Below are 43,887 nucleotides of genomic sequence, written 5' to 3' on the forward strand. Positions count from 1 at the left end.
ATCCTGGGCCTGCTGGGCATCATGGGTGGGCTGTGGAGCGAGAAGTTCGACAATATGGCGGTGGTGACCAACTTCATCATCATGCCCATGACCTTCCTGTCGGGCACCTTCTACCTGGTCGAGCGCCTGCCCGAGCCCTTCCGGACCCTCAGTCACTACAACCCCTTCTTCTACCTGATCGACGGCTTCCGGTATGGCTTCCTGGGCTATGCCGAGGGCTCTGTCCTGGCCGGGGCGGTGATGACCGCAGGCCTGGTGGTGGCCCTGACGAGCGTCTGCCTGTGGATGTTCGACACCGGCTACAAGATCAAGAGCTGAACCCGCAAACGTTGACATTCCGGCCCATTGGGCGGAGAAGTCGCAGCCTTCCAGTCCCCGTCGCCCCGCGGCGGGGACGTTACGTTTTGGAGGGTTCCCGATCGTGACCCAGAAGACGCAGCCCGAGGGCCTCAACGTTCCCGCCGACCACCTGATGGGCGTGTACAGCCGCACGCCACTGGCGTTCGAGCGAGGCGAGGGCGTGCGTCTCTACACGGCGGAGGGCGAGGCCTATCTGGACGCCCTGGCGGGCATTGCGGTGAACGCCCTCGGCCATTCGCATCCCAAGCTGATCGCGGGCCTCAAGGCTCAGGCCGACAAGCTGTGGCACGTGTCCAACATCTTCACCATCCCCGAGCAGGTGAAGCTGGCCGAGGCCCTGACGGCGAAGACCTTCGCCGACGTCGTCTTCTTCACCAATTCCGGGACCGAGGCGATCGAGTGCGCCATCAAGGCCGCGCGCAAGTTCCATTGGGCACGGGGCCAGGAAGAGCGGATCGACATCATCGGCTTCGACGGCTCCTTCCACGGGCGCACCCTGGCGGCGGTAAACGCCTCGGGCAACGCCAGCTACCTGGAGGGCTTCGGCCCCCGCATGCCCGGCTTCATCCAGCTGAGGTTCGGTGACCACGAGGCCCTGAAGGCGGCGATCGCTTCGCCCACCACGGCGGCGGTGATCCTGGAGCCCGTGCAGGGCGAGGGCGGGGCCCGGGCGGTTCCGGACTCCTGCCTTCGCGAGCTTCGCGCCCTGTGCGACGCGCACGGCGTGCTGATGATCCTCGACGAGGTCCAGTGCGGTTTCTCGCGCACCGGCAAGCTGTTCGCCCATGAGTGGGCCGGGATCGAGCCCGACATCATGGCCGTGGCCAAAGCCCTGGGCGGAGGCTTCCCGGTCGGCGCCTGCCTGGCCACCGCCCGGGCGGCCTCCGGCATGACGCCCGGCTCCCACGGCTCGACCTACGGCGGCAACCCCCTGGCAATGGCCGTGGGCCTGGCGGCGGTCGAGGAGCTGAGCTCGCCGGCCCTGCTGAACCACGTGATCGAGGTCTCCGGCTACTTCACCCAGCAGCTGGAGGGTCTGAAGGCCCGCAATCCCGACGTGATCGAAGAGATTCGCGGCCGGGGCCTGCTGATCGGGCTTAAGCTGAAGACTCCCAACCGCGAGTTCATGCAGCACGCCCGGGACGAGAAGCTGCTGATCGCCGGCGGCGGCGACAACTGCGTGCGGCTCCTGCCGCCCCTGGTCATCTCGGTCGAAGAGGTGCGCGAGGCGGTGGAGAAGCTCGACAGGGCCTGCGCCCGCGCGCGCGGCTCCTGAGGCGGCCTGTCCATGCCCAGCGAGGAAGGAGCCTTGAGCCCGCCCGTTCGCCACTTCCTGGACCTCTGGTCCCTGGAGCCCGCGACCCTGCGCCGGATCCTGGACGACGCGGCGGTCCGAAAGGCCGCCCGCGCCGGTTGGACCCAGGGCCGCATCGACGCCGACGCCCCGGGGCGTGAGCGCACCCTGGCCATGATTTTCGAGAAGAACTCGACGCGGACGCGGTTCTCCTTCGACGCCGCCATGCGCCAGCTGGGCGGGGACGTGATCATCTCCACCGCGTCGGACATGCAGCTCGGGCGGGGCGAGACCATCGCCGACACGGCGCGGGTCCTGTCGCGCATGGTCGACGCCGTGATGCTGAGGTCGAACCGGCACTCGGACCTCGAGGACCTGGCCGCAAACTGCGCGGTCCCGGTGATCAACGGCCTGTCCGACACCGGCCATCCCTGTCAGATTCTGGCCGACCTGATGACCTTCGAGGCCCATCGCGGGCCGGTGGCGGGCAAGACCCTGGCCTGGTTGGGCGACGGCAACAATGTCTGCGCCAGCTTCATCCACGCCGCCCCCCTTCTGGGCTACCGCCTGAACATCGCCTGCCCCGAGGGATATGCCCCCGACCCGGCGGACCTCGCGCGCGCGGCCTCCCTGCAGGGCCAGGTCGCGGTCACCCGCGACCCCCGGGAGGCCGTGGCCGGCGCCGACTGCGTCATCACCGACACCTGGGTCTCCATGGGCGATACGGACAAGGACGCGCGCATGGCGGCCCTTGCGCCCTTCCAGGTGAATGAGGCCCTGATGGACCTTGCGCACCGGGACGCGGTCTTCCTCCACTGCCTGCCCGCCCACCGGGAGGAGGAGGTTGTCTCCGCCGTGATCGACGGACCCCGGTCGCTGATCTGGGAAGAGGCCGAGAACCGGATCCACGCCCAGAAGTCGATCCTGGCCTGGTGCTTCGGCGCGATATGAGCGGCGGGGTTTCCCTGGAGGCGGTCGACGACGACCGCGTCACGCCCTTCCAGATCGAGGGCGAGGCCGTGCGCGGGCGGCTGGTCCGGCTGGGCCCGGCTGTGGACGAGATCCTGTCGGCCCACAACTATCCCGACCCGGTGGCCAACCTGCTGGGCGAGACCTGCGCCCTGGCCGCCCTGGTGGGCTCAAACCTGAAGTTCGAGGGCCGGCTGATCGTCCAGGCCCAGGGCGACGGGCCGGTCCGATACGTGGTCTGCGACTATGACACCGCCGGAACGCTGCGGGGCTATTGCCGCTTCGACCCGGAGGAGGTGGCCGCCCTGGCCTCGGGGTTCCAGCGCCCGGGCGCCCGGTCCCTGCTGGGCCAGGGCCTGTTCATGATGACCGTGGACCAGGGGCCCGACATGGACCGCTACCAGGGGGTGACCTCCATCGAGGGCGAGACCCTGGCACTCTGCGCCGAGCAGTATTTCGCCCAGTCGGAACAGACGCCCACGCGGATCCGGCTGGCGGTGGGGCAGGCCGATTCCGGCCAGGGCGCGCACTGGCGGGCGGGCGGGGTGCTGATCCAGAACATCGCCGGTGATGACGCACGCGGCTCCACCGAGGAGCCCTGGCGGCGCACCGAGGCCCTGTTCGAAACCCTTGGCGAGGACGAGCTGATCGATCCCCTGCTGCCGGCCGGCGAGCTCCTGTTCCGCCTGTTCCACGAGGACGGGGTGCGGGTGTTCGAGCCCCGGGCCCTCCGGGCGGCCTGCCGCTGCTCGCAGGAGCGGATCCTGGGCCTGCTAGCCTCGTTCAGCGCCGAGGAGCGGGCCGACATGGTCGAGGCCGACGGGCGCATCCGGGTGTCCTGCGAGTTCTGCTCCCGCGTCTACGAGGCCCTTCCGTCGGACCTGGACAGTCAAGCAGGCTGACGCTGGGGCGCCGGTTCCCAGGCGCCGGGTTCGGCGCCATGCTGCCTCCCAACGACACGGGAGGACGCCATGACCCTGCACACCAAGCTCTGTGACCTTTTGGGGGTGAAGCACCCCGTCATGCTGGCGGGCATGGGCGGGGTCTCCTACGCCGAGCTCGCCGCCGCCGTGACCAACGCCGGGGGCTACGGCGTCCTGGGCATGGCCGGCCAGGGCCCGGACTTCATCCGCGAGCAGATGCGCCGGGTGCGAAAGCTGACCGACGGTCCCTTCGGCGTCGACCTGCTGGCCGCCTCGCCGGAGAGCCTGACCGCCGCCGTCGACGTGATCATCGAGGAGGGCGCCTCGTCCTTCGTCGCCGGCCTGGGGGTGCCCATGCCGATCATGGAGAAGCTCAAGCGGGCGGGCCTGAAGGTCATGGTCGTCTGCGGGGCCGTGAAGCACGCGGTGAAGGCCGAGCAGGCCGGCTGCGACGCCGTCATCTGCCAGGGCGGCGAGGGCGGCGGGCATACGGGCCTGGTCGGAGGCCTGCCCCTGATCGCCCAGGCGGTGGAGGCGGTGAAGATCCCCGTGGTCGGCGCCGGCGGCATCTATGACGGCCGGGGCCTGGCCGCCGTGCTGGGCCTCGGCGCCGTGGGGGTCTGGGTCGGCACCCGCTTCATCGCCTCGCCCGAGGCCCACGCCGGCGACCTCTACCGCCGGACCATCGTGGAGTCCTCGGACGAGGACACCATCCGGACCCGCTGCTATTCGGGCAAGCCCATGCGGGTGCGCAAGAACCCCTATGTCGACGACTGGGAGAGCCGTCCGGCGGACATCCAGCCCTTCCCCATGCAGGCCATGCTCTCCAGCCAGGCCGGGGTCATGGGCGGCATCGGCGGCCAGATCGAGGGGCTAGATCCCGACCGGTCCTGCTTCGCCATGGGCCAGTCAGCCGGCGGCGTGCATGAGGTCCTGCCCGCGGCGGAGATCGTCGCGCGGATGGTCTCCGGCGCCGAGGCGGCCATAGACCGGATGACGGCGCTCCGCGCCGCGGGGGTGAAGGCGTGAGCGGGCGGTTGGACGGACGGGTCGCCCTGGTCACCGGCGGCGGCTCGGGCATAGGCGCGGCGGCCTGCCGCGCCCTGGCGAAGGAAGGCGCCGCCGTGGCGGTGACGGACCTGTCGCCCGAGGCGGCCCTGGCGGTGGCGGATTCCATCGCAGCGGCCGGTGGCCGGGCCAAGGCCTTCGCCCACGACGTCACCCTGCCGGAGGACTGGGAGCGGGTGGTCGGCGAGGTGGAGGCGGCCTTCGGGCGGCTCGACATCCTGGTCAACAACGCCGGCATGACCACCGTCGGCAACGAGCTGATGAGCCACAGCCTGGAGAACTGGCGAAGGACCCTGTCGGTCAATCTGGACGGCGTCTTCTACGGCCATCGCTTCGCCGGCCCCCTGATCCTGAAGGGCGGCCGGGGCGGCTCGGTGATCAACATCTCCTCCATCATGGGCAAGATCGCCACGCCGGGGGCGGCGGCCTACTGCGCCTCCAAGGGGGCGGTGCTGATGCTGACCAAGGCCGCGGCCCTGGAATGGGCGCCCCTCGGCATCCGGGTGAACTCGGTCCACCCCGGCTATGTGGAGACGCCCCTGGTCCACAACATTCTCCGCGAGGTGGAGAACGGCAACGAGGTGCGCGAGACCCTGGTCCTCCAGCACGCCCTCGGCCGCCTGGCCGAACCCGCAGAGATCGCCAACGCCATCGTCTTCCTGGCCTCGGACGAGGCGAGCTTCATGACCGGCTCGGAGATGGTCGTGGATGGGGGATATACGGCGCGCTAAGCGGGGACCTGGGTTGACGGGAGGGAGTGGGAGCCATGCCCGGTTTGCGACTTAAGCTTCTGGTCTTGGCCGTGGGCGGCGGCTTGACGGTGTCCGGGGGGTGCTCGCAGGCCAAAAGCGTTCCCAGGACCGCGGAAGAGGCCTACGCCGCTTGCGCGAGGGCATACCAGATGTCCTTCCTGAGTTCGTTCAACCTCGAGGGGGTGTCTACCGCCGGCGCCCGTAAGCGCCTCGCGGCGCATTTCTCCTGTCTCCGAAGGCCGGCCGAGATGGGCCACGCCTTTTCCCAATTCAGCTATGGCTTAATTCTTGAGAATGGACTCGGCGTTGAGCGGGATGTGCCTGCCGCCGTGATCTGGTACCAGAAGGCTGCGGAGCAGGGCGACATCAGCGCCCAGACCCGGCTCGCAAGACTGTACAGGCGCGGCCTGGGCGTTCCCAGGGACCCGGTCGCGGCTCTGAAGTGGTCCAGGCTGGCGTCCGAGCAGGGCAGTCCGATGGCTCAGTTGGAGCTCAGCCTGATCTACCAGAGGGGCGAAGGCGTCCCGGTGGACATGGCGGAATCCATGCGTTGGCTTCGAGCCTCCGCCGAGCAGGGCTACATCCACTCCCAAACCAGGATGGGCATGTTTTATGACCAAGGCGTCGGGGTTCCGCAGGATTTCGATGCAGCGATCCAATGGTTCCGGAGAGCGGCTGATAGGGGTGATGCCGTCGCCCAATATGAACTCAGTCTGAATTACGCCGAGGGCCAAGGCGTGCCCTTGAACATGAAGGAGTCCGTTCGATGGCTGCGGGCCTCCGCCGAGCAGGGGTATGACAAAGCGCAGACCAACCTCGGCCTCCTTTACTTCCAGGGACGAGGCGTTCCCAGGGACCTGAAGGCGGCGCTCGCGTGGACCCGCAAGGGGGCGGAGGCGGGCAATCCTCCCGGCCAGCACAACCTGGGCCTTGCCTATCTGAGGGGCGAGGGCGTCCCCCAGGATACCCGGAAGGCGCTGGAGTGGTTCCGCAAAGCCGCCGAGCAGGACCACGTCCAGGCCCAGCTGCAAGTGGCGTCACTCCTATTTCGTGGCGACGGCGTTCTCAAGGATACCGAAGCCGCGGTGCAGTGGTGGCGAAGGGCTGTAGACCAAGGCGAACCCTTGGCCATGGAAAGTCTCGCGATTCTCTACCTGAGCGGATTTGGCGTTCCGAAGGACGAGGGCGAGGCTGCGAAGCTGTTACGGCGGGCGTCTGAGAAGGGGCGCCCGACCTCGGGTGAGCACCTTCGTCTTCTCTGCGCCCGAACGCCGAAACTTGAAGCCTGCCCCAAGGCCCCGACCTGAGAGTCGGCTACTGGACTCCTGGGCGTGTACCCTAAGCGCCGCCCATTCGGGGTGCTGGCCCAGCAGGCGAGCCCTGCCGTCGTTTCGCCAGCGCGATCAGCCCATTCCGAGACGCCGGTGGCCTGGGCCGCCGCCTTGGCCGACCCGCCCTGATTCACCCGCTCGGCCATAAAGGCTCGACCCGAAGGCGTAAGCCGGTTATTCTTGATCACGTTCATCCGGGGAGTGCAGCTGGAAGTGGAGTGTTGCAACTCCAGCTTCGCTGAAGCGCCTCCTCGGATGAACAACCTCCTTGGCGACAACAGTTAATCCACTGGGCTCCATTTGGCCGTGGCGCCTTCGCGCCTCGGGCCGCGGAACTGGGACTGATCGATGGGGCGGGTGGAGGCGAAGGCTCCGGGCTTTGCGGCGGCCGGGCGGTTTCTCTGCTTGCGCAGGCCGCCGGGCAGGTCCGAGCGACCTTCGGGACGGCCCTGGCCGCCTGCGGCCTTCGGGCCGTCGCCACGTCCGCCGCCCTTGCGGTGTCCGCGGGGACCGGGGCGTCCCGCCGCCGGGGCCGCGGTGGCCTCGGGCATGTGGGCGGTCATGACGGACAGGCCGGGGTCCCGGCGCCGGTCCTCGTGCGGGATGGTCTGGCGGGTGACCTTCTGGATGTCCCTGAGCAGGTTGCGCTCGTCGTCGGCGCAGAAGGCCACGGCCGATCCGTCGGCGCCGGCCCGGGCCGTCCGGCCGATCCGGTGGACATAGGATTCCGGCACGTTCGGCAGCTCGTACTGCACAACGTGGGTCACCGCGTCGATGTCGATGCCCCGGGCGGCGATGTCGGTGGCCACCAGGGCCCGGACCTCGCCGGCCTTGAAGGCCGCCAGGGCGCGCTCGCGCTGGCCCTGGCTCTTGTCGCCGTGGATGGAGGCCGCCTCGATGCCGGCCTGCTCCAGGGCGCGGGCCACGCGGTCGGCGCCGCGCTTGGTGCGGGTGAAGACGATGACCCGCCGGAAGTCCTTGGCCTCGAACAGTTCGGCCAGAAGGGCGCGCTTGCGGTCCTGCTCCACGAAGATGACCTTCTGGCGGACCTTCTCGACCGTGGTCGCCTGAGGCGTCACCGAGACCTTCACGGGGTTCGGGTTGAGGAGCTCTCCGGCCAGCTGGCCGATCTCGGCGGGCATGGTCGCCGAGAAGAAGAGGTTCTGCCGGGCCTTGGGCAGGTGTTTCACGATCCGGCGGATCGGGACGATGAAGCCCATGTCCAGCATCTGGTCGGCCTCGTCGAGGACGAAGGTCTCGACGCCCTGCAGGGTCACGGTCTTCTCGCCCAGGTGGTCGATCAGGCGGCCGGGCGTGGCCACCAGGATGTCGACGCCGGGCGCCATGGCGCGCATCTGGCCGCCGTACTTCACGCCGCCGAAGATGACCGTCACGGTCAGGCCGAGGTGGCGGCCATAGGCCTTGAAGCTCTCGCCGATCTGGGTGGCCAGTTCGCGGGTAGGCGACAGGACCAGCACCCGGCAGCCGCGGCGCGGAGCGGGACGGCGGTCCGCCGCCAGCCGGTGCAGGATGGGCAGGGCGAAGGCGGCGGTCTTGCCGGTGCCGGTCTGGGCGATGCCCAGGATGTCCCGGCCCTCGAGGACGGGGGGAATGGCCTGGGCCTGGATGGGCGTCGGCCGGGTATAGCCCTCGTCGGAAAGGGCCTTCAGGAGGCCGCGATCGAGGCCGAGGTCGGTGAACTGGATCAAGGGAAGATGTCTTTCGATATGCGGAATCGGGCGGCCCGTCTCGGGGGCGCCGCTCGGCAGGTCTTCGTTGGGATGGCCCCCGCGTGGCGGGGCGATCTGCGATGTCGCTTCAGGGCGCTCGACAGGCTGACCGCAGGAGCGGCCATCACGCGACTGGAACGCCGATATCGCCCCGGCAAGCCCGGAGCGCGAGGGGGAAGTGGCCCTGTCCGGGCGGGAAGTCAAGGCCGGCTTGCCAAGCGGGGCGGGCGGGGCGATCAAGGCGCATGTCCGAAAACCGCCGCCTGCTGCTCGTCGCCGCCGCCGCCCTGGTCGATGTCGATGGCCGCGTGCTGATCTGCAAACGCCCGGAGGGCAAGGCCCTGGCCGGGCTCTGGGAGTTCCCGGGCGGCAAGGTCGAGGCGGGGGAATCTCCTGAGGCCTGCCTGATCCGCGAGCTGTCGGAGGAGCTGGGCATCGGCGTCACCGAGGCCTGCCTCGCCCCCTTCGTCTTCGCCAGCCACGCCTATGACGACTTCCACCTGCTGATGCCCCTCTACCTGGTGCGGCGCTGGACCGGAATCGTCATGGCGAAGGAGCATGCGGGCCTGGCCTGGGTGAAGCCGAACCAGCTGGGCGACTATCCCATGCCGCCGGCCGACGCGCCCCTAGTGGCCTGGCTCCGGGACCTGGTCTGAGCCCATGGAGGGGCTTGGCCCGGCCCTTTTCGACCTGGTGCGGGCCCGGGCCGACCGGCCGGGCTGGATCCTGGGCCTGTCCGGGGCGCAAGGGTCGGGTAAGTCCACCCTGGCGGCGAAACTCGCCTCAATCCTGGAGGCGGAGGGCCGATCCTGCGCCATCCTGTCCCTCGACGATCTCTATCTCGGCCCGGAGGCGAGGGCGGACCTGGCCCGCAAGGTTCATCCCCTCTTCGCCGTCCGGGGCCCGCCGGGGACCCACGACCCGGCCCTTGGCCTGTCGGTGCTGGACGCCCTGTCCCGCCCGGGCCCGGTCCACCTGCCGCGCTTTGACAAGGGCCGGGACGCCCCGGTCCCGGACGTCGATCAGCCGGTCTTCCCGGGGCCGGCCGACATCGTGATCTTCGAGGGCTGGTGCCTGGGCGCGCGGCCGGACCCCTCGGCGGCGACCTCTGCGCCCATCAACGCCCTCGAACGCGAGCACGACGCGGACGGGACCTGGCGCGGGGCGGTTGAGACGGCGCTGGCGGGACCCTACCAGGACCTCTTCGCGGCCCCGGACCTGACGGTCTTCCTCCGGGCGCCGGACTTCGAGACCGTCCGCCGCTGGCGGGGGGAGCAGGAGGCCGAGCTGGCCCGAGCCCTCTCCGACGGCCGCCCCGGACGGGCCATGGACGAGGCCGAGCTGGACGACTTCCTCGCCCGCTATGAGCGGATCACCCGCCGGCTGATCGCCAATCCGCCGGGCGACATCGTGGTGGAGCTGGCGCCCGACCGGACGCCCGGGCCGCTTCAGCGGCGCTGAGGGTTCGTGCCCGGAACCGTCTGCTCGACGGCGCCCAGGGCGTCGGCCAGCCGCATCTTCGCCGAGCCTGGCCGCAGGGGCTTCTGCTGGGTCTCCGAGGGCGACCAGCCGGTCAGGGTCAGGATCTCGAAGGTGGCCGGAAGGCGGCCGTCGGGGTCGGCGAAGTCCCGGGCGTAGATCTCGAAGGCGCGCTGCAGGACGGCGCGGGTGAGGGGTCGCGGATGGCGTTCGGCCAGCACCGAGGTCTCGCCCATCCGGCGCAGGTCGGCCATCAGCCGCAGGGGATGGTCGTAGCGCACGGTCACCCGGTCGACATCGGCCACTGGCAGGGCGAAGCCGGCGCGCTGGAGGAGGCCCGCCGCGTCGGAAGGGTCGGCGAAGGGAGAGACCCGGGGACCGGCGCCGCCGGTCAGCTCCAGCTCGGCGGCGGTCAGGGCCTGGCGCAGCTCGGTCAGGGTCGACCCGCCGAACAGGGCGACGATGAAGAGGCCGTCGGGCTTCAGGGCCAGCCGCGCCTGGACAAGGGCGCCGATCACGTCGTTGGCCCAGTGCAGGGACAGGCTGGAGACGACGAGGTCCAGGCTCGCCGGGGCGAAGGGCAGGCGCTCCTCGTCGGCCTGGACGCGCAACCCGCCGCGACCGGCCAGCATGGGCCCCGACAGGTCCGCCTCGACCAGCAGGCCCACCCGGGGCGCGGCGTCGCTCTCCGCCAGGGCCTGGGCGAAGGCGCCGTTGCGGGCGCCGAGGTCGACGGCGCGGGGGAAGTCGCGCATGATGGCCTCCAGGCGCATCACGATGTCCCCTGCGGCGCGGCGTTTCAGGAAGTCGGCCCCGGCAAAGCCCCGGGCGGCCCTGTCCAGCCGCCGGCGCAGGAGCTCGCGGTCGAAGATTCGCGGGGGCGAGGCGGAGGGCGGCATGCGCCGGGACAATGAACGCTTCGGCCGGGCATGGGAACCCGCCGGTCCCCTCGCGCGGGCGGGCCGGGCGGCGCTGGACCTCATCTATCCCCACCGCGCCCTGGACGATGACAGTCCGGTCCTCACGCCTGGCCTGACCGCCGCGGCCTGGAGCCGCATCGCCTTCCTGGATGATCCGGTCTGTGACGGCTGCGGGACGCCCTTCGAGTTCAGTCTGCGGCCAGGCGCCCGCTGCGCCGCCTGCCTCGCGAAGCCAAGGGCCTTCGACCGCGCCCGGGCCGCCTGCCTCTACGACGAGACCTCGCGCGGTCCGGTCCTGCAGCTGAAGTACGCCGACCGGACGGACCTCGCGCCCCTCTTCGTCCGCTGGATCTCGCGCGCGGCCCGGGACCTGCTGGCTGGCGCCGACGCCATCGCCCCGGTGCCCCTGCACGCCTCGCGCCTGTTCCGCCGGCGTTACAATCAGGCCGCCGAGGTCGCCCGGCCCCTGGCCCGGCTGTGGTCGCGGGACTACCTGGCCGACGCCCTGGTCCGACGGCGCGACACCGGCGCCCAGGCGGGACGCTCGGGGACGGGCCGCCGCCGCAATGTGGCCGCCGCCTTCACCGTCCCCGAGGGCCGGAAGCGGCTGGTGGAAGGGCGCCGCATCCTCCTGATTGACGATGTCATGACCACCGGGGCGACGTTGGAGTCCTGCGCCAGGGCCCTTCGCGCAGCGGGCGCAGCAGGGGTGGACGTCGCTGTGATCGCCAGGGTTAAAGACCCGGCAAGCCTCACCATATAGACCGTATCCCGACAGCCGAGGGAGAGCCGCATGGCCGCCGTGACCATCTACACCAAGCCCTTCTGCCCCTACTGCGTGCGGGCCTTGGGCCTTTTGGAGCGCAAGGGCGCCCAGGTCACCGAGATCGAAGCCGCCTTCGACGCCGGCAAGCGGGCCGAGATGCTTCAGAAGTCTGGCGGCGCGGCCACCTATCCGCAGATCTTCATCGGCGACCGGCACGTCGGCGGCTGCGACGACCTGCACGACCTGGAGGCGCAGGGCCGCCTCGACGCCCTCCTGGCGGCCTGAGGCGGTGCGCGTCGCCCTCGTCCAGACCCGGACGCCGGCCTCCCAGGCCGCCGCACTGGATCATGTCCTGCCCCTGGCGCGGGAGGCGGCGGACGCCGGCGCGACGCTGATCCTGACGCCGGAGGGAACCAACATCCTGCAGAAGGATCGCGAACGCCTGAAGGCGGCCCTGACCACCGTCGAGGCCGATCCCGTGGTCTGCGGCCTGCGAGACCTGGCGCGGGAGCGGGGAGTGCACGTTCTGGTCGGGTCAGCCCTGGTGGATGCCGGCGGTGAAAAGGCCGCCAACCGCAGCCTGCTGGTCGGGCCCGACGGCGGGATTGTCGCGGGTTACGACAAGCTGCACATGTTCGATGTGGACCTGCCCACAGGCGAGACCGCCCGGGAGAGCGCCGCCTATACCCCCGGCGACCGGGCGATCACCGCCCTGGCTGGCGAGGGCCGACTGGGCCTGACCATCTGCTACGACATGCGCTTTCCCGCCCTCTACCGGGCCCTGGCCCTGGCCGGCGCCGAGGTCATGACTGTGCCCGCCGCCTTCACCCGGCCGACCGGAGAAGCGCACTGGGAGATCCTGCTGAGGGCCCGGGCCATCGAGACCGGCAGCTTCGTCCTCGCCCCGGCCCAGGGCGGCTTCCACGAGGACGGGCGCGGCACCTGGGGTCGCAGCCTGGCGGTCGGGCCCTGGGGCGAGGTCCTCGGCGTCCTCGACCATGACGAGCCCGGCGTCCTGGTGGTGGACCTTGACCTGCCGGCCGCCGGTCGGGCGCGCCGGTCCATTCCCGCCCTCGCCAACGCCCGAGCCTTCGCCGGTCCGGAGCGGCTTTCATGATCCGCTACGCCCTGGTCTGCGGCGCTGGCCATGACTTCGAGGGCTGGTTCGGCGGGTCCGACGACTTCGACGCCCAGTCTGCCCGGGGGCTCGTGACCTGCCCGGCCTGCGGGTCGCCGGACGTGCGAAAGCAGATCATGGCGCCGGCCGTCGTGACCTCGAAGGGCAAGGCCGGATCGGTTCCCGGGCCGTCCCGCGAGATGATGATGGAGATGGTCAGCCGCGTGCGCAGGCACGTCGAGGACAACTTCGACTATGTCGGGGACGCCTTCGCCCGGGAGGCCCGGGCCATTCATGAGGGCCGGTCCGAGGAGCGGGGCATCTATGGTGAGGCGACGCCGGAGGAGGCCCGCGCCCTGGTGGAGGACGGCGTCCCCGTCGCCCCCCTGCCGCAGGCGCCGCCCGACCGGCGAGACCTCAACTGAGGCGACTAGCCGCGGCGGGCGCGCCCGGCCTAGACTGGGGGTGGTTTCGAGGAGTCCCCCCATGATCCGTTCCCTGCTGATCGCTGGCGCCGCCCTGATGGCCACCGCCCCCGCCGTCGCCGCGCCGCCCGCTCCGTCGGGCCTCAGGCCGGACCAGGCCGCCTTCCGTGAGCTCTACCGGGAACTGATCGAGACCAACACGACCCTGTCCTCCGGCAGCTGCACCCTGGCGGCCGAGAAGCTGGCTGTGCGCTTGAAGGCCGCGGGTTACACGGACCGGGAAATGGAAGTCGTCGTCCCGCCCGGCCAGCCCAAGCAGGGCGCCCTGGTGGCCACCCTCGCCGGGACGGACCCGAGGCTGAAGCCCATCCTCCTTCTCGCCCACATCGACGTGGTCGAGGCCAATCGGGCGGACTGGGAGCGGGATCCCTTCACCCTTGTGGAGGAGAACGGCTTCTTCTATGCCCGCGGCGCCCTCGATGACAAGGCGATGGCCGCCGCCTTCGCCGACAACATGATCCGCTACAAGCGCGAGGGGTTTAAGCCGAAGCGCAGCCTGCGCCTGGCCCTGACCTGCGGCGAGGAAACCCCCGACAACTTCAACGGCGTGGAGTGGATGATCGCCAACCGCCCGGACCTGCTGGACGCCGAGTTCGCGCTGAACGAAGGCGCCAACGGACAGATCGGCCCCGACGGGAAGAAGGTCTTCCTGGGCATCCAGGCGGGAGAGAAGGTCTACCAGGACTTCACCCTGCGCATCACCAACCCGGGCGGACATTCCTCCCGGCCCGTCAAGGACAACGCCATCGTTCGCCTGTCCCATGGCCTCGCCCGGATCGGCGCCCATGACTTCCCCATCGCCCTCAATGAGGCGACCCGGAACCACTATGCGCAGATGGCCGCCATCGAGGGCGGCGAGACCGGAGCAGCCATGAAGTCCCTGGCGGCCAATCCCGCCGACACGGCCGCGGCCGACTTCCTTGCCCGCTCGCCGGGCCGCAACTCGATGATGCGCACCACCTGCGTACCGACCCAGGTCAAGGCCGGCCATGCCCCCAACGCCCTGCCCCAGAGGGCCGAGGCCAACGTGAACTGCCGCATCCTGCCTGGCGAGAAGGTCGAGGACGTCCGCCAGACCCTGGTCCGGGTCATCAACGACCCCGGAATCTCGGTGGAGACGGTGGGAAGGCCCAGCCCGGTCTCGACGCCGCCCCCGCTCAACACCCGCATCATGGGCCCGGCGACCAAGGTGGCCGCCGCCATGTGGCCCGGCGTTCCGATCGTGCCCGCCATGGCGACAGGCGCCACGGACGGCCGCTTTCTGCTGGCGGCCGGCACGCCGACCTACGGTCTCTCGGGCATGTTCCTCCCGCCTGGAGACAGCGGCGCGCACGGGCTTAATGAGCGCATCGGCGTCCAGGCCCTCTACGAGGGACGAGACTTTCTCTACGAGGTGGTCAAGCTCTACGCCCGCAACTGATCGCGGCGCCCGGGCCTCTTGTGTGGCGGAAGCGCCACACTACATCCCCCGTGAGGCGGTTGCGCTTGATCAAGGCGACCGCCGGAATTCCGCCTCACGAGGGGACACATGAACATCGACCAGTATTCCGACCGCGCCAAGCAGGCCGTCCAGTCGGCCCAGAGCCTCGCCCTGGCCCGTCGTCACCAGCAGTTTGCGCCCGAGCACCTGCTCAAGGTTCTCCTTGAGGAGAAGGACGGGCTCTCCCGCGCCCTGATCCAGAGCGCTGGCGGACGGCCCGACGCCGTCGACCAGGCGGTGGACGCTCTCCTGGCAAAACGCCCGCGCGTCGAGGGCGGGTCTGGCCAGATCTACCTGGCCCCGGAATCCGCCAGCGTCTTCGCCGCAGCCGAGGCCGGCGCCAAGGCCGCCGGAGACGCCTTTGTCACCACCGAACGCCTCCTGATCGCCATCGCCCAGGAAGGCGGCGAGGTCGCCCGCGTCCTGCACGAGGCCGGCGCCGAAGAGGCCGCCCTGGAGGAGGCCGCCAAGGCCCTGCGCAAGGGCAAGACCGCCGACAGCGCCTCGGCTGAGGAAGGCTACGACGCCCTGAACCGCTATGCCCGCGACCTGACCCAGGCCGCCCGCGACGGCAAGGTCGACCCCGTCATCGGCCGGGACGAGGAGATCCGCCGCACCATCCAGGTCCTGTCGCGCCGGACCAAGAACAACCCGGTCCTGATCGGCGAGCCCGGGGTCGGCAAGACCGCCATCGTCGAAGGCCTGGCGCAGCGCATCGTCAACGGCGATGTGCCCGAGAGCCTGAAGGACAAGAAGCTGCTCGCCCTCGACATGGGCGCCCTGATCGCCGGGGCGAAGTACCGGGGTGAGTTCGAAGAGCGGCTGAAGGCGGTCCTGAACGAGGTCACCGCCGCCGAGGGCTCCATCGTCCTCTTCATCGACGAAATGCATACCTTGGTGGGCGCCGGGAAGACCGATGGCGCCATGGATGCCTCCAACCTGCTCAAGCCGGCCCTGGCGCGGGGCGAGCTGCACTGCGTGGGCGCCACCACCCTCGACGAGTACCGCAAGCACGTAGAGAAGGACGCCGCCCTGGCGCGGCGCTTCCAGCCCGTCTTCGTCTCCGAGCCTACCGTGGAGGACACAGTCTCCATCCTGCGTGGCCTGAAGGAGAAGTACGAGGTCCACCACGGGGTGCGGATCACCGACAGCGCCATCGTCGCCGCCGCAACCCTGTCGAACCGCTACATCACCGACCGCTTCCTGCCCGACAAGGCCATCGACCTGGTCGACGAGGCCGGCAGCCGGGTGCGCATGGCCGTGGACTCAAAGCCTGAGGAGTTGGACGAGATCGACCGACGGGTCGTCCAGCTCAAGATCGAACGCGAAGCCCTGACCAAGGAGAGCGACGAGGCCTCCCGCCAGCGGCTGGAGAAGCTTGAGGACGAGCTTGATGACCTCGAGGGTCAATCCGAGGAGATGACCGCCCGCTGGCGCGCCGAGAAGGAGAAGGTTTCCTCCGCCGCCCAGATCCGCGAGGCCCTTGACCGCCTGCGCGCCGAGCTCGTCGCCGCCCAGCGTCGGGGCGATCTGCAGCGCGCCTCGGAGATCGCCTACGGTGAGATTCCGCCCCTCGAGAAGCAGCTGGCCGAGGCCGAGCAAAAGGCCGCCGGCGACGCCGTCAGCCCGGAGGTGGTGGACGCCGCCCAGATCGCTGCAGTCGTCTCCCGTTGGACCGGGGTTCCGGTGGACAAGATGCTCGAGGGCGAGCGCGAGAAGCTCTTGCGCATGGAGGACTCCCTGCGCGGCCGGGTGGTCGGCCAGGAGGAGGCGCTCGAGGCCGTTTCCGACGCCGTGCGCCGGGCCCGCGCCGGCCTGCAGGATCCCGCCCGCCCGATCGGCTCCTTCCTCTTCCTGGGCCCGACGGGCGTGGGCAAGACGGAGCTGACCAAGGCCCTGGCGGAGTTCCTGTTCGACGACGAGTCCGCCATCACCCGCCTCGACATGAGCGAGTACATGGAGAAGCACTCGGTCAGCCGCATGATCGGGGCGCCTCCCGGCTACGTCGGCTATGACGAGGGCGGGGCCCTGACCGAGGCGGTCCGCCGCCGGCCCTATCAGGTGGTGCTGTTCGACGAGGTCGAGAAGGCCCATCCGGACGTCTTCAACGTCCTCCTCCAGGTGCTGGACGACGGTCGCCTGACGGACGGCCAGGGCCGGACCGTGGACTTCCGCAACACCCTTCTGATCATGACCTCCAACCTGGGCTCGGAATTCCTCGCGGCCCAGAGGGAAGGGGAGGACGTGGAGGCGGTGCGGGGCGACGTCATGGGCGTGGTCCGCGGCCACTTCCGGCCCGAGTTTCTGAACCGGGTGGACGAGATCATCCTGTTCCGCAGGTTGGGCCGGGCGGAGATGGACAATATCGTCCGCATCCAGCTGCGCCGGCTCGAAAAGCTCCTGGCGGACCGCAGGATGACCCTGTCTCTGGATGACGCGGCCATGACCTGGCTTGCCGACAAGGGGTATGATCCCGTCTATGGGGCCCGTCCCCTGAAGCGGGTGATCCAGAAGGACCTGGTGGACCCCGTGGCGCGCAAGCTCCTGCAGGGCGACCTGGTGGACGGCTCCGTGATCGCCGTGACGACGGGACCGGATGGCCTGCAGATCGGCCGACCGCAGGTTCACTGACCGTGAGAAGGGGCGGGGCCCAGGCCTCGCCCCGCCATGTCTCGACGCTTCGGGTCGCCACCTTCAGCCGACGACCGGGCGGAGGCAGCCCGGGCTATAGCGCCCCTTCGAGCGCTTTCGTCCTGCGCGCGAAGCGTTCCTCTGCGATGCGATCCGCGATCTCACCCGTGGGTCGTCCCTCGCTTTCCGAGCGCGCGATCACCTGACGGAAGGTCTCGCCAAGAGAGGCGACATGCCGTTCCACCGCAGCGGGATCCCAACGTGACCTCTGATGGTGCAGATTGATGATCCCGCCGGCGTTCGCGAGATAATCAGGGCAATAGAGTATGCCCCTCTTCGCCAGACGGGCGTCGTCTTCAGGGCGGGCCAGCTGGTTGTTGGCCCCGCCGACGATCGCCTTCGCCCTCAGGTCCGGAATGGTTACGGAGGACAGAACGCCGCCCAGCGCGCAGGGCGCCAGGATATCGCAGGTTTCGCGCAGGATCGCTTCGTCACCGACGACCTGGGCGCCAATGTCAGCGGCCAGGGCTTCGGCCCTCCTGGCGTCGGTATCCGCCAGGACGAGGTCAGCCCCTTCATGCGCCAGGATGCGGGCCAGACGCTCGCCGACATTGCCGACGCCCTGAACGGCGATCCTGCGACCGGCCAGGCTCGCGGAACCCCAGATCTTCCCCGCCGCCGAGCGCATGCAGTGATAGACCCCGAGCGCCGTGGAGCCCGACGCGTTTCCAGCCTCGGGCAGGAACCCGGCGGCGTGGCGTGTCCTTCGCGCAATCACCTGCACGTCCTCCAGGGTCGTACCGGAGTCGAAGGAGGTGATGTAGCGCCCTCCGAGGCTCTCAACGAAATCACCCATGGCCTCGAGCAGGGTCTCGGTCTTTTCCCGCCTCGGGTCGGCGATGATGATCGCCTTGCCGCCGCCATAGGGAATGTCTGCGATGGCGTTCTTGTAGGTCATGCCCCGGGAAAGCCGCAGGACGTCGCGGAGCGCGTCATCCAGGGTGGGGTAGGGAAGAATCCGGCAGCCGCCGATCGCAGGCCCGCGGTTCTCGTTGTGCACAGCGATGATGGCTTTCAGCCCGCTCGCCTTTTCTTGACGTGCGGTGACAAGGGCATGGTCGGCAAAGTCCGCATGGGTGTCGAACATCAGAGTCTCCAGAGTCTTCGATGGACCGGTCTCGTTCGGGGGCGTGCGCCTCACATCAGTCTGGCGCGAAGGTCGGCGCGGGCGGCGGCAAATCGGTCCATGGCGGCTTCCTTGACCGGACCGAACCCCCTTACATCCTGTGGCAGACGGGCCAGGACGAGCATGTCATCCAGGGTCTCCGGCGACAGACGCGACAACCCGAAGGCGATGTCCGCCAGATAAGCGTCCCTGAGCGCCCGTTCGGCTTTCCGCTCGGCAGTATAGCCGAAGGGGTCCAGCCAGGTTCCGCGCAGCCGCTTGCCCTTTGCAAGCAGAGCCATCGCGCGGAACACCCAGGGGCCGAACTTCCTCTTGCGGGGCCGACCCGTGACCTTGTCCCGGCGCGAGAAGACGGGCGGCGCAAGATAAACGGATAGCCTCCGGTAACCGGAAAACTGCCCATCGAGCGCAGTGCGGAACAGCGGTTCGCTGTAGAGGCGCGCCACCTCGTACTCGTCCTTGTAGGCCATGACCTTGAAGGCATTCGCCGCGATGGCGGAGAGGAGTTCGGCGCCCTTTTCACCATACGGAGCCGTCGCCGCGCCCGCGGTCTCCACCAGGCTTCGAAACCGCGCCGAATAAGCGCTGTCCTGATATCGCTCGAGCTCGGCGGCATACCGCTCGACAGGGCTGGCGCCTCGGTCGTGCGAGCCGATCGACCCGGGCCCGATGAGGCCGGCGAGCGCCTGCACGTGGTGCAGGTCGATGGCGGCGAGCCGCCCCCATCGGAAGGCTCTCCTGTTCAGATCGACGGCCGTTCCATTCGCCTCGATCGCCGCATCGATGGCTGCGGCCGACATGGGCAAGAGACCCTTCTGCCAGGCGAAGCCGACCATCAGCGTGTTGGCCGCCAGATTATCTCCGAACAGGGCTTCGGCAATCCGGGTCGCGTTGAAGGCGAACCCCCGTTTGCCGGCGCGCGCCATCACGGCGTCGATCATCTCCTGGAAGGGCAGGGAACTGTCCCGGTCACTGACGAAGTCCGAAGTCGGGGTCTCCTCCGTGTTCAGAACTGCAGCGCCTTTTCCGCTGGCGAACTTTCGAAGCGCCTCTTCGCTGACCGCGACGACCGCATCACAACCGAGCAGAAGGTCGGCCTCCCCATCACCGATCCGCACCGCGGGAATAGGCTGCTGCGGAGCGGCGATGCGGATCTGACTGGTAACGGAACCGTTCTTCTGGGAGAGCCCGGTGAAGTCCAGCACGCTGGCCGTCAGTCCGTCATGATAGGCGGCAGACCCCAGAAGTGCGCCGACCGTCAGGACTCCGAGCCCACCAATGCCCGCAACGTAGATGTCAACGGGCGCCTTCAGCTCCGTCAGGTCGGGCTCCGGCAGGCCCGCGAACTTCGTCGCTTCCAGGGCGAGGGTCCGGGCGGGATCCGGTTTGCGCAGGGCGGCACCCTCGACTTCCACGAAGCTGGGGCAGAATCCTTCGAGGCAGGAAAAGTCGATGTTGCAGGCGGATTGATCAATCCGCCGCTTGACCCCGTCATCGGTCTCCAGAGGCTGGATCGCTATGCAGCCTGATTGCACCGAGCAATCCCCGCAGCCCTCGCAGACCCGCGGGTTGATGAACAGGCGTCGACCGGGATCTGGAAGCACCCCTCGCTTGCGGCGACGACGCTTCTCGGCGGCGCAGGTCTGTTCGTAGAGGATTGCGGTGACGCCCGGGACCTGGCGCAGTTCCCGCTGGATCGCCTCAAGATCATCCCGGCTTGCAGCCGGCTTGCCATCTGGCAGAACAGGCCAACGATCCGGGGCGTCGCTGACCAGCCGGACATCGCCGACACCTTCCGCCAGCAGCTGGCTGTAAATCCCGAGGGGACTGATCGCGCCCTCGGCGGGCTGACCCCCCGTCATGGCGACGGCGTCATTGTAGAGGATCTTGAAGGTGATGTTGGCGCCCGCTGCAACCGCTGCCCGGATCGCGAGCAGGCCGGAGTGCTGGTAGGTTCCGTCACCCAGATTCTGGAAGATGTGCGGGGTCTCCGAAAAGGGTTCGGCGCCAATCCACTGGGCGCCCTCACCCCCCATGTGGCTGAAAACGGAGGTCTTCAGCTCTGGAACCGACAGGGCAAGGGCGTGGCAGCCGATTCCGCCTCCGGAAATCGAGCCGTCCGGGGTCCGCGTCGAGCGATTATGTGGACATCCTGCGCAGAAGTAGGGCTTTCGTCCGGGGAAGGCGAGCCGCTCTCCATGGCTGGCGCGATCGACCAGGGCCGCCAGGCGCGCGGGAACTCCTACCGGGTCTTTCGTGATGCGCCCGGCGAGCGCCTGCGCAACCAGAAGGGGTGACAGTTCCATTACCGCCGGCAGAAGAGGTCTCCCGGCATCGTCGGTCTTGCCAGTCACACGGGCAGGCCGTCCGCGGTGGTGGAAGAGCGCAGCCTTGATCTGATCCTCTACGATCGGGGCCTTTTCTTCGATGACCAGGATCTCTTCCGCCTGACCCGCGAATGCGATCAGAGGATCGATCGCCAGGGGCCAGCTCATCGCGACCTTGTAGACCGAGAGGCCCAAGGCGCCGGCCTCGCGGTCCCCGATTCCGAGGTTCTGCAGGGCCTGCATCAAGTCCTGGTGCGCCTTGCCGACGGTCACAATGCACAGCGAGGCTGTGTGATCGCCGATGACCGGGTAATCCAGATGGTTGGCTTCAGCCCAGCGGATCGCCGCAGGAATCCGCTCTTCGATCAGGCGGCGCTCCAGCTCCGCGCGCTGAGAAGGCCATTGAAGTCGCGGATCCCAGTTGAGTCCGTGCGGGGGAACTGGACGATCGGGGATCAGGTACTCGGGATAGGCGGTCGGCAGCTCGAAACTCGCTGCACTTTCGACAACCTCAGCGATTGTCTTCATCGCCACCCAAAGTCCGGAGTGCCGTGAAAGCGCGAACGCGGCCAGTCCAAGCGAAAGGATTTCGGAGACACTTGCAGGCTGAAGGATCGGAATGAGCGTCGACTGGAAAATTCCGTCGGTCTGATGCGGGAAGACCGAAGACTGGGCCGCATGATCGTCTCCGGCGACCGCCAGAACCCCGCCCAGCGGCGATGTGCCCAGCATGTTTGCGCTTCGGAAGACATCGCCGCAGCGGTCCACTCCGGGGCCCTTCCCATACCAGATGCCGAAAACCCCATCGATCTTGGAGGGTCCGTAGGCCCGATGCATCTGGGCGCCCCAGAGGGCGGTGGCGGCGAGGTCCTCGTTCAGTCCGGGCTGAAACCGGATCTGGTGGTCGCGGAGATAGGGCTCGGCCTTCCAGAGTTGCTGGTCATAGGCGCCGAGGGGCGAGCCCCTGTACCCCGAGATGAGGCCCGCCGTATTGAGACCGCGCGCGCGATCCCGTCGCCTCTGGACCAGTGGAAGCCGCACGAGCGCCTGGATGCCGGTCATGAAGACCCGACCGCCTTCGGAATTGTAGATGTGGTCGAGCGTCATGCGACTGGCGGCCGTCATCGACTTACCTCCACAAGCTCACCCCCTGACCGCTCAGCTGCGGCGGAGGCCTGATCCTTTGCGCGCCTTGAGGCAGGCTGTTTCTTGGGCGTTCCCGTAAGACCGTCGCCAAGGGAACCATAGGCGTGAATCCGCAAAAAAGGATGTCTAATTTAGCTCAGTAAGTGCGATTTTGGGAATGAACGTTCTAATAAACTCTACATATGAGGTAGAACGTGTCTTCAAAAAACCGGCTGAAAACGTCGGTTCGGAGTGTGGGGCCTGGGGGCTCAGTCCTCGCCCCGGACCCTTCCGCGCAAGGATTTCACGCCGCCCCGCCGGACCTTGCCTTCCAACCGCCGGACCTTGGACGCCAGGGTGGGACGGGTGCGCTTGCGCGGCTGCGGCGGCGGCTCAGCCGCCTTGCGGATCAGCTCCACCAGTCGCTCCAGGGCCTCGGCCCGGTTCCGTTCCTGGCTCCTGTGGGTCATGACGCTGAGCACCAGCACCCCGTCCTGGGTCAGGCGACGGCCAGCCAGCTTCATCAGCCGGACGGCGACATCGTTCGGCAGGGAGGGTGACCTGCGGACATCAAACCTCAGTTCGACCGCCGTTGAGACCTTGTTGACGTTCTGCCCGCCCGGGCCTGCCGAACGGACAAAGCGCTCCGTGACCTCGTCTTCGGGGATGTGGATGTCCGGGGTCGCCTCGATCATGGCGGGCGCCAGGGCTCAGGCGTTGCGGCATGCGGGGCAAAGGCCGCGGGCTTCCAGGGTCAGGCTGCGCACGGAATAGCCGGCTTCCGCCGCCGCCGACAGGCCGGCGTCAAGCGCGGGCTCGAACTCCCGCGCCGCGCCGCAGCACTCGCAGATCAGGAAGGCCGCCCGGTGGGCCCCGCCCTCGATCCGGCAGGGCACATAAGCGTTCAGGCTCTCGATGCGGTGTGCAAACCCGAGCTTCTCCAGGAAGTCGAGGGCCCGGTAGACGGTGGGCGGCTTGGCCGGGGCGCCATCGCCCCCGAAGGCGGCGATCATGTCGTAGGCCTTGAGGGGGGCGTCAGACGATAACAGGAGTTCCAGAACCCGGCGCCGGGGCGCTGTCAGCCGTTCCCGGGCCGCGGTGCAGCGCACTTCCGCGTCGTCCAGGGCCCGGGTGAGGCCCTGGCCTTTGAGCCCCTGCCGGGGTCCGTCGTCATGTCCACAGTCGTGCGCCATGCGCCATGGCTAGACCCGAAGACGGAAAGGCGCAACCGCGCTGAGGGTCAGTCCTCGCCGCCCTGCGCTTCGTCGCCTTCGAAGGACCGCGGGGCCCGGCGCCGGCGTGGAGGCCGCGTCTCCTCGCCCTCGGCCTCAGCCCGGGGCCGGCGGGGACGCAGGAAGTCCGGAGCCTGGGACTCGGCGCCATCCTCGCTGCGCAGGGTGGGGGAGGGCGCGCGGTCGGTCGCCGGGGCGATGACGCCGCCGCTCGGTTCGATGACCGGGAGGGGGTCGCGCCCGGGCCGGTCCTCCCGGGTGCGTTCGGGGCGCTCGTCACGGTCCCGCCACCGGTCCCGGCGGCCACCCTCAGGTCGGTCGCCCCGCGGACGGTCATCCCGCGGACGGTCATCCCTCTGGCGCTCCTCCCGGGGGCGTTCGTCCCTTGAGCGTTCGTCCCTGGCGCGATCCTCCCTTGGCCGATCCTCCCTTGGCCGGTCCTCCCTGGGCCGTTCGTCGCGGTCGCGGAAGCGGTCGCGGCGATCGTCGCGGTCGCGCCAGCCATTCCGGTCGCGGGGCTCAGCCTCGGATTCGGTCGTCTCGGCCTCCACCGCCTCGCCGGACTCGTCTTCGAAATCGACGTCGAAGCCCGAGATGAACTGGTCGCGGCCGATGATCTCTGCAGCCGGTCGGGTGGGCTGCATGGCCCGGATCAGCCGGAAATAGTGTTCGGCGTGCTGCAGGAAGTTCTCTGCGAGCACCCGGTCGCCGGCCGAACCGGCGTCGCGGGCGAGCTGCTGGTAGCGCTCGTAGACGGTCTGCGCATTGCCGCGGACCTTGACGCCCTCGGGGCCATTGGACTCCAGGGCCCGGTTCGCATTGTGCTGCTGAGGCTTGCCACCGGCGCTGCGATTGCGACCGCGCTGACGCTTCATGCCCTTGAAATCTCTCATGTCCTGCCGTTCCGCCGACCCGCCGACTCCAGGCGGGCTAGGGCTGTTCTCCGGGTCTGACCACCGGGCTTGTCCCAGCGCGGATCAACCGAAGGTGAAAAGGTTCCCGTCGTCCCACCCGGAGCCTGGCGTTTCGCCTGTGACGAACGGCCTGCCGGCCCGGGGCCCGATCCTGAGGATCAGGAGGTCCATGGCTTCGACGGTTTGGGTGGAAACCGGGACTCCGTCTAGCGGCTCAGCCGGCAGTTTCCAAGGGGTTTTTCATACCTGCGACGACCCGGTCATGGGTCGACAGGTCCGGGAGGGTCTCCACTTCCACAGCGCCAGCCTGGCTGAACAGGTCCTCCACCGCCGCCTTCTGATCATAGCCGATTTCCACGAGGAATCGGCCCCCTGGCCTGAGCACGCGCAGAATCTCGGGCGCCAGGCGGCGATAGGCGTCCAGTCCGTCCGGTCCCCCGTCGAGGGCCAGGCGGGGCTCATAGACCCGGACCTCGGGGTCCAGGGTCTCGATCACCTGCGTGGCGATATAGGGGGGATTGGAGACCACGAGGTCGAAGTCGGCTTCCGCAAGACCAGCCGACCAGTCCCCGCGCAGCAGGGCGACTTGGCCCGACAGGCCCAGGCTGGCGGCGTTGTCGCGGGCGACGGCAAGGGCCTCTTCCGAGACGTCGACGCCAAGTCCCCGCGCCGCCGGCCGCTCCGCGAGTATGGCGAGCAGAATGGCGCCCGACCCGACGCCCATGTCCAGGATCCGGAAGGGCCGGCCCTCGGGAAAAAGTCGCAGGGCGTGATCGACGATGACTTCCGTCTCGGGTCGCGGGGTCAGGACGTGAGGCGTCACGCCGAGCATGATGTTCCAGAAGCCCCGGCGGCCCAGGATGTGGCTGACCGGCTCCCGTTGGATGCGTCGCGCGAGGTACTCGTCCAGGCGCGCGGTCTGTTCGGGGTCGAGTTCTCGATAGGGATCGCTCACGATGTCGGCGCGGGTCACGCCGCAGGCAGCCTCCACGAGGACCCGGGCGTCGATGACCGGTCCAGGTACGCCCGCCGCCTCCAGACGGGCCCGGGCGCTCTGCCAGGCCTGGAGCAGGTTCCGGCTCACTCCGGCTCGCCTGGGGTGCTGCAGGCGTCGCCCACCCGCACCGTGCCCCCGTGGGTGACCTGGACATAGATGCCGCAGTCCCGGTGGCCGTACTGTTCGAGGAGGTGCTCGACCAGGGGCAGGTCCTTCTTCGCGGTCTGCGGGTCCACCTCGGTGGCGGCGCAGCGGACGATCGGGGCGAAGACCGTCGCGCGGGCAAGGCCGAGCAGGAGGTTCTTTCCCTTCCAGTCGTTCTCCACCCAGGGCGGCCAGCCCTCGACATAGAGATTGGCGCGGAACCGCAGGGGATCCACGGGCTTGCCGATCCGGGCCTCCAGGTCGCGGACACTGGCGAGGTTGACGATGGAGATGTGGCCTGCGGGGTGGTCGAGGAAATGGTAGTCCGGGGCCTGCAGGACGCGGACCCCGTCCCGGGCGTCCTCGCCCAGGAGCCCTTCGACCCAGGCGCCGAAGCCTTCCCGCCCGGCTGCCGCCGCGAGGTCGCCGTGGAAGTCCGGCCGGCCGGGCGCCGAGGCCGAGATGTCCGAGCCCTGCACCCGCGTCCGGGCGGCGGCCACCACCGGGTGGGCGGCGAGGACGGCGAACTTCATCTTGGGGACCCAGGCCGGGGCGTCCGGGTCAAAGCCGGAGGGTCCGTTCTCGACCACCCAGCGCCGGTCCTGGGCGATGGCGCGGCCGGGAACCAGCTCGGCCTCGGACAGGGGCTCGGCCGAAAAGCCCTTCACGGGATAGCGGAACAGGCCGGTGATGAGGGCTTCCATCAGGCGAACTCCGCCTCGAGGCTGGCCAGACGGGCCGCTTGGTCCTCGGCGATCAGCGGGTTGATGATATCGTCCAGGGCTTCCCCCTCCAGCACCTTGGCCAGGTTGTAGAGGGTCAGATTGATCCGGTGGTCCGTGACCCTCCCTTGAGGGAAGTTGTAGGTGCGGATACGCTCGGAGCGGTCTCCGGACCCCACCTGGCTGCGGCGGGAGTCCGCCCGGGCGGCGTCGAGCGCCTCGCGCTTCATGTCGTAGAGACGGGCCTGCAGGACCTTCATCGCCCGCGCCCGATTCTGGTGCTGGGACTTCTCCGAGGAGGTCACGACGATCCCGGTGGGAATATGGGTGATGCGCACGGCGGAATCGGTCTTGTTGACGTGCTGGCCGCCGGCTCCCGACGACCGGTAGGTATCGATGCGCAGGTCCGCCTCGCGGATCTCGATGTCCACATCCTCCACCTCCGGCAGGACGGCGACGGTGGCCGCAGAGGTATGGATGCGGCCCCCGGCCTCGGTCTCGGGCACCCGCTGGACCCTGTGGACGCCGCTCTCGAACTTCAGTCGGCCGAAGACGCCCTCGCCGGTGATCGAGGCGATGATCTCCTTGTAGCCGCCGACCTCGCCCTCGGAGACGGAGTCAATCTCCACCCGCCAGCCGTGGAGGGCGGCGTAGCGCTGGTACATGCGGAACAGGTCGCCGGCGAAGAGCGCCGCCTCGTCGCCGCCGGTCCCGGCCCGGACCTCGAGGATGGCCGAGGCGTTCTCGTCCCGGTCCCGGGGCGCAAGCAGGAGCGCGACCTCGCGTTCAAGCGCCGGCAGGCGGGCCTTCAAGGCTTCCAGCTCGTCCCGGGCGAGGGCGGACATGTCCGGGTCGCCCGAGACAGCCATTTCCTCCAGTTCCGGCGCCTCCGCCCGTGTCTTCTCCAGGGAACGGACCGCTTCGACCACAGGCTTCAGTTCGGCGTGCTCCCGTGACAGGCGCACGATCTCCGCCCCATCGGAGGCGGCGGACATCCGGGCCTCGATCTCGTGAAAACGGCCGAGAACCTGGTCGAGTCGGGCTTGGGGAAGTCGCACGGGGCGGGAGTCTCAGGGAGGAGCGGAGCCCAGGCTTTTAGCCCGCGGCATCCGGCTTGCCAAATCCCAGGAGGCGCTCCGGCGGAAGTTGGGGCGGCTACGAGCGGGCCGCCCCGGATCCGGTCGGGATCAGACGCGAACGCCGGTCATGCTGGCGTTGCCGAAGGCGCCGAGCTTGACGTTGCCCGACAGGCTGTCGCCGCTGACGGTGGCTTCGAACTCCAGGGTCATGGGCATGGGGCTGGTGATGGCAGACGACCAGATCAGCTTGTCGCCGTCGACCTTGCCGGAAATCTCCTGGTCGCCCATGCGGCCGGTGGTCTTGCCGGTGAAGGTATCGCCGTTGGTGGTGATGGAGGCGTTCACTTCCTGAGCGCCCATCGGGGTGTTGATCGTGATCTTCCAGTTGCCGTCCGCAGACATGGCTCTCTCCTCTTTGCGAAGCGGCGCCTCATCGGGCCATGCGAGGCCTTGCAAGCGGCGCTTCCGTTCGCCATCGACGGACTCGCCGCGGCAGCCAGTTTAGGTGGGACTCAGGGACGCGCTTTCAAGTTCCGCGGCGCGGCGCTCCACCAACTCAACGATATGGTCGACCATCCGGTCGTTGTCCATCTTGTGATCGGCCTTGCCAGCCAGATAGACCATGCCCGAGCCCTTGCCGCCGCCGGTGAAACCGACGTCGGTCATCAGAGCCTCGCCCGGCCCGTTCACCACACAGCCGATGATCGAAAGGCTCATGGGCGTGGCGATGTGGGCCAGCCGGGCCTCGAGGGTCTCGACTGTCCGGATGACGTCGAACCCCTGCCGGGCGCAGGACGGGCAGGCGATGATGTTGACCCCTCGGTGGCGGAGGCCCAGGGACTTCAGCAGGTCGAAGCCGACCTTCACCTCCTCGACAGGGTCCGCAGCCAGGGAGACCCGCAGGGTGTCTCCAATGCCGGCCCAGAGGAGGGCGCCCATGCCGATGGCGGACTTAACGGTGCCGATCCGCTGGCCTCCCGCCTCGGTGACGCCGATGTGGAGGGGGCAGTCGATGGCCTCGGCCAGTATCTGATAGGCGGCGACCGTCATGAAGAGGTCCGAGGCCTTCACGCTGATCTTGAACTCGTGGAAGTCGTGATCCTGCAGGATGCGGGCATGGTCGAGGGCGCTCTCGACCATGGCGTCGGGGCAGGGCTCGCCGTACTTCTCGAGCAGGTGGCTCTCAAGGCTGCCGGCGTTGACGCCGATCCGGATGGAGCAGCCGTGGTCCCGCGCGGCCTGGATAACTTCACGCACGCGATCCGGGCTCCCGATGTTGCCGGGATTGATCCGCAGGCAGGCGGCCCCGGCCTTCGCCGCCTCGATGCCGCGGCGATAGTGGAAGTGGATGTCGGCGACGATGGGGACCTTCGACGCCTTGACGATCTGCGGCAGGGCGGCGGTGGAGGCCTCGTCCGGGCAGGAGACCCGCACGATGTCGGCCCCGGCCTCCTCCAGTTGCCGGACCTGGTCGATGGTCGCCGCGGCATCCGCCGTCAGTGTGTTGGTCATGGACTGGACGCTGATCGGGGCGTCACCGCCGACCTCAACGTTTCCGACCCGGATCTTTCGGCTCTTGCGGCGGACGATGGTGCGCCAGGGGCGCAGGGCATGGGTCTCGGACATGGTGACAGAATAGGGCGGCCAGGCGGAATTCCCAAGGCGGCTCAGGCGGGCGGCGGGCGCGTCAGGGCCGATCCGCGAGTTATTCCCGCCGGAAGCACACCCCGGGACCTGCCGTCCAGGTAGACGGCTATGACCCCTGCCTCCACGGTCTCAAAGGACAGGCCCGGGACAGGGTCGGTCCGGTAGGCTTCCCCAGCCGCAAGCTGCCGCGCAAACCAGGTCGACCGGTCCGGGCCCCAGACGATGAGGGTGGTGGGCCGTCGCGCCTGAAGGACCACCCGGCCAGCGGCGCCATGCACGCGCCCCCGGGGCGCGAAGGTCTCGCCCAGGTCAAGAAGCGTGGGATCCTCCGTCGCGATTAGGCCCTCGGGAAGCGCGGCGGACAGCTCCGCCTCCAGGCCGGGGGTCAGGTAGGGCGGTGGGGCGTTGGACTCCACCGGTGCGGGCAAGGGCGCGCCAAGGACCATCGCGCCGGTGGGAGCGGCCTCGACCGGCGCCGTGGCGACGATGCTGGCGGGCCGCCGCCCCTCTTCGTTGAGCGTTCCCCGCCGGACCAGGTTCCAGACGAGGATGGCCGACAGGATCATCAGGCCAGCGAGCATCATCAACCGCAGCCTGGGATCAGCCATGCGCCGCACCCCGACGGGCGGGCGAAGGGCGTCATTGCGATCAGGATCATCAGCCTTGAACCGGGCGATGGCCACGTCGCCGGGCAAACCCAGAGCCTGGGCGTAGGCTCGGATATAGCCGATGGTGAAGGGACGGCTGGGCAGATCCTTCAGGTGGAGCGCCTCGATAGCCTCCAGGTAGGCGGGCCGGATCCGCGTCAGTGCGGCGATATCGGCGACGCTGAGCCCACGGGCCTCCCGGATGGCGCGCAGGGCGTCGCCGACGTGCTCGCCATCCTGCAGGTCCGGTGCGGGCGAGGCCGTCCCGGCGTCCCTCTCACCTTCCTCAGCCATGATGGCGACGACCCTCCGAGCGCGTGTCGCCGATAGCATGGCGGAGGAGTCAGGCCAATTGCACCCCTGGACCCGGTCTCAGATCGCCAGGTAAAGCTTGCGGGCCAGGGTCTCCACCTCGTTGCGGATCGAGCCGGCGGCGCTGCGGATCAGGCTCTGGACCCCGCGTCGGGCAGCCGCTCGGTCGCAGGAGAGGACCATCTGCTTCACCGGCCCGATGCCTGCCGGGGGCATGGAGAGGGCCTCAAATCCCAGGGCCACAAGGACGAAGGCTTCGAGGGGACGGCCGGCCATTTCCCCGCAGACCGAGACCGGCGTCCCGGTTTCGGCGCAGGCCTTCTGGATCATCTCCAAAGCCCGAAGGGCCGGCGGAGAGAGGAAGTCGTACCTTTCGGAAACGCGGGGATTCCCGCGATCGGCGGCGAAGAGGTACTGCATCAGGTCATTCGTACCGACACTCACGAAGTCGGTCATAGGCAGAAGGGCGTCCAGGTGCCAGATCACCGAGGGCGCCTCGATCATGGCGCCCACATCCAGCCGGGCGGGCTCCGGCCGCCCCCTGCGGTTCGCCCAGGCCACCTCCTGGTCCACCAGGGCGCGCGCCGCCCGGAATTCATCCACGCTGGCGACCAGGGGGAACATGATCTTCAGCGGCCGGCCCCGGGCGGCGGCGATCAGCGCCCGCAGCTGGAGGCGCAGGAGGGCGGGCCGGTCCAGGCCCATGCGCACGGCCCGCCAGCCGAGGGCCGGGTTGTCCTCTCGCTCGGCCTCCATGTAGGGCAGGACCTTGTCGCCCCCGAGGTCCAGGGTCCGGAAGGTGACGGGCAGGCCGCCGGCTGCATCCATGACCCGGCTGTAGAGGGCGGTCTGGGCCGTCAGGCGCGGCATTTCCTCGGCGACCATGAACTGGAACTCGGTGCGGAAGAGGCCGATCCCCTCGGCCCCCGCCTCGCCCAGCATGTCCAGGTCGACGTCGAGGCCGGCGTTCATCAGGAGCTGGATCTTCGCCCCGTCCTGGGTGACGGCGGGCCGGTCCCGGAGCCGAGCGAACTCGGCGCGCCTCTGAAGGCGGACGTCGAGCCGGGCCTGGAGGGCCTTCACGACATCCGGGCGCGGCCGCAGGTAGGCCTCCGCCGTTTCGGCGTCGACGATGACGGTGTCGCCCTCCGAGACCTTGTCCCTCAGTCCCGGCAGGCGTCCGACGCAAGGAATGTCGAGGGCCCGGGCCACGATGGCCGCATGGCTGGCGGTCGATCCCTCTTCGAGGAGCAGGCCCTTCAGCCGCGTTCGATCATACTCGAGCAGATCCGCCGGCCCCAGGTTCCGTGCGATCAGGATCGCGTTCTCGGGCAGTTCGCGCGCCAGGCCGGCGTCGCCGGCAAGGTGCCTTAGCAGACGGTCCGCCAGGTCCTCGAAGTCATGGAGTCTTTCCCGGAGGTAGGGGTCCCTGGCTTGGCCCAGCCGGGCGCGGTGCTCGGACCGGACGCGCTCCACCGCCGCTTCGGCGGTGAGCCCGTTGCGGACGGCGTCCTCCAGCGAGCGCCGCCATCCGCGGTCGTGAGCGAACATCCGGTAGGTCTCGAGGACCTCGTAGGAGGCCTCAACCAGGCCATGCTGACCCTCCAGCATGCTGTCGATCTGAGCCTGCAGAGTCGTGATGGACTCCCTCAGTCGACTCTCCTCGGCGGCGACGTCCTCGGCGAGAAGGTCTGAGGGGGCCACCGGCGGCTCGTGCAGGACCGCGACGCCCAGGGCGAGACCCTCAGCGAAGCGCGCGCCCTTCAGTCGCTCGGGTTTCTTGGGCACCAGGTCGATGTTCTGGAGCGACCCTTCTGCCGCCAGTTCGCCGCCGGCCACCATCTCGGCCAGGACCATGGCGATGATCTGCAGGTCCTCGACCTCGTCCTCGGAGTAGACCCGCTCGGTCCGGTTCTGCACCACAAGGACGCCAATGACCCGGCCTCCCCGCAGCAGCGGCACGCCCATGAAGGCGTGGAAGGGATCTTCGCCCGTTTCCGGACGGTAGGAGAAGGCGGGATGATTGGGCGCATCGGACAGGTTGAGCGGTCGGCCCAGGCGCATGATCTCGCCCACCAGGCCTTCGCCCGGCTTCATGCGGGTCAGGTGCACCGCGTCCGGAGAGAGTCCCTCTGTGGCGAACAGCTCCATGTGCCCGTCCGCCTGGCGCATGTAGAGCGAGCAGACCTCCGCCACCATCGATCGGGCGATGATGCGCACCACCATGTCCAGGCGCGCCTGAACAGGTCCGCCGGAGGCGAGGGCCTCGCGGATTTGCCGGAGCAGACTGCGCTGCCCCCGCACGGCGAAACTGGCGGTCGAACTCGGCAATGGCTCCTCGCGTCAGGGGAGAAAACCTGTTTCCCGCCCGCCTTCTAGCAGGAAGGGGTGACAGAACGGAAAACAAATGCCCGTGCGGGGAGCGCTCGCGGATCAGGCGCCTGCTTTGTGGGCGCAGCCGGGCGTCAGGGACAGGACAGCGGCGGCGCCTTGGCGATTTCCGCCGCCGCCGCCTTTATGTCGGCCTGGTAGGCGGGGGTCGACGCCACCCGCTCGTAGACCGCAAGGCCCAGCATCCGACCCGCTGCGACGTCGCTCGCCCAGTGGACCCGGCAGTCCACCCGGTGCTGGCCGACCTCTGCGCCCCAGGCGCGGATGGCGTCCGCCCGGCCCGGGGCCGCGTCGGAGAGCACCAGGGCAAGCAGCCAGCCCAGCCCCGCATGCCCGCTGGGGTAGGCGTAGCCGAGCTTCTCCCCCTGACCGGCGGCCACCCGGGGATCGCAGGCGGGGCCGCCGTCCACGGTGAAGGGACGCGGCCGCTTCCAGGTCGACTTGGCCCGTTCCATGGGGCCGACGAAGTCGGCCGTGACCGAAGAGAACAGCTTCTGCACCGCAGGGGTCTTGTCCGCCGACACCTGGACGCCGACGGCGCAGGACAGGGTCTGCATGAAGTCGGCGTTGGGAATGCTCACCTCGCGAATCGCCGACTTCCAGGCCGGGCCGTCCACACCGGCGCGGGCGGCGGCGGCGGTCGTCCGGTCAAAGGCCTCCTGGCTTGAGCCCGGGGCAGGGGGCGGCGGCAGGAGCCGCACCGAGTCGATGGGCGGCTGGCCGATCAGATAGCCGCCCATGATCAGGTGAAGCAGGGAAAGGCCCAGGGCGTGGGGCATGACTCGGAACTCCTCGGATCAGGGTCGTCAGGGTAATCGCATTGTCGGGGGCCCGTCACCTCGTCATAGTCCGTGACTCAAGGCGGCGCCTGACCGCCCGGAGCCTATCGGGGGGGAGTCCCATGCGCTACCGGCTGGCCTTGATTGGCCTCGTTCTGATCGTTGCAGGATCCCTGCTGGCCTGGCGGGTGCAGACCTCAGGCGGCGTGGAGGTCCAGGAGGCCCGCTGGAGGACGCCTGAAGGGGCCGTCGTGTCCGGCCTGCTCTACAGGCCTCCCGGGCTCGAGGCGGGGCGCCGCGCGCCCGGCGTCCTGCTCAGCCACGGCTACATCAACACCCGGGAGATGCAGAGTCCCTTCGCCATCGAGCTTTCGCGGCGCGGATTCGTCGTCCTGGCGATGGACATGACTGGTCATGGCGGCTCGGGGGGCAATGTCGGCGCCGTGGGCTTTGGCGGGCCATCCGCCCTGACCTTCCTGCGGAGCCAGCCCTTCGTCGATCCTCAGCAGGTCGGCCTCGCCGGCCACAGTATGGGGGGCGGGCCGGTCCTCGCCGCCGCCCACGCCCAGCCCGACGGCTACCGCGCCGTGGCCCTCGTGGGATCCGCCCCGGGGCTGTTCGGTCCCCCTGACGAGGTCCGCCCGGACTTCCCGCGGAACCTCAACGTCGTCTTCGGCGGCCTCGATGAGTTCGCCGGTCTGATGTGGCGCTCGCCCCGCGGGACGAACCTGCCCGATGCGGCCAAGCTGAAGACAGTGTTCGGCGTCGATACCCGGGTGGAGCCGGGCCGGATCTATGGCGACCCCGCCCTGGGGACCGCGCGGCGTCTCGATCTTCCCCGCGTCACCCACCCCTGGGAACATTTCTCCGCCGGCGGGGTGACGCCCGTGGTCGACTGGATGCAGGCCCGGCTGGAGGGCGAGGGCCGTCCCCTACCGGCGCAGGACCAGGTCTGGTTCTGGAAGGAAGCCGGAACCCTGCTGGCGCTGGTGGGTGCGGGCGTCCTCCTCCTGGGCGCCTTTGAGATGGCCCTCAGCCTCCCCGGGTTGGGACGCCTGCGACGCAGCCCGGAGCCGGCGGCGGCGGTCCGCGGTCTTGGCGGCTGGCTGGCCCTCGGTCTGACGGCGGTGTTGCCCGCCCTGACCTACCTGCCCTTCATGAAGTTGGGCGCCCTCTGGCTTCCCTCAGCCCTGTTTCCCCAATGGGTCCAGAACCAGCTCCTGGTCTGGGCCCTCGCCAACACCGTCCTGGCCATTGTCATCGCTCTCTTCCTGAGGCGGGGCCGACCGGTGTTCAGCCTCGATATCCCGCGCTCCCTGGTCGCAGCCGTCCTGTCAGTCGGGGCCGTCGCTCTGGCTCTGGCCGCCGTTGACCGGCTGCTGCATGTTGACTTCCGGTTCTGGGTGCTCGGCTTCCGGCCCCTGACGGAGGCGCGGTGGCCGATCTTCCTGGCCTATCTGCCGCTCTGGACCCTGCACTGCGTAATCGTCGTGCGGAGCCTCTGCGCCCTTCTCGCGGTAGACGGGGAAAGCCGGCGGCTGACCTACCTGACCGCCGCGGGCGTCATGGGCGGCGGCTTTCTGGCCCTGGCCGTCCTGCAGTATGCAACCCTCTTCTCGACCGGCCTGCTGCTGACCCCGACCGAGCCGCTGAACGTGATCGTGGCGCTCCAGTTCATCCCCCTGCTGGCCTTTGTCGGCATGATCGCCGTCTTCACCTGGAGGCGGACGAACAGCTATCTGCCGGGCGGGCTGATCTGCGCCCTGTTTCTGTGCTGGTACGTGACAAGCGGTACGGCGAACCATTGGTCGCCGGACTATCCGATGACCTTCCCGCCCGCTGCACGGGACCGGTAGGTCGGCTCAGAGCTGGTCCAGGCCGTATGCGGCGTGCAGGGCCCGTACGGCCAGCTCGGTGTAGGCCGCATCGATCAGGACGGAGATCTTGATCTCCGAGGTCGAGATGACCTGGATGTTCACGCCCTTCTCCGCCAGGGCCCCGAACATGGTCTTGGCGACGCCCGCATGGCTGCGCATGCCGACGCCGATCACCGAGACCTTGGCGACATCCTCGTTGACCTTCACGTCCTCGAAGCCGATCTGGTCCTTTAGGCCGCGGACGATTTCGACGGCCCGGCCAGCGTCGCGCTTGCCGACGGTGAACTCCATGTTTGCCGTATCGGCGACCCTGGCGTGGCTCTGGACAATCATGTCCACGTTCACATTGGCGTCGGCCAGGGCTCCGAAGATAACAGAAGAGACTCCCGGATGATCAGGCAGGCCGAACAGGCTGATCTTGGCCTCGTCCCGGCTGTAGGCGACTCCGCTGACGATCCGCTTTTCCATGATCTCTTCCTCGTCGCACACTATGGTGCCCTGGCCCGGGGCCTCGCCGGGCTCGACAAAACTTGACAGGACCCGCACCGGCACCTTCTGAGCCATGGCGAGCTCGACGGACCGCGTCTGCAGGACCTTGGCGCCCAGGGACGCCATTTCGAGCATCTCCTCGTAGGAGATGCGCGCCAGCTTCCGGGCTCGGGATTCAATGCGCGGGTCCGTAGTGTAGACCCCGTCGACGTCGGTGTAGATGTCGCACCGCTCGGCCCGCACCGCGGCGGCGATGGCGACGGCGCTGGTGTCGGATCCGCCGCGCCCAAGGGTGGCGATCCGGCCAGAAGCGGTTACTCCCTGGAAGCCGGCGATCACCGCCACCTCGCCGCCATCGAGGGCGGCCGAAAGCTTCTCGGGGGGGATGTCGTCGATACGTGCGCGGCCGTGGGCGTCGTCGGCGACGATCGGCACCTGCCAGCCCATCCAGGACCGGGCGGAAAGGCCCATATTGCGCAGGGTCATGGCGAGGAGGCCTGCGGTCACCTGCTCGCCGGAGGCCACCACCACGTCGTACTCGTCGTCCGAGGTCGGCAGGCCCTCGGCGGCCGGGCCGGCGGCGTCGGTCCAGGCCACCAGCTCATTGGTCTTGCCGGCCATGGCGGAGACCACGACGGCGACGCGGTGTCCAGCCGCCACCTCGGCGGCCACGAGCCGCCCGACGCGCCGGATGCGCTCGAGGTCGGCGACAGAGGTTCCGCCGAATTTCATGACCAGCCGCGACATGGCTCGGAACCTGCACTCCAGACGGGAAAGACAGGCCTTCTAGCGACGGGGCGGGGCGGGGGCAACACCTGCGGGACGGGGCTTTCCCCTGTTCAGGGTGGCGGCGTCTCTGATATGTCCGCCACATGGCCGAAGCCCGTTCCAGCGTCGATCCCGCCGAAGTTGAGCGGTTTTCCAGGATCGCCGCCGAGTGGTGGGATCCGAAGGGCAAGTTCGCCCCCCTTCACCGGTTCAACCCGGTCCGGCTGTCCTTCATCCGCGAGCGGGGTCTCGCCCACTTCGGCCGTGACGGGGGAGACCGTCGCCCCTTCGAGGGCCTGCGCCTGCTGGATATCGGCTGTGGCGGCGGCCTGCTGTCCGAGCCCATGTCACGCCTCGGCTTCGACGTGACCGGGGTGGACGCCTCTGAGCGAAACATCGGCACCGCCCGCACCCACGCCGAACAGACCGGTGTTCCCGTCACCTACCTCTGCTCCACCGCCGAGGCCCTCGAGGCCGAAGGGATCGCGCCCTTCGACGTGATCCTCAACATGGAGGTCATCGAGCATGTGGCCGATCCGGGTGAGTTCCTGCGCACCTGCGGGCGCCTGCTGGCGCCGGGCGGCCTGATGATCGTCGCCACCCTCAACCGCACGCTCAGGGCCCTGGCCCTGGCCAAGATCGGGGCGGAGTACATCCTGCGCTGGCTTCCCGCCGGCACCCACGACTGGCGCAAGTTCCTGACGCCCGATGAGCTGCGCGGCTTCCTGGTGACCGAGCCGCTGGACATGCAGGGGCCTTTCGGGGTCAGCTTCGACCCGCTGTCGGGAGCCTGGCGCCTGTCGTCCGATTCCGGGGTCAACTACATGATGACGGTGACGCGCAAGTCGGGCTGATCCCGGCGCACCGTCCGGAGGGAGGGCGGCGCATGTTCGGATTGATGATGGACAGGCCCCTGACCCTGCCCTCCATCCTCGAGTACGCCGCCACCTGGCATCCGACGCGGGAAATCGTCACCCGCACGGTCGAGGGGCCCATCCACCGCTATGGCTACGGCGACGCCCTTGCCCGCGTGAAGCGCATGGCCAACGCCCTTCGGGACCTGGGGGTGGGGCCGGGCGATCGGGTCGCCACCCTGGCCTGGTCGACCCACCGTCACTTCGAACTCTATTACGCCGTCAGCGGCCTGGGGGCGGTGCTGCACACCATCAATCCCCGGCTGCATCCGGACCAGGTGGCCTGGGTGGCGAACCACGCCGGCGACTCCCTGCTCTTTTACGACATCACCTTCGCGGACCTGGTCGGCGAGATCGGCAATCGCCTCGAGACGGTGAAGACCGTCATCGCGCTCACCGACCGGGCGAGCCCGCCCACCGCCGCACCCGAGGGGACCCTGGTCTACGAGGACCTCCTGGTCGCGGCCGCCCCGGACTTCGACTGGCCTGATCTGGACGAGCGACAGGCCTCGGCCCTTTGTTACACGTCGGGGACCACGGGTAACCCCAAGGGCGTGCTCTATTCACACCGCTCGACCGTGCTGCACGCCATGGCGGTGATCCAGCCCGACTGCTTTGGCCTCGGCGCTGCCGACGCCATCCTGCCCTGCGCCCAGATGTACCACGCCAACGCCTGGTGCACGCCCTACGCTGCCCCCCTTGTGGGCGCCAAGCTGATCCTGCCGGGCCGACACCTGGACGGTCCTTCGGTCTGCGAGCTGGCGGTGGCCGAGCAGGCGACCTTCCTCCTGGGGGTACCGACCATCTGGGTGGGCGTGCTGGACCATCTCGACGGCGCCGGCCAGTCCTTGAACAGCGTCCGCACGGTCGCGGTGGGCGGCTCGGCCCCCACGGCCTCGCTGATCTCCCGGGTCCAGGACAGGCTGGGCGCAGATGTCCGCCAGATCTGGGGCATGACGGAGACCAGCCCCCTGGGTGTGATCAATACGCCTCTGGCCACCCATGCCGGTGAGACCACTGAGGCGGCGCTCGGCCGCAAGCAGAGGCAGGGGCGGGCCAACTGGGGCGTGGAACTCCGGATCGTCGGGGAGGACGGGGCCGTCCTTCCCCATGATGGACGTCAGTCCGGCGCCCTGCAGGTCCGGGGGCCGTGGGTCGCCTCGGCCTACTACAGGAACGACGGCGCCGAGGCCTTTGGCGATGACGGCTGGTTCGATACAGGCGACATCGCCGCCATCGACTCCGAGGGTTACCTGCGCCTGACCGACCGGGCCAAGGACGTGATCAAGTCCGGAGGAGAGTGGATCTCCACCCTGGACCTCGAGGATGCGGTCTCCTCGCATCCGGCTGTCGCCCTCGCCGCCGCTGTCGGCGTACCGCACCCGAAGTGGGACGAGCGCCCCCTCCTGCTGGTGGTGCTCCGCCCGGGGCAGGCGGCGGCCCCGGAGGCCCTTCGCGAGCACGTCGCCGCCCGGGTGGCGAAGTGGTGGGTTCCCGACGAGGTCCGGATCGTCGAGGCCCTGCCCATCGGACCGACCGGCAAGGTGTTGAAGCGCGAGCTGAGGGCGGGGTTGGCCGCAGGCTGAAAAGAGTCTGGCGCGCGTCGCCCCAAGGGCGATAAGGTCTCTCCCGATCCAGCCTCCAGGCTGGCGCGTCGTAAACGCCCGCAGGGGCGAGACTTGGGGAGATGCCGACATGAAGGCCGCCGTTCTGCGCGAAGTGGGCAAGCCGCTTCAGATTGAAGACGTCCAGATCAACAAACCCGGTCCGCGCGAGGTCCTCGTCCGCACCAAGGCCGCAGGTCTGTGCCACTCCGACCTCCACTTCATGGAAGGTTCCTACCCGCACCCGCTTCCCGCCGTGCTGGGCCACGAGAGCGCCGGCGTCGTCGAGGCTGTGGGCTCGGAAGTCCGCACCGTGAAGCCGGGCGACCATGTCATCACCTGCCTGTCCGCCTATTGCGGTCACTGCGAAAGCTGCCTGACCGGCCGGCTGTCGCTCTGCGTCAGCCCCGAGACCAAGCGCGACTCCGGGGATGAGCCCCGCCTGACCCAAAACGGCGCGCCCCTGCCGCAGTTCCTGAACCTGTCCTCCTTCGCAGAGTACATGCTGATCCACGAGCACGCCTGCGTTTCGATCCGCAAGGACATGCCCCTGGACCGCGCCGCCCTGATCGGATGCTCGGTGATGACCGGCGTGGGCGCCGCCATCCACACCTCGGGCGTGCGGCCCGGCGAGACCGTGGCGGTCATCGGCTGCGGCGGCGTCGGCCTGTCGGCGATCAACGGTGCGGCCATCGCGGGCGCGGGCCGGATCATCGCCGTCGACATGTTCGGCTCCAAGGACAACCTCGCCCGCGAATTCGGCGCCACCGACTTCATCGACGCCTCCAAGACGGATGCGGTGAAGGAGGTCCTGGAGATGACCCGCGGCGGCGTGCACCACGCCTTCGAGGCCATCGGCCTGTCCAAGACCGCCGAACAGGCTTTCAACATGCTGCGCCGGGGCGGCACGGCCAACATCATCGGCATGATCCCGATCGGCCAGAACGTGACCCTGCCGGGCGCGGCCTTCCTGGGCGAGAAGCGTATCCAGGGCTCGCTGATGGGCTCCAACCGCTTCCCGGTCGACATGCCCCGCCTCGTGGACTTCTACATGTCGGGCAAGCTCAAGCTCGACGAGATGATCTCGCAGCGCATCCGCCTCGACCAGGTCAACGAGGGATTCGCCGACATGAAGAAGGGCGGCCTCGCCCGTTCGGTCATCGTCTTCGACTGATCCCTTCCCAGAACCGGACCCGGGTCTCGCCTCATGGCGGGGCCCGTCTTCGGGGGCCGTTCAGATCAGGTCCAGCGCCTTCTCCGGGGGGCGACAGACGGCGACGCCTCGGGGACCATCCACCACGGGCCGTTCCACAAGGATGGGCTCGCGGACCATGGCGGCGGCGAGCTGGTCCTCGGTGACCCCGGTTCCGGTCAGGCCCAGGGCCTCGGCGGACGTACCCCGCTGGCGAAGGAAGGCCCGCAGGGGAAGCCCCGCCCGGGCGGCCAGCGACTTCAGCTGGGCTTCTGTCCAACCGGCCTTGAGGTACTCGACCACCCTGGGCTCGACGCCCCTCTCACGAAGCAGAGCGAGGGTGTTGCGGGAGGTCCCGCAGGCGGGGTTGTGGTAGATGACCACCTCGGACACGCTTGTCTCCCTGTTCACCAGTTGAAGGTGCGCCCGGCCTTCACCAGGGCGGTGTCGCTGTCCCCGAACGGTCGCTCTGACGGGCGCCTCGGGGGCAGGGGCTGAAGGCCGACCGGCCATCCCGACAGGCGGGTCAGGGTGCGGGCTTCGAGTGTCCCGGGGCCTACCGGCCGGAACTCGATGACAACCTCACGCGGCGGCGCCTGCAGCCGAATCCGGTTCCACACGCCAGGGGTGGTCAGGAGCGCGGCCGGCCGACCGTTCACGGTGGCCTCGGCCACCAGGGTGTTGCTGCGAAGGTCCAGGCTCAGCCCCCGGGCCTCAACCGGCGCCCGCAGAACAAGCCTCTGTCGGCCATCCGTCAGGCGCTCCATCGTCGTCTCGACCCCCTTCAGGGCGACGGACTTGACCGGTGTGGACCAGTAGGCGCCGCGCGCCACCAGCTCATCACGCGCCTTGGCGGGCTTTCCGCCTTCCCGGCTCAGGACGGAACGGCTCCAGCGCGAGAGACGGGGCTCCGGAGAGATAAGAAAGGCCTGTCCGGTATTCGCGTCGTGCAGGTGTTGGACCAAGGTGACTTCTGGATGTCGCTCAGTCCAGGGCGGGACCAGGCGCAGGAAGGCGGCGAGGGCGAGAGCTGTGGCGACGGCGCCTGCTGTAGCCAGCGCCATCCGCGTCTCGCCTATCGTGTCTTCGGGCTCTCCATGGAGCAGCGGCCAGAGGGTGAGGGCGGCCAGCCAGGCGAAGCCGGCGAGAAGGGCCGGCAGGTCGAGGCCGAGGAAGACTCCATGGGCATAACCCAGCAGCCAGGCTGTGACCGGCGCCCCGATCAGGACGCCCGCCACGGGCAGGCGCCAGCGGGACCGGGAGGCCCCGAGGTCCGTGGCCAGTGCGAGCAGGCCGGCGGCCAGCAAGGGCCAGGCAACCAGAAAGGCGGCGGTGGGCGCCACGACCTGAAGGACCGCCGCGCCGACCAGGGCGGAGAGCAGCACGCCCGTCCAGGCCGGGGCGACACGCACAGGAGGGCCGAAGGTCATCACGCCTGTGACGGCGGCGGCGATACCGAGGGCGACAGCGGCGAGGTCCCATCCGAACGGAAGGGCCGCTGCACCGGCCGCCAGGGCCAGAGCGCTGGCCTGCAGCCGGCTTCGACCTCGGGCGGCGAGGCGTGGCGCCAGGAGGAGGACGGCAAGGCCTATCAGCAGCAGGGCGACTTCCCAGACGCCCGCCCGGGCGAGGAGCGCCCTCTGCTCGAGGAAGCCGCCTCCACCCGCGGCGATGCGGCGGGCAAGGTGAAGCAGGGCGCCAGTCAGGAGCAAGAGATAGAGCCCTGCCCCCAACCCACGCACCACGCCGGGGGCGTCCAGGGCGCCGAGCCGACGGGCGTTCCGGACCGCCAGGGCGAGCAGTCCGGCGACGGCGAGCAGGATCGCCCAGCCGATGACCGCCGGATAGGCGACGAGGAGGTCTCCGGCGACGTGGGAGAAGACCTGGTCCGGTCCCTCCTCGGGCAGCGAGGGCGCCCGGGCGACCGACAGGGCTACGGCGGTCACCTGGTCGCCCATGTGCTGCAGGCTTCCAAGGTCGAGGTTGGCCGCAGTCGAGCTGGGCGCATGATAATCGAACTGGCGACCGATGAAGGCGAAGTTCAGGCCAGCGACCCCGGCGCCCCGGGCCACGGTGAAGTCCGTGTCGTTGGGCATGACCGAGTAGAGCAGGACGGCGAGGGATGAGGCGGTCGGTCGGCGCGCCTCCGCCTGCAGCAGGTCTATGGTCCCCTGGTTGTGCCTGCCCGTCTGAAACATCTGGACGAGTCCGCCGCCGCCGCGCGCCTCCATGTTGACGAGGAAGCCAATGCGCCGGGCAAGGGGATCGCCCGAAAAGAAGGCCTGGGCGCCCAGGAGCCCGGCTTCCTCGCCGTCGGTGATCACGAAGATGACGTCCCGCGCGGGGGGAGGGCCAGCCTTGAGGATTCTGGCGAGCTCGAGGGCGGTCGCGACGCCTGCGGCGTCATCGGCGGCGCCGGGCGAGTTCGGGACGCTGTCATAGTGAGCCATGATGGCCAGGGCCGGGGCCGACCGGTCCCTACCCGGCAGCACGCCGACGACGTTCTCGACGGCGCCTCCCAGGAAGACCGGTTGCGAAATCCGGTCAATGCGCCTGAAGCCAAAGTCGGGCCGGACCTCGGGAGAAAGGCCCAGGGCGTTCATCCGCAGGACGAGATAATCGCGGACCTGCGCATTCTCTGGGGAACCGACGGGGTGGGGCGAACGGGCGATGACGCCCACGTCGGCCAGGGCCCGGATGGCCGAGAAGGCCTCCGTCGGAGCGTCGGCAGGTCGGGGCGCCGGCGGACGCCCGGCCAGGAGGGCGAGGCCAAGCGCGACCGCGAGGGCCAGAAACAGGGCGATCAGCCGACTCATTTTCATTTCCCTTCCCCCCGGAACGGCGAGCAAATCTTAACGCTGCTCTTCCCGGAAACAAGAACGCCCGCCTTGCGGGCGGGCGTCCGGAAACTCGTCGCTCGGGCGGGTCAGGCTGCAGCCTGGCCCTCCATCGGGTCGCGGAGCACATACCCGCGCCCCCATACCGTCTCGATGTAGTGTTTGCCGTCCGCTGAGGCGGCCAGCTTCTTGCGCAGCTTGCAGATGAAGACGTCGATGATCTTCAGCTCGGGCTCGTCCATGCCGCCATAGAGGTGGTTCAGGAACATCTCTTTGGTCAGGGTGGTGCCCTTGCGGAGGGAGAGGAGCTCCAGCATCTGGTACTCCTTTCCGGTCAAGTGAACCCGGTGGTTGTTCACCTCCACCGTCTTGGTGTCGAGGTTGACCAGGATGTCGCCGGTGCGGATGACGGACTGGGCGTGGCCCTTGGACCGGCGGACCACCGCGTGGATCCGGGCGACCAGTTCGTCCTTGTGGAAGGGCTTGGTCATGTAGTCGTCGGCGCCGCCGCCGAGCGTCTTGACCTTGGTGTCGATCTCCGTGGTGCCGGAGAGGATCATGACGGGCGTGTCGATCTTTCCGACCCGGAGATTGCGGAGCACGTCCATGCCGCTCATATCCGGCAGGTTCAGGTCCAGCAGGATGAGGTCATAGTCATAGATCTTGCCCAGATCGACGCCTTCCTCACCCAGATCGGTCGTATAGACATTGAACCCCTCGGACTTGAGCATCAATTCAATGCTCTGAGCCGTTGCGCTGTCGTCCTCGATCAGCAGTACGCGCATACTCGCCTCCTTGCCCCTCTCGCTCCGGCCCTGATTCGCTTCTCGACAGAGCCCAGCAGCTTCACCCTGCCAGAGGGTTAATTTAAGAAAGGTTAACGTCGGTAACCTTGATGGCGAAATCGTTAACCCGCTTTGCGAATCACCGGCAAGCCTTCCCGGACCTGAGCGCCCTAGGTCGTGTTGAATCTTTTGTGATTGGACATTCGGGGCGAATGACTCGCGCCAGCCCGGACTGGCGAAGAGAGCACGAAGCCCCATATCCTTGCGGCGATAGGGTCGGCAGATGGGAGAGTCTCGTATGTCCTCGGATCTGGATGCTGATCCCGGTCCCGTGGTTCTGGCTGAGGCCGGGGCTGGCCTGTCCCTCGCGGACGGTCGCAGGGACCAGGACCTTTCCGCCCCCCTGGAGGCGCTTCCGCCGCAGCCCTTCAGCCTGACCGATGAGGTGCGGCTGCGGCCTGGTCGAAGCCTTGGCGCGGCGCTACTCGGCGGGGTGGCGCTGGGGTTCCTGATGGGGCGCACGCTTTGGCTTACGAAGCCGCCGCCCCAGCGTTTCTGACCCCTGCTTCACAACGGCCTCTTAATGACGGATTAAGCCTGTGGGAAACATGCTC

At 69.0% G+C, this 43,887-nt stretch carries 39 protein-coding genes; 20 read left to right on the top strand and 19 right to left on the bottom strand.

Going from position 1 to position 43,887, the window contains the following annotated elements:
- The 7 genes from IM632_RS01305 to IM632_RS01335 all read left to right on the top strand — a co-directional run.
- Positions 1-318: ABC transporter permease (locus tag IM632_RS01305; protein ID WP_296551943.1), on the top strand; the 318-nt coding region annotated here is incomplete at its 5' end.
- A gap of 154 nt (positions 319-472) precedes the next feature.
- Positions 473-1,636: an aspartate aminotransferase family protein gene (locus IM632_RS01310; protein WP_296551948.1), complete on the top strand. Its 1,164-nt coding sequence runs from the start codon at positions 473-475 to the stop codon at positions 1,634-1,636.
- Between the two features lie 33 nt (positions 1,637-1,669).
- Positions 1,670-2,605 carry an ornithine carbamoyltransferase gene (gene argF / locus IM632_RS01315; RefSeq protein ID WP_296480377.1) on the top strand — a complete coding sequence of 312 codons (936 nt, stop codon included), beginning with the start codon at positions 1,670-1,672 and terminating at the stop codon, positions 2,603-2,605.
- Positions 2,602-3,525, top strand: coding sequence for an Hsp33 family molecular chaperone (locus IM632_RS01320; RefSeq protein ID WP_296498313.1), 924 nt, complete (start codon positions 2,602-2,604; stop codon positions 3,523-3,525). Before argF ends, IM632_RS01320 begins: the two co-directional genes overlap by 4 nt.
- Positions 3,526-3,594: 69 nt before the next feature.
- Positions 3,595-4,575 carry a nitronate monooxygenase family protein gene (locus IM632_RS01325; protein WP_296480380.1) on the top strand — a complete coding sequence of 327 codons (981 nt, stop codon included), beginning with the start codon at positions 3,595-3,597 and terminating at the stop codon, positions 4,573-4,575.
- The gene (locus IM632_RS01330; protein WP_296480383.1) at positions 4,572-5,345 is read left to right on the top strand and encodes a glucose 1-dehydrogenase; all 774 of its coding nucleotides are present in this window, start codon (positions 4,572-4,574) and stop codon (positions 5,343-5,345) included. The genes IM632_RS01325 and IM632_RS01330 overlap by 4 nt, the downstream gene beginning before the upstream one ends.
- 170 nt (positions 5,346-5,515) lie before the next feature.
- Entirely contained in the window at positions 5,516-6,673 is a 1,158-nt protein-coding gene (locus tag IM632_RS01335; protein WP_296480386.1) for a tetratricopeptide repeat protein, read from the top strand.
- Positions 6,674-6,978: 305 nt separating this feature from the next.
- Here IM632_RS01335 and IM632_RS01340 read toward each other — a convergent pair whose 3' ends face one another.
- Positions 6,979-8,406, bottom strand: coding sequence for a DEAD/DEAH box helicase (locus IM632_RS01340; protein WP_296480389.1), 1,428 nt, complete (start codon positions 8,404-8,406; stop codon positions 6,979-6,981).
- Positions 8,407-8,672: 266 nt separating this feature from the next.
- Here IM632_RS01340 and IM632_RS01345 point away from each other — a divergent pair, with 266 nt between their 5' ends.
- Complete coding sequence (locus tag IM632_RS01345) at positions 8,673-9,083, top strand: (deoxy)nucleoside triphosphate pyrophosphohydrolase (protein WP_296480392.1); 411 nt, start codon at positions 8,673-8,675, stop codon at positions 9,081-9,083.
- A 4-nt stretch (positions 9,084-9,087) separates the two neighbouring features.
- Positions 9,088-9,888 (top strand): kinase, encoded by an 801-nt coding sequence (locus tag IM632_RS01350; protein WP_296480394.1) that lies wholly within the window; start codon positions 9,088-9,090, stop codon positions 9,886-9,888.
- On the opposite strand, the gene IM632_RS01355 is transcribed toward IM632_RS01350, so the two are convergent.
- Positions 9,876-10,805, bottom strand: a complete 930-nt coding sequence (locus IM632_RS01355; protein WP_296480423.1) for a methyltransferase domain-containing protein — start codon at positions 10,803-10,805, stop codon at positions 9,876-9,878. The two genes, IM632_RS01350 and IM632_RS01355, sit on opposite strands and share 13 nt — an antisense overlap.
- Between IM632_RS01355 and IM632_RS01360 the strand changes: the two genes are divergently transcribed.
- From IM632_RS01360 to clpB, 6 genes are all read left to right on the top strand, one after another.
- On the top strand, positions 10,804-11,589 hold the full coding sequence (locus IM632_RS01360; protein ID WP_296480397.1) for a ComF family protein: 786 nt from the start codon (positions 10,804-10,806) through the stop codon (positions 11,587-11,589). The genes IM632_RS01355 and IM632_RS01360 overlap by 2 nt on opposite strands.
- A 30-nt stretch (positions 11,590-11,619) precedes the next feature.
- Positions 11,620-11,877: a glutaredoxin 3 gene (gene grxC / locus IM632_RS01365; RefSeq protein WP_296480400.1), complete on the top strand. Its 258-nt coding sequence runs from the start codon at positions 11,620-11,622 to the stop codon at positions 11,875-11,877.
- Between the two features lie 4 nt (positions 11,878-11,881).
- Positions 11,882-12,709 carry a carbon-nitrogen hydrolase family protein gene (locus tag IM632_RS01370; protein ID WP_296498300.1) on the top strand — a complete coding sequence of 276 codons (828 nt, stop codon included), beginning with the start codon at positions 11,882-11,884 and terminating at the stop codon, positions 12,707-12,709.
- Positions 12,706-13,134 carry a DUF1178 family protein gene (locus IM632_RS01375; protein ID WP_296480405.1) on the top strand — a complete coding sequence of 143 codons (429 nt, stop codon included), beginning with the start codon at positions 12,706-12,708 and terminating at the stop codon, positions 13,132-13,134. The genes IM632_RS01370 and IM632_RS01375 overlap by 4 nt, the downstream gene beginning before the upstream one ends.
- A gap of 61 nt (positions 13,135-13,195) precedes the next feature.
- A complete protein-coding gene (locus IM632_RS01380) occupies positions 13,196-14,614 on the top strand; it encodes a M20/M25/M40 family metallo-hydrolase (protein ID WP_296480408.1) in 1,419 nt (472 codons plus the stop codon).
- Positions 14,615-14,722: 108 nt separating this feature from the next.
- Positions 14,723-17,305 carry an ATP-dependent chaperone ClpB gene (gene clpB / locus IM632_RS01385; RefSeq protein WP_296480411.1) on the top strand — a complete coding sequence of 861 codons (2,583 nt, stop codon included), beginning with the start codon at positions 14,723-14,725 and terminating at the stop codon, positions 17,303-17,305.
- A gap of 94 nt (positions 17,306-17,399) precedes the next feature.
- Here the strand turns inward: clpB and IM632_RS01390 are convergent, their stop codons facing one another.
- From IM632_RS01390 to IM632_RS01450, 13 genes are all read right to left on the bottom strand, one after another.
- A complete protein-coding gene (locus IM632_RS01390) occupies positions 17,400-18,452 on the bottom strand; it encodes a Glu/Leu/Phe/Val dehydrogenase dimerization domain-containing protein (RefSeq protein WP_296518540.1) in 1,053 nt (350 codons plus the stop codon).
- 50 nt (positions 18,453-18,502) lie between these two features.
- A complete protein-coding gene (locus IM632_RS01395; protein WP_296551945.1) occupies positions 18,503-21,943 on the bottom strand; it encodes an indolepyruvate ferredoxin oxidoreductase family protein in 3,441 nt (1,146 codons plus the stop codon).
- A 269-nt stretch (positions 21,944-22,212) separates the two neighbouring features.
- Positions 22,213-22,638, bottom strand: a complete 426-nt coding sequence (gene arfB, locus IM632_RS01400) for an alternative ribosome rescue aminoacyl-tRNA hydrolase ArfB (RefSeq protein ID WP_296480277.1) — start codon at positions 22,636-22,638, stop codon at positions 22,213-22,215.
- Positions 22,639-22,653: 15 nt separating this feature from the next.
- Complete coding sequence (locus IM632_RS01405) at positions 22,654-23,136, bottom strand: Fur family transcriptional regulator (RefSeq protein ID WP_296480276.1); 483 nt, start codon at positions 23,134-23,136, stop codon at positions 22,654-22,656.
- 47 nt (positions 23,137-23,183) lie between these two features.
- Positions 23,184-24,068, bottom strand: a complete 885-nt coding sequence (locus tag IM632_RS01410; RefSeq protein WP_296480274.1) for a DUF4167 domain-containing protein — start codon at positions 24,066-24,068, stop codon at positions 23,184-23,186.
- A gap of 235 nt (positions 24,069-24,303) precedes the next feature.
- On the bottom strand, positions 24,304-25,173 hold the full coding sequence (gene prmC, locus IM632_RS01415) for a peptide chain release factor N(5)-glutamine methyltransferase (protein ID WP_296551946.1): 870 nt from the start codon (positions 25,171-25,173) through the stop codon (positions 24,304-24,306).
- On the bottom strand, positions 25,170-25,934 hold the full coding sequence (locus IM632_RS01420) for an MOSC N-terminal beta barrel domain-containing protein (RefSeq protein WP_296480270.1): 765 nt from the start codon (positions 25,932-25,934) through the stop codon (positions 25,170-25,172). The genes prmC and IM632_RS01420 overlap by 4 nt, the downstream gene beginning before the upstream one ends.
- Complete coding sequence (gene prfA, locus IM632_RS01425) at positions 25,934-27,010, bottom strand: peptide chain release factor 1 (protein ID WP_296480268.1); 1,077 nt, start codon at positions 27,008-27,010, stop codon at positions 25,934-25,936. The genes IM632_RS01420 and prfA overlap by 1 nt, the downstream gene beginning before the upstream one ends.
- Before the next feature lie 129 nt (positions 27,011-27,139).
- The gene (locus IM632_RS01430; protein ID WP_293513316.1) at positions 27,140-27,433 is read right to left on the bottom strand and encodes a hypothetical protein; all 294 of its coding nucleotides are present in this window, start codon (positions 27,431-27,433) and stop codon (positions 27,140-27,142) included.
- A gap of 99 nt (positions 27,434-27,532) precedes the next feature.
- Positions 27,533-28,657 carry a flavodoxin-dependent (E)-4-hydroxy-3-methylbut-2-enyl-diphosphate synthase gene (ispG, locus tag IM632_RS01435; protein WP_296480266.1) on the bottom strand — a complete coding sequence of 375 codons (1,125 nt, stop codon included), beginning with the start codon at positions 28,655-28,657 and terminating at the stop codon, positions 27,533-27,535.
- A gap of 41 nt (positions 28,658-28,698) precedes the next feature.
- Entirely contained in the window at positions 28,699-29,619 is a 921-nt protein-coding gene (locus tag IM632_RS01440; protein WP_296480263.1) for a helix-turn-helix domain-containing protein, read from the bottom strand.
- Between the two features lie 78 nt (positions 29,620-29,697).
- Entirely contained in the window at positions 29,698-31,968 is a 2,271-nt protein-coding gene (gene ptsP / locus IM632_RS01445) for a phosphoenolpyruvate--protein phosphotransferase (protein ID WP_296480261.1), read from the bottom strand.
- 134 nt (positions 31,969-32,102) lie between these two features.
- Positions 32,103-32,807, bottom strand: coding sequence for a phosphatase PAP2 family protein (locus tag IM632_RS01450; RefSeq protein ID WP_296480259.1), 705 nt, complete (start codon positions 32,805-32,807; stop codon positions 32,103-32,105).
- Positions 32,808-32,929: 122 nt separating this feature from the next.
- On the opposite strand from IM632_RS01450, the gene IM632_RS01455 reads away from it, so the two are divergent.
- Positions 32,930-34,663, top strand: a complete 1,734-nt coding sequence (locus IM632_RS01455; RefSeq protein WP_296497132.1) for an alpha/beta fold hydrolase — start codon at positions 32,930-32,932, stop codon at positions 34,661-34,663.
- Between the two features lie 6 nt (positions 34,664-34,669).
- Here IM632_RS01455 and IM632_RS01460 read toward each other — a convergent pair whose 3' ends face one another.
- The gene (locus tag IM632_RS01460) at positions 34,670-35,920 is read right to left on the bottom strand and encodes an aspartate kinase (RefSeq protein WP_296480256.1); all 1,251 of its coding nucleotides are present in this window, start codon (positions 35,918-35,920) and stop codon (positions 34,670-34,672) included.
- A 125-nt stretch (positions 35,921-36,045) separates the two neighbouring features.
- On the opposite strand from IM632_RS01460, the gene ubiG reads away from it, so the two are divergent.
- The 3 genes from ubiG to IM632_RS01475 all read left to right on the top strand — a co-directional run bounded on the left by ubiG (position 36,046) and on the right by IM632_RS01475 (position 39,633).
- Complete coding sequence (gene ubiG, locus IM632_RS01465; RefSeq protein ID WP_296480254.1) at positions 36,046-36,795, top strand: bifunctional 2-polyprenyl-6-hydroxyphenol methylase/3-demethylubiquinol 3-O-methyltransferase UbiG; 750 nt, start codon at positions 36,046-36,048, stop codon at positions 36,793-36,795.
- A 32-nt stretch (positions 36,796-36,827) separates the two neighbouring features.
- Positions 36,828-38,441: a long-chain fatty acid--CoA ligase gene (locus tag IM632_RS01470; RefSeq protein WP_296480252.1), complete on the top strand. Its 1,614-nt coding sequence runs from the start codon at positions 36,828-36,830 to the stop codon at positions 38,439-38,441.
- Between the two features lie 109 nt (positions 38,442-38,550).
- Complete coding sequence (locus IM632_RS01475; protein ID WP_293513298.1) at positions 38,551-39,633, top strand: Zn-dependent alcohol dehydrogenase; 1,083 nt, start codon at positions 38,551-38,553, stop codon at positions 39,631-39,633.
- 60 nt (positions 39,634-39,693) lie between these two features.
- Here IM632_RS01475 and arsC read toward each other — a convergent pair whose 3' ends face one another.
- The 3 genes from arsC to ctrA form a co-directional block, all read right to left on the bottom strand.
- Positions 39,694-40,044 (bottom strand): arsenate reductase (glutaredoxin), encoded by a 351-nt coding sequence (arsC, locus tag IM632_RS01480; RefSeq protein ID WP_293516183.1) that lies wholly within the window; start codon positions 40,042-40,044, stop codon positions 39,694-39,696.
- Between the two features lie 14 nt (positions 40,045-40,058).
- Positions 40,059-42,467: a M20/M25/M40 family metallo-hydrolase gene (locus IM632_RS01485; RefSeq protein ID WP_296480248.1), complete on the bottom strand. Its 2,409-nt coding sequence runs from the start codon at positions 42,465-42,467 to the stop codon at positions 40,059-40,061.
- A 110-nt stretch (positions 42,468-42,577) separates the two neighbouring features.
- The gene (gene ctrA / locus IM632_RS01490) at positions 42,578-43,273 is read right to left on the bottom strand and encodes a response regulator transcription factor CtrA (RefSeq protein WP_293513292.1); all 696 of its coding nucleotides are present in this window, start codon (positions 43,271-43,273) and stop codon (positions 42,578-42,580) included.
- A 298-nt stretch (positions 43,274-43,571) separates the two neighbouring features.
- Here ctrA and IM632_RS01495 point away from each other — a divergent pair, with 298 nt between their 5' ends.
- Complete coding sequence (locus IM632_RS01495; RefSeq protein ID WP_296525196.1) at positions 43,572-43,832, top strand: hypothetical protein; 261 nt, start codon at positions 43,572-43,574, stop codon at positions 43,830-43,832.
- The last annotated feature ends 55 nt before the right edge of the window (positions 43,833-43,887 follow it).

The organism is Phenylobacterium sp., from assembly GCF_020402505.1.
GTDB lineage: Bacteria > Pseudomonadota > Alphaproteobacteria > Caulobacterales > Caulobacteraceae > Phenylobacterium.

Bases quoted from the DNA above. Each gene is read 5' to 3' on its own strand.
- IM632_RS01310 (WP_296551948.1), top strand. From the start codon at position 473: ATGGGCGTGTACAGCCGCACGCCACTGGCGTTCGAGCGAGGCGAGGGC.
- IM632_RS01320 (WP_296498313.1), top strand. From the start codon at position 2,602: ATGAGCGGCGGGGTTTCCCTGGAGGCGGTCGACGACGACCGCGTCACG.
- IM632_RS01325 (WP_296480380.1), top strand. From the start codon at position 3,595: ATGACCCTGCACACCAAGCTCTGTGACCTTTTGGGGGTGAAGCACCCC.
- IM632_RS01335 (WP_296480386.1), top strand. From the start codon at position 5,516: ATGTCCTTCCTGAGTTCGTTCAACCTCGAGGGGGTGTCTACCGCCGGC.
- IM632_RS01345 (WP_296480392.1), top strand. From the start codon at position 8,673: ATGTCCGAAAACCGCCGCCTGCTGCTCGTCGCCGCCGCCGCCCTGGTC.
- IM632_RS01350 (WP_296480394.1), top strand. From the start codon at position 9,088: ATGGAGGGGCTTGGCCCGGCCCTTTTCGACCTGGTGCGGGCCCGGGCC.
- IM632_RS01360 (WP_296480397.1), top strand. From the start codon at position 10,804: ATGCGCCGGGACAATGAACGCTTCGGCCGGGCATGGGAACCCGCCGGT.
- IM632_RS01355 (WP_296480423.1), bottom strand. From the start codon at position 10,805: ATGCCGCCCTCCGCCTCGCCCCCGCGAATCTTCGACCGCGAGCTCCTG.
- grxC (WP_296480400.1), top strand. From the start codon at position 11,620: ATGGCCGCCGTGACCATCTACACCAAGCCCTTCTGCCCCTACTGCGTG.
- IM632_RS01375 (WP_296480405.1), top strand. From the start codon at position 12,706: ATGATCCGCTACGCCCTGGTCTGCGGCGCTGGCCATGACTTCGAGGGC.
- IM632_RS01380 (WP_296480408.1), top strand. From the start codon at position 13,196: ATGATCCGTTCCCTGCTGATCGCTGGCGCCGCCCTGATGGCCACCGCC.
- clpB (WP_296480411.1), top strand. From the start codon at position 14,723: ATGAACATCGACCAGTATTCCGACCGCGCCAAGCAGGCCGTCCAGTCG.
- IM632_RS01390 (WP_296518540.1), bottom strand. From the start codon at position 18,452: ATGTTCGACACCCATGCGGACTTTGCCGACCATGCCCTTGTCACCGCA.
- IM632_RS01395 (WP_296551945.1), bottom strand. From the start codon at position 21,943: ATGACGGCCGCCAGTCGCATGACGCTCGACCACATCTACAATTCCGAA.
- arfB (WP_296480277.1), bottom strand. From the start codon at position 22,638: ATGATCGAGGCGACCCCGGACATCCACATCCCCGAAGACGAGGTCACG.
- IM632_RS01405 (WP_296480276.1), bottom strand. From the start codon at position 23,136: ATGGCGCACGACTGTGGACATGACGACGGACCCCGGCAGGGGCTCAAA.
- IM632_RS01410 (WP_296480274.1), bottom strand. From the start codon at position 24,068: ATGAGAGATTTCAAGGGCATGAAGCGTCAGCGCGGTCGCAATCGCAGC.
- IM632_RS01420 (WP_296480270.1), bottom strand. From the start codon at position 25,934: ATGGAAGCCCTCATCACCGGCCTGTTCCGCTATCCCGTGAAGGGCTTT.
- IM632_RS01430 (WP_293513316.1), bottom strand. From the start codon at position 27,433: ATGTCTGCGGACGGCAACTGGAAGATCACGATCAACACCCCGATGGGC.
- ispG (WP_296480266.1), bottom strand. From the start codon at position 28,657: ATGTCCGAGACCCATGCCCTGCGCCCCTGGCGCACCATCGTCCGCCGC.
- IM632_RS01440 (WP_296480263.1), bottom strand. From the start codon at position 29,619: ATGGCTGAGGAAGGTGAGAGGGACGCCGGGACGGCCTCGCCCGCACCG.
- IM632_RS01450 (WP_296480259.1), bottom strand. From the start codon at position 32,807: ATGCCCCACGCCCTGGGCCTTTCCCTGCTTCACCTGATCATGGGCGGC.
- IM632_RS01455 (WP_296497132.1), top strand. From the start codon at position 32,930: ATGCGCTACCGGCTGGCCTTGATTGGCCTCGTTCTGATCGTTGCAGGA.
- IM632_RS01460 (WP_296480256.1), bottom strand. From the start codon at position 35,920: ATGTCGCGGCTGGTCATGAAATTCGGCGGAACCTCTGTCGCCGACCTC.
- ubiG (WP_296480254.1), top strand. From the start codon at position 36,046: ATGGCCGAAGCCCGTTCCAGCGTCGATCCCGCCGAAGTTGAGCGGTTT.
- IM632_RS01470 (WP_296480252.1), top strand. From the start codon at position 36,828: ATGTTCGGATTGATGATGGACAGGCCCCTGACCCTGCCCTCCATCCTC.
- IM632_RS01475 (WP_293513298.1), top strand. From the start codon at position 38,551: ATGAAGGCCGCCGTTCTGCGCGAAGTGGGCAAGCCGCTTCAGATTGAA.
- IM632_RS01485 (WP_296480248.1), bottom strand. From the start codon at position 42,467: ATGAGTCGGCTGATCGCCCTGTTTCTGGCCCTCGCGGTCGCGCTTGGC.
- ctrA (WP_293513292.1), bottom strand. From the start codon at position 43,273: ATGCGCGTACTGCTGATCGAGGACGACAGCGCAACGGCTCAGAGCATT.
- IM632_RS01495 (WP_296525196.1), top strand. From the start codon at position 43,572: ATGTCCTCGGATCTGGATGCTGATCCCGGTCCCGTGGTTCTGGCTGAG.